This window comes from Levilactobacillus paucivorans (assembly GCF_001437125.1).
Taxonomy (GTDB): domain Bacteria; phylum Bacillota; class Bacilli; order Lactobacillales; family Lactobacillaceae; genus Levilactobacillus; species Levilactobacillus paucivorans.
Map to the genome: position 1 here is coordinate 1 of NZ_JQCA01000022.1, position 41941 is coordinate 41941.

At 49.5% G+C, this 41941-nt stretch carries 36 protein-coding genes; 19 read left to right on the forward strand and 17 right to left on the reverse strand.

The window, feature by feature from the left end; all coding sequences use genetic code 11:
• Nucleotides 1-43 precede the first annotated feature (43 nt).
• The 5 genes from adhE to IV54_RS01330 all read left to right on the forward strand — a co-directional run bounded on the left by adhE (nt 44) and on the right by IV54_RS01330 (nt 5965).
• Nucleotides 44-2653: a bifunctional acetaldehyde-CoA/alcohol dehydrogenase gene (gene adhE / locus IV54_RS01305; RefSeq protein WP_272947286.1), complete on the forward strand. Its 2610-nt coding sequence runs from the start codon at nt 44-46 to the stop codon at nt 2651-2653.
• 570 nt (nt 2654-3223) lie between these two features.
• The gene (locus IV54_RS01310) at nt 3224-3469 is read left to right on the forward strand and encodes a hypothetical protein (protein ID WP_157054320.1); all 246 of its coding nucleotides are present in this window, start codon (nt 3224-3226) and stop codon (nt 3467-3469) included.
• Between the two features lie 73 nt (nt 3470-3542).
• Nucleotides 3543-4139 (forward strand): aggregation-promoting factor, encoded by a 597-nt coding sequence (gene apf / locus IV54_RS01315; protein WP_057877597.1) that lies wholly within the window; start codon nt 3543-3545, stop codon nt 4137-4139.
• 616 nt (nt 4140-4755) lie between these two features.
• Nucleotides 4756-5391 (forward strand): aggregation-promoting factor, encoded by a 636-nt coding sequence (gene apf, locus IV54_RS01325; RefSeq protein WP_057877599.1) that lies wholly within the window; start codon nt 4756-4758, stop codon nt 5389-5391.
• Between the two features lie 223 nt (nt 5392-5614).
• The gene (locus IV54_RS01330) at nt 5615-5965 is read left to right on the forward strand and encodes an aggregation-promoting factor C-terminal-like domain-containing protein (protein WP_057877600.1); all 351 of its coding nucleotides are present in this window, start codon (nt 5615-5617) and stop codon (nt 5963-5965) included.
• Between the two features lie 112 nt (nt 5966-6077).
• Here the strand turns inward: IV54_RS01330 and IV54_RS01335 are convergent, their stop codons facing one another.
• Nucleotides 6078-7475: a YhgE/Pip family protein gene (locus tag IV54_RS01335; RefSeq protein WP_057877601.1), complete on the reverse strand. Its 1398-nt coding sequence runs from the start codon at nt 7473-7475 to the stop codon at nt 6078-6080.
• A 260-nt stretch (nt 7476-7735) separates the two neighbouring features.
• Here IV54_RS01335 and IV54_RS01340 point away from each other — a divergent pair, with 260 nt between their 5' ends.
• Together IV54_RS01340 and IV54_RS01345 are read left to right on the forward strand one after the other, a co-directional pair.
• Nucleotides 7736-8323, forward strand: coding sequence for a TetR/AcrR family transcriptional regulator (locus IV54_RS01340; RefSeq protein ID WP_057877602.1), 588 nt, complete (start codon nt 7736-7738; stop codon nt 8321-8323).
• Nucleotides 8324-8383: 60 nt separating this feature from the next.
• Nucleotides 8384-9571 carry an acetate/propionate family kinase gene (locus tag IV54_RS01345; RefSeq protein WP_057877603.1) on the forward strand — a complete coding sequence of 396 codons (1188 nt, stop codon included), beginning with the start codon at nt 8384-8386 and terminating at the stop codon, nt 9569-9571.
• A gap of 485 nt (nt 9572-10056) precedes the next feature.
• On the opposite strand, the gene IV54_RS01350 is transcribed toward IV54_RS01345, so the two are convergent.
• Complete coding sequence (locus tag IV54_RS01350) at nt 10057-11679, reverse strand: ABC transporter permease (protein WP_057877604.1); 1623 nt, start codon at nt 11677-11679, stop codon at nt 10057-10059.
• A gap of 5 nt (nt 11680-11684) precedes the next feature.
• Nucleotides 11685-12581 (reverse strand): ABC transporter ATP-binding protein, encoded by an 897-nt coding sequence (locus tag IV54_RS01355; RefSeq protein ID WP_057877605.1) that lies wholly within the window; start codon nt 12579-12581, stop codon nt 11685-11687.
• Nucleotides 12582-12775: 194 nt separating this feature from the next.
• On the opposite strand from IV54_RS01355, the gene IV54_RS01360 reads away from it, so the two are divergent.
• The 4 genes from IV54_RS01360 to IV54_RS01375 all read left to right on the forward strand — a co-directional run bounded on the left by IV54_RS01360 (nt 12776) and on the right by IV54_RS01375 (nt 17039).
• A complete protein-coding gene (locus tag IV54_RS01360) occupies nt 12776-13420 on the forward strand; it encodes a TetR/AcrR family transcriptional regulator (RefSeq protein ID WP_057877606.1) in 645 nt (214 codons plus the stop codon).
• Nucleotides 13407-14066: an HD domain-containing protein gene (locus IV54_RS01365; protein ID WP_057877607.1), complete on the forward strand. Its 660-nt coding sequence runs from the start codon at nt 13407-13409 to the stop codon at nt 14064-14066. Before IV54_RS01360 ends, IV54_RS01365 begins: the two co-directional genes overlap by 14 nt.
• A 194-nt stretch (nt 14067-14260) precedes the next feature.
• Entirely contained in the window at nt 14261-15166 is a 906-nt protein-coding gene (gene gnd / locus IV54_RS01370) for a phosphogluconate dehydrogenase (NAD(+)-dependent, decarboxylating) (RefSeq protein ID WP_057877608.1), read from the forward strand.
• Nucleotides 15167-15632: 466 nt separating this feature from the next.
• The gene (locus IV54_RS01375; RefSeq protein WP_057877609.1) at nt 15633-17039 is read left to right on the forward strand and encodes an MFS transporter; all 1407 of its coding nucleotides are present in this window, start codon (nt 15633-15635) and stop codon (nt 17037-17039) included.
• A 41-nt stretch (nt 17040-17080) separates the two neighbouring features.
• Here IV54_RS01375 and IV54_RS01380 read toward each other — a convergent pair whose 3' ends face one another.
• The 12 genes from IV54_RS01380 to ybaK all read right to left on the reverse strand — a co-directional run bounded on the left by IV54_RS01380 (nt 17081) and on the right by ybaK (nt 30017).
• On the reverse strand, nt 17081-17611 hold the full coding sequence (locus tag IV54_RS01380; protein ID WP_057877610.1) for a DUF3278 domain-containing protein: 531 nt from the start codon (nt 17609-17611) through the stop codon (nt 17081-17083).
• A 377-nt stretch (nt 17612-17988) separates the two neighbouring features.
• Nucleotides 17989-18720 (reverse strand): GntR family transcriptional regulator, encoded by a 732-nt coding sequence (locus IV54_RS01385; RefSeq protein WP_057877611.1) that lies wholly within the window; start codon nt 18718-18720, stop codon nt 17989-17991.
• 49 nt (nt 18721-18769) lie between these two features.
• Nucleotides 18770-19243 (reverse strand): GNAT family N-acetyltransferase, encoded by a 474-nt coding sequence (locus IV54_RS01390; RefSeq protein WP_057877612.1) that lies wholly within the window; start codon nt 19241-19243, stop codon nt 18770-18772.
• 16 nt (nt 19244-19259) lie between these two features.
• Nucleotides 19260-20666, reverse strand: coding sequence for a C4-dicarboxylate transporter DcuC (dcuC, locus tag IV54_RS01395; RefSeq protein ID WP_057877613.1), 1407 nt, complete (start codon nt 20664-20666; stop codon nt 19260-19262).
• Nucleotides 20667-20678: 12 nt separating this feature from the next.
• Entirely contained in the window at nt 20679-21626 is a 948-nt protein-coding gene (locus IV54_RS01400) for a nucleoside hydrolase (RefSeq protein ID WP_420806158.1), read from the reverse strand.
• Between the two features lie 400 nt (nt 21627-22026).
• Nucleotides 22027-23241, reverse strand: coding sequence for a DUF5776 domain-containing protein (locus IV54_RS01405; protein ID WP_057877615.1), 1215 nt, complete (start codon nt 23239-23241; stop codon nt 22027-22029).
• Between the two features lie 51 nt (nt 23242-23292).
• Nucleotides 23293-23520: a hypothetical protein gene (locus IV54_RS01410; RefSeq protein WP_057877616.1), complete on the reverse strand. Its 228-nt coding sequence runs from the start codon at nt 23518-23520 to the stop codon at nt 23293-23295.
• A 336-nt stretch (nt 23521-23856) separates the two neighbouring features.
• Nucleotides 23857-25329: a DUF5776 domain-containing protein gene (locus IV54_RS01415; protein ID WP_057877617.1), complete on the reverse strand. Its 1473-nt coding sequence runs from the start codon at nt 25327-25329 to the stop codon at nt 23857-23859.
• A gap of 158 nt (nt 25330-25487) precedes the next feature.
• Nucleotides 25488-26978 (reverse strand): DUF5776 domain-containing protein, encoded by a 1491-nt coding sequence (locus IV54_RS01420; protein ID WP_237756642.1) that lies wholly within the window; start codon nt 26976-26978, stop codon nt 25488-25490.
• A 120-nt stretch (nt 26979-27098) separates the two neighbouring features.
• The gene (locus tag IV54_RS01425; RefSeq protein ID WP_057877619.1) at nt 27099-28604 is read right to left on the reverse strand and encodes a DUF5776 domain-containing protein; all 1506 of its coding nucleotides are present in this window, start codon (nt 28602-28604) and stop codon (nt 27099-27101) included.
• A gap of 120 nt (nt 28605-28724) precedes the next feature.
• The gene (locus IV54_RS01430) at nt 28725-29510 is read right to left on the reverse strand and encodes a hypothetical protein (protein ID WP_057877620.1); all 786 of its coding nucleotides are present in this window, start codon (nt 29508-29510) and stop codon (nt 28725-28727) included.
• 3 nt (nt 29511-29513) lie between these two features.
• Nucleotides 29514-30017, reverse strand: a complete 504-nt coding sequence (ybaK, locus tag IV54_RS01435; protein ID WP_057877621.1) for a Cys-tRNA(Pro) deacylase — start codon at nt 30015-30017, stop codon at nt 29514-29516.
• Between the two features lie 336 nt (nt 30018-30353).
• Between ybaK and IV54_RS01440 the strand changes: the two genes are divergently transcribed.
• From IV54_RS01440 to IV54_RS01460, 5 genes are all read left to right on the forward strand, one after another.
• A complete protein-coding gene (locus IV54_RS01440) occupies nt 30354-31079 on the forward strand; it encodes a GntR family transcriptional regulator (RefSeq protein WP_057877622.1) in 726 nt (241 codons plus the stop codon).
• Between the two features lie 376 nt (nt 31080-31455).
• Nucleotides 31456-33843: a phosphoketolase family protein gene (locus IV54_RS01445; protein ID WP_057877623.1), complete on the forward strand. Its 2388-nt coding sequence runs from the start codon at nt 31456-31458 to the stop codon at nt 33841-33843.
• A 432-nt stretch (nt 33844-34275) separates the two neighbouring features.
• The gene (locus IV54_RS01450) at nt 34276-34815 is read left to right on the forward strand and encodes a GNAT family N-acetyltransferase (RefSeq protein WP_057877624.1); all 540 of its coding nucleotides are present in this window, start codon (nt 34276-34278) and stop codon (nt 34813-34815) included.
• 131 nt (nt 34816-34946) lie between these two features.
• Nucleotides 34947-35786: an SDR family NAD(P)-dependent oxidoreductase gene (locus IV54_RS01455; RefSeq protein WP_057877625.1), complete on the forward strand. Its 840-nt coding sequence runs from the start codon at nt 34947-34949 to the stop codon at nt 35784-35786.
• Nucleotides 35787-35908: 122 nt separating this feature from the next.
• Entirely contained in the window at nt 35909-36586 is a 678-nt protein-coding gene (locus IV54_RS01460; RefSeq protein ID WP_057877626.1) for a matrixin family metalloprotease, read from the forward strand.
• A gap of 56 nt (nt 36587-36642) precedes the next feature.
• On the opposite strand, the gene IV54_RS01465 is transcribed toward IV54_RS01460, so the two are convergent.
• On the reverse strand, nt 36643-38025 hold the full coding sequence (locus tag IV54_RS01465; RefSeq protein ID WP_057877627.1) for an MDR family MFS transporter: 1383 nt from the start codon (nt 38023-38025) through the stop codon (nt 36643-36645).
• Between the two features lie 96 nt (nt 38026-38121).
• Between IV54_RS01465 and IV54_RS01470 the strand changes: the two genes are divergently transcribed.
• A complete protein-coding gene (locus IV54_RS01470) occupies nt 38122-38715 on the forward strand; it encodes a TetR/AcrR family transcriptional regulator (protein WP_057877628.1) in 594 nt (197 codons plus the stop codon).
• A gap of 56 nt (nt 38716-38771) precedes the next feature.
• Here the strand turns inward: IV54_RS01470 and IV54_RS01475 are convergent, their stop codons facing one another.
• Complete coding sequence (locus tag IV54_RS01475; protein WP_057877629.1) at nt 38772-40835, reverse strand: BglG family transcription antiterminator; 2064 nt, start codon at nt 40833-40835, stop codon at nt 38772-38774.
• Between the two features lie 169 nt (nt 40836-41004).
• Between IV54_RS01475 and IV54_RS01480 the strand changes: the two genes are divergently transcribed.
• Nucleotides 41005-41469 (forward strand): PTS sugar transporter subunit IIA, encoded by a 465-nt coding sequence (locus tag IV54_RS01480; RefSeq protein WP_057877630.1) that lies wholly within the window; start codon nt 41005-41007, stop codon nt 41467-41469.
• A gap of 1 nt (nt 41470) precedes the next feature.
• Nucleotides 41471-41899, forward strand: coding sequence for a PTS sugar transporter subunit IIC (locus tag IV54_RS01485; RefSeq protein WP_237756643.1), 429 nt, complete (start codon nt 41471-41473; stop codon nt 41897-41899).
• Nucleotides 41900-41941 lie beyond the last annotated feature (42 nt).

Sequence of the window (41941 nt, forward strand, 5' to 3'; positions counted from 1 at the left end):
CCACTTCTAAGAATAGATTCTTAGTGTTGCACTTGATTTGACAATTGAGGAAGAAAATCCAAAATTAAAATCAACTGAAAAAACCGAAACCGTTGACCAGATGATTGACCGGTTAACGGCTAAAGCCCACGACGCCCTGTGTGCCATGGACGACTTTACCCAAGAAAAGGTCGACCACATCGTCCACCAGATGGCGATTGCCGGTCTCGACCAAAACATGACATTAGCCAAGGCGGCCTTCGAAGAAACTGGCCGTGGGGTCATGGAAGACAAGGCCATTAAGAACATGTTTGCCACCGAAGAAATTTGGCACTCGATCAAACATGACAAGACCGTCGGCATCATCAAGGACGACCGTGAACGTCAATTGATTACCGTTGCCGAACCTTTAGGGATTCTGGCCGGGGTTACGCCTGTGACGAACCCAACGTCAACGACACTCTTCAAGTCATTGATTGCCGTGAAGACGCGGAATCCAATCATCTTTGCCTTTCACCCACAGGCCCAGAAGTCTTCTGTGATGGCGGCCAAGGTCGTTCGCGACGCCGCGATCGCTGCCGGTGCGCCAGAAGGCGTGATCCAGTGGATCGATAAGCCTAGCTTGGATGCCACGACGGCGCTGATGAATCACCCAATGGTTGCCAGTGTCTTGGCCACCGGTGGTCCCGGCATGGTCAAAGCGGCCTACTCAACCGGTAAGCCAGCCTTAGGGGTTGGCCCTGGTAATGGTCCAGCCTACATTGAAAAAACGGCGAAGATCAAGCGGGCCGTCTACGACATCGTCCTTTCCAAGACATTTGATAACGGGATGGTCTGTGCTTCTGAAAACAGTGCGGTCATTGACCAAGAAATCTATACCGCTGTTAAGCAAGAGATGCAAGATCGTGGTGTCTTCTTCATTAAGAAGGCCGACGAAAAGGCTCTGGCTGATGCGATGTTCCGACCAGAGGGTGGCGTCAAGGGCCCAATCGCCGGGATGGCTGCGGTTAAGATTGCGGCATTAGCTGGGATTGAAGTGCCCGCTAACACCAAGGTCCTGGCAGCTGAATTGAAGGGTGTCGGACCAAAGTTCCCACTCTCTCAAGAAAAGTTATCGCCAGTGATTTCCGTTTACAAGGCAAAAGACAAAGCGGATGCCTTCCAAATCTGTGATGACCTCCTCCACTTCGGTGGGCTGGGTCACACGGCTGGTATCCACACGACTAACGACGATCTCGCCACGGAATTTGGGATTAAGATGAAGGCCAGCCGGGTCCTCGTCAACACGCCTTCCGCTATCGGTGGGATTGGGAACCTCTACAACGAAATGATTCCTTCATTGACGTTAGGAACCGGGTCATGGGGTAAGAACTCCGTGTCTCATAACGTTTCCTCATTTGACCTGTTGAACATCAAAACTATTGCAAAGCGGCGAAATAACATGCAGTGGATTAAATTACCTCGCGTTTACTTTGAAAAGACATCCGTTCGTTACCTCGACGACATGCCTGGCATCAAGCGGGTCTTCCTGGTTACCAGCCCATCAATGGTTGAACTGGGTTACATCGACACCGTCTTAAATGAATTGAAGCGTCAACCAAATGGGATCGAATACTCCTTGTTCTCTGACGTGGAACCCGACCCAACAACCGACACGGTTGAACGTGGGGTAGCGCAGATGCGGACCTTTAAGCCAGATACCATTATTGCTTTAGGTGGGGGATCACCAATCGATGCTGCGAAGAACATGTGGTTATTCTACGAAGATCCTAACGCTAGTTTCTTCGGCGCTAAGCAGAAATTCTTGGATATTCGGAAGCGGACTTACAAGTTCCACAAGCCACACAAGGCCCAATTCGTGGCCATTCCAACGACATCTGGGACTGGTTCAGAAGTGACGCCATTCTCCGTCATTACTGACTCCAAGACGCACGTGAAATACCCACTGGCTGACTATGCTTTGACGCCTGACGTGGCCATTGTGGATTCACAATTTATCCAAACGGTGCCAAAGAAGACGGTGGCTTACTCCGGATTAGACGTATTAACCCACGCCATTGAATCCTATGTTTCCGCCATGGCTTCCGACTACACGCGGCCATGGTCGCTGCAAGCCATCAAGTTGGTTATGGAAAATCTGACGGCTTCTTACAATGGGGATGTCACGGCTAAAGAGGAAATGCACAACGCCTCAACGTTAGCCGGGATGGCCTTTGCCAACGCCTTCCTCGGGGTTGACCACTCGATTGCTCACAAATTAGGTGGAGAATTCGGCTTGCCTCATGGTTTGGCTATCGCGATCACTTTGCCACACGTTATCCGGTACAACTTCCAGGAACCAACGAAGCTGGCGATGTGGCCTAAGTACGAAACCTTCAGAGCCGATGAAGATTACGCTCAGATTGCCCGTTACTTGGGGTTAGCCGGGACGACTAAGGAAGAATTGAAGGAAGCCCTCGTCGCTAAAGTCATTGACTTGGCACACTCAGTTGGCGTGACCTTGAGCCTGAAGGCTAACGGCGTGGACAAGGCGCACTTCGACCGGACCGTGGACAAGTTAGCTGAATTGGCCTTCCAGGACCAATGTACGACGGCCAACCCACGGGAACCACTCGTGTCTGAACTGAAGCAAATTATGATTGATGAATACGACGGCAAGAACGTCGAAGAATAAGCAACACCGGGCGGTACTCCAGCGAGGGTACCGCCTTTTTTATGCATGTGGTAGGGGCAAAGTGCTAGAGGGCCGCATGCGGCTGCCAGGGGTTACGCCTGCTGTGGGGACGCTTCAGCCTGAGGATCAGGCTTCTCGCTCGATTTGAAGCCCCGCTAAGAGGCGCGGGTCTTCAAAGTCGCCCGTGGTGTAAGGCCGAGAAGCCCACTCGGTCTAACACCACCGTCACGGCTGGCTTCACCCCTGGCCTCCTCCGGCTACGGTTGTGAGTTGCCATGAAATGGTGTGACGGTAGCCGATGGTTAGGATGAGACGATGGTCGACATACCAAGATGGTTAATGGTAATCGGTGCGAGACGTCGACTGGGTAGCTATGTTTTAAGTGATATTGTCTCCAAAAGGATCGGTTTTCTACTATAATAGTAACCGCTAGAAGTTAACATCTCGGTGAATGGGTGAGTCGCTGTTCGGAGTTTGTTGCCGAGGGCTTATTTGGAGGATGATAGCTCAAAAACAAGCAATTTTATAAAATAAGCCGGGACCCGCTCCCTAATTTTGACAAAAATGGGGGTGATCGAACGTGAAATTTGCATGATTTTGCGTGAAATTGTCGCGAAAGAGTCAGAATTTCATCAAATTATCATGAAAAATGACCGTTTTTTTCGATTTTTCGGTGCAAAAGACACGGGAAAAAAGGTCTCTTTTTGGCTAAAATGGGTAAAAATTGGGCGATTAAAGCGGTTTATATTACAACAGGGTAACAAATATTACGGAATGTCATACTGTAATATTTTTCTTAACGCTGGTGTAACCTAACACCAATCTCACTGACATAACCATCAGTTATTCTAATAGCCGTTAAGCAAACAAAGGAGGACATTCATTTATTATGAATATCAAAAAAGCTTTAGTTACGACTCTTGGAACGGTTGCCGTTGTCGGTGCCGGTTTCTTCGCCACTAGCGACACGGCAAATGCCGATGTTAAGGTTACGGTCAAGCAGGGGGATTCTGTTTGGTCACTAGCTAACAAGTATGACTCATCTGTAAATGCTATCGAAAAGGCAAACAGCCTGGCTAACAGTAGCTTGATCTTTGTTGGCCAAAAGTTGAACGTGCCAAACAGCACGCAAACGACTTCGACTAGTTCAGCTAACGTTGCTAGCCAAAACTACAACACCGCTAGCCAAACGCAAAACACGACTTCTACCCAACAACAAACCACGACTAGCAGCAACACTGCTGCTTCTACTGGTGTGTCTGGTTCAGAAGCCAGTGCCAAAGCTTGGATTGCTGGTAAAGAATCTGGCGGTTCTTACTCAGCACGTAACGGTCAATACGTTGGGAAGTACCAATTGAGTGCTTCTTACTTGAACGGTGACTACTCTGCTGCCAACCAAGAAAAGGTTGCCAACAGCTACGTTGCTTCCCGTTACGGTTCATGGTCTGCTGCCCAATCATTTTGGCAAGCAAACGGCTGGTACTAAAACTCAGCTCATTTAACGTTTAAATTCAAGTAAGCACAGCGGATGCAGGTCCGCTGTGCTTTTTTGTTGCGCTGAAAATGAAATGGACGGAGATGGGATAGCTGTTTGAGTTGAACATGGACCGTTGCGTGAAAATAGGTCATTGCGAATAAGTTTCCGATGTAAGGACTCTTACGGCTAACTTACCTGACAGCGTGGCGCAAAGTTGTCTGTGAAGAGACTGGATAACGGCCAATTTTCTTTCGCTAGGAATGACTTGGCACACTGTCTTTTACTTATATTTAGGAAGAAACGTTCTGCGAAATGGTTAAAAAGCACCAAAATTTCCACTTTTTTGGCGAAAGATCGCGGTATATTGCAGAAAAGAACAGCGAAGATGACCGCCGAAACTCCACTTTTTCTCGCTAAACCGTCACACCACAGCAACATAAGCCCTAGAAAGTCCCCGTATGTTGCGGCGTGGTTAACCATGTTACGGTTTGTCATGTAAGGCGATTTTTCTTAATCAGCGTGTAACTCAGTATCAACCACCGTGTAACCTCCACAGGTTATGATAGGTCTCGTTAAGTAATTGAGACACAGACCGCTTCACTAATCAAAGGAGGACATTCATTTTATGAATATCAAAAAAGCTTTAGTTTCTACATTAGGTACTGCCGCAGTATTAGGTGCCGGGTTCTTTGCCAGCACCACTTCCGCTAACGCCGACGTCCGGGTGTCGGTTAAGTCCGGAGACACGGTTTCTAAGATTGCAAACCAATACAACTCCAGTGTGTCATCAATCGAAAAGGCTAACAACTTAAAGAACGTTAACGTCATCTACGTGGGTGAATCTCTGGTTGTGCCATCAGCTTCGTCAACCAGCACGACTACGACTAGCAGCCAAGTTTCAACGCCTAGCCAAACCACGACTTCGACTTATTCTGCTAATACTAACAACTCTGCCAACTACACTGGCACTAATAACTACAGCAGTCAATCCGCTTCTACTGGGACGACTAGCTCTGCTTCAACGACGTCAACTTCCGGTAACAGTTCATCCGCTAAGGCATGGATTGCCAACAAGGAGTCTGGTGGCTCATACTCAGCTCGTAACGGCCAATACGTTGGGAAGTACCAATTGAGCGCTTCTTACTTGCATGGGGATTACTCTGCCGCTAACCAAGAAAAGGTTGCCAACAACTACGTGACCTCTCGTTACGGTTCATGGTCCGCTGCCAAGTCATTCTGGCAAGCAAACGGCTGGTACTAAAATTAGCCAACTTAATTAACTGAAGGTAATAACGGTGGCGGTTCCTCTTTGGGGGAGCCGTCATTTTTGCGTACGCGGAATCCCGTTGTGACGGGGTTTGTCGGTGTAAACGATTCAAACTAGAATTGGTTGTCATCATTTTGTAACATTTACTCAATTTGCCTGTAACAGTCGAAGCTTATGCTGGGGTTACTGAAGAACAACCAGACAAGGAGGAACCGGCTTGAAATTAAAGGCACTGTTGATGACGATGTTAATGATGGGGACGTTGGTTCTGTCTGGCGTGACGACGTTGGTGGGGTCAACCACCACAGCCGAAGCCAAGGTCACTTACGTTTGCAAGCTTTCCAAGCAAGAGCGGCAGGCAAAGAAGTGGATTGCCATGAAGGAATCCGGTGGAAACTACAAGGCCACGAACGGTCTTTACTATGGTCGTTACCAGCTCACCCGGTCCTACTTAAAAGGGGACTACAGTAAGGCTAACCAGGAGAAGACGGCGGATCGATACGCCCATAGCCGTTATGGTACCTGGGTCAAGGCTAAGCGCCACTGGTTGGCTTGTGGCTGGTTCTAAATCATGATGAGTAGCGGCTCGGGATTTTCCTGGGCTTTTTATTTTGGCGTTTGCCAATAAAGAAAAATGGCGTCAAATTCAGTATTTACGCTGAATTTGACGCCATTTTTAATTAGGATTCGGCGAGTGGTTCTTGTTTCATAAGCAGGTGGAACTTGAGAACGATTAGTAGGTTGAATCCCACGATCATAGTCAGGAGAATTCCCCAAGCGGTATTGGTGCCGGTATTCGTAGAGATGGCTGACCGTAAGAGATCGATCAGGTAGGTCATCGGTAGCCATGGATTGAGCCGTTGAGCAAAGGAGCTGACCAATGGCGTCGGGTATAAGCCGCCAGAACTTGCGAGTTGTAGAACCAAGACGATCGAGATGAGCCAGGTGCCGAAACCACCGAGTAGGAGGCGAAGGCAAAAGATGAGGGAAAGAAATAGAACTGATCCCAGGAGAATGGCCCAGAAGAGGGCGGACTCCGAGCGGACGGTTAGGCCGTTAGCTTGTCGTAGCGTAAAGAAGAGTAGGCCGCTTTGAATGAGTGCAACCACCCCGACGACACTGGCTTTGCTTCCCCACCAAGTGAGGGCTAAGCGTGGCTTGCGGTAAAATATCGCCCCGTCATACATGGTTCCCAGGGCAATCCCACCGACGTAAAGGCCAATTGCAATGGCAAATGGTGCCATCCCGGTACCATTATTGGGAACCTTGGCAATATCGTGGCTTTGAACTGCCACGGGTTGCGCTAAAGCCATTGCTGTTGCCGTGGTATCGGCAATTGTTGCGAGTTGTTGATGGCCATTAGTGAGAGCCTGCCCCATCGTAACGGATCCTTGCTGGAGGCGCTGAATACCTTGCTGCGAGGCGGTTAGGCCCATGGTCAACGCTTGATTGTGAATCGGTGTCGTGGCGGTCAGAAGTCTTTGCGTTCCCAGACCAAGTTGCTGGCTCCCAGCTGAGAGAGCAGTCGTTCCCTTGGCCGCGGCAGCCATGCCGGCAGATGCGCCGTGGACAGCGGTTAAGAGGGCTTGAACGTTCAACTGTGTGACTTCTCGGCTGACTTTGGTCGTAATGCTGGTGGCCATTCCGCTAGTAATCTTGGAAACAATGAAGTTCTGGCCGGAGTTTTGGGTGTAGTGAAGTTGCATTTGCTGGGGATGAGTCGTGAGTAAGGTCGTCGCGTCCTGAGAGAAGTCGCGGGGAACCGTGACGACGAGATAAACTTTCCCGGATTTTAGTTGTCGCTCTGCTGTGGTTGCCGAGAGATGGTGGAAGTCGAGGCTGTCAGATCGAATGAGGTTGTGGGTGAGTTGTCGGCCAATCGCAATCGTTTTACCATGGGTCGTTGCTGGTCGGTCGTGATCCACGATGGCTACGGGAATATCATCGGTATGACCATAAGTGTTCCACATGGACGATAGGTAAAGGTAGCAGTAGATTGCCGGGATTAGGGCAATCATGAGTAGAACTAGAATCAGAGATTTGTGTTGCCATAAAGCGTGCCATTCACTCTTTAACATGAAAATCCCACCTTTCGAGGAGCTGTTGCGTTGCTCTAAAACACCCTTAGCGTAAGGCCACCGGCCAAGTGGTGCAATCGACAATATAGGTGGAAGTGTTGGGTAAAAATGACCAACATTGTCGTGAGTTTTCCCATAAAAGGCTGGCTTGATTAACTGAAAAGGCCAACAACAGGTTTACCGGAAGTGTTGATTGACGCTGTTAAAGAAAAGTTATCTAATTGATTTAAAATGGCGTGATTCAGTGAGGAGATGATGGCATGGAGACAGATACGCGGGTTCTGACAACGGAGGTTAAGTTGCAGCGGGCTTTCGTTAAATTGCTTGCAGACAAGGGATTTGACCGTCTCACAGTTCGAGATTTAGCTCGTGAAGCCACGATTAATCGCGGAACCTTTTACCAGCACTATTTGGATAAATTTGATTTACTAACGAGCTATGAGAATGAGCTGGTGGGAGCCGTGCAGGGAATTTTTACACAGTATCCCAAGCCAATGGGGAAAATGGTACCGGATCAGCGGGATGCTTTTTGGCAATTGTTTCAATATTTGTATCACCAACGGGCTTTGAGTGCCGCATTATTGCGGTGTCCGGCGTCAAAGATTGGCCCCCGCCTCAAGGCACTCATTGTGATGATTGTGGCGGTTCCAGTCGATGGTGAAGCTGCGATTCCACAAGACATTGCGCAGGAGATCGTGGTCCAGGGAGTTCTCGACTTCATTCGTTATTGGTTGACGCGTGACGTGGTTTTATCTCCGCAGCGAGCCTACGCGATTTTCAAGGTAACACGGACGCTTTCACCCCAACAATTAGTCGGTGACAATGAAAGCTTTTCAAATAATTCTTGAAAGCGGATACAAAGTTGATTACACTAGTAATTAACTGAGAAAAAAGCGTAGGAGGAAATTATGGGAAAAACATTGGCAATTAACGCGGGAAGTTCAACACTGAAGTGGAAGCTCTTTGAAATGCCTGAGGAGACGGTCATCGCATCTGGTTTGGTCGATCGTTTAAATCTGCCTGGCTCAATCTTTAAGGTCAAGCTGGCCAACGGCGAAAAATTTACGGATACCCAGGACAACATCACCAATCAAGAAGCGGCGGCCATGGTATTGACACGCCTCAAGTCCTACGGGATTTTGGACCACTTGAGTGAAATCACCGGTGTCGGTCATCGAATCGTCGCCGGGGGTGAAATCTTCAAGGATTCTGCGCTGATTACGCCGGAAGTCTTGGACCAGATCAAGTCTTTAAAGGACTATGCACCGCTCCACAATCCGGTTCAGGCCTATTACATCGAGGTCTTCCAGCAGTTATTGCCTGATGCCCAACAGGTTGCGGTCTTCGACACCTCCCTGTATACGGATATGCCGGCCGTGAACTACATGTATAGCCTGCCTTACGAATACTACGAAAAGTTTGGGGCCCGTAAGTACGGGGCTCACGGGACTAGCCACCGTTACGTGGCGCACCGAACCGCAGAACTTCTCGGCAAACCCCTAGAAGACCTGAAACTGATCACCCTGCATTTGGGCTCTGGTTCCTCGGTCACGGCGTTTGACCACGGTCAGGCCCTCGATACCTCGATGGGTTTCACGCCCCTCGCAGGGGTCATGATGGGGACACGTTCGGGGGATATCGACGCTTCCCTGGTCGCCTTCCTGGCGGAGAAACTCCAGATTGATATGCCAGCCATGGTGGATATTTTAAACCACAAGTCTGGGCTGTTAGGGGTGTCCGAATTGTCACCCGATCAACGTGACCTGGAAGACACCCAAGACGAGCGACCCAAGTCCAAGCTGGCTTTGGATATGTTCGTTAACCGCGTAGTCCGCTATGTGGGGAGCTATGTGGCCGAACTCGGTGGTTTGGATGCCATTGTCTTCACGGCTGGTTCCGGTGAGAATGGGATCGCCATGCGCCAGGCCATTGCTGATAAATTGGGAGTCTTCGGTGTTGCCATCGATCCCGCTAAGAATGACTTCCGGGGTGAAGAACATATCGTGAGCCCGGACAACGCAGCTGTTCAGGTTCTGGTCGTGCCAACCAACGAGGAACTTATGATTGTCCGCGACGTGGACCGTTTGTCCCATTAAATTCTGTTAAAAAAGGCCGATAGGCCGCCTTGTGAAACTGGGCCGCCTGCGGCTGCCAGGGGTTACGCCTGCTGTGGGGACCGCCTGCAGCCAAAGGGCGGGCTTCCGGCTCGCTTGGAAGCCCCGCTGAGAACCGCGAGTCTCCCAAGTCGTCCCAGTCTGTAAGGCCGAGAAAAGCGCTCGGTCTTACAGACTCGTCACGGCTGGCTCCACCCCTGGCCTCCTCCGGCTCAGGTGGTGAGTCATGGCGGTCTAGGTTTGGGAGTTATCGAAGTCTTCTGCTGGTATCACAAATTTAACAGTCAAAAAAGCCCTCAACCGCGCTGGTTAGCATGGTTGAGGGCTTTACAATTGTTGCGATTTTTAAAGCATAAGTGAGATTGCTTGCGGGTCAAGATAACAGACAAACATACTGGTTCGGATTGGACCTCATTGTTAGAACGGTAGTGGCCAATCTGGTATTGTGGTTTGTCATCAGACGGAAATTACCGCATCTGAAGATCCCGACGGCGGTAACCCAGCCAACCGACGATAACCAGAACGATAGCTAAACCAATCATCCAGCTAAAGGTCGTCCAGTCGACCGCGTGTTGCGGAATCCGGGGCATCCAGCCAGCAGGGGTGACATTCTTAACCCAGCTAGGCAGCTTGAGTAGGCTCCCCATGTAGACGGAGACAAAGCCCAATGCCAGGTAGAGCCAGGTAAAGGTCTTGATCCGTGGCCAGCAGCCGACGAGTAACACGGCAATGCCCAGGAAGACCCAGATTTCGGGAAGTTGTCCGGCAATACCTTGCCAGAATTCGTGGGCACTGATGCCGTCCTTCACGTGATCCAGACTGGCATCCCCCATGACGACGATCCCACCCAGACCGCCAATGTAGGCCAGAGTGCTGGTCAGAAAGGCGGGACCCACGTAGCTGAAGAAGAGGCGGGTGCGGCTCACTGGCCGCGCGTAAACGGCTTCCAACCAGCCCCGAGTTTCGTCGGTGTGGGCCTTTAAGATTAGCTGAATGCCAGGGATGGTGGCCACGGCGGCCATGACGACGGCCAGGAGTGACGTGAAGCTTAACAGGACTTTGTGGTTAGCCTCGTGGACCATGGCCGCGCCGAAGACCTGTTGCATCGTCGGGTTGGTCTTAAGGATGTCACCGATGGTGTTGAAGACCGTTCCGTAGGCAACTCCGAAGATGATGACTGCGAGGATCCACGCGATAATGACGTTGCGTTGGCGCCGCCATAATAGGGAAAGTGGGCCCCGTAGAAAGGCAGAGGCGCGACGCTTACCCGGTCGTGTCGTCAGCGCACCGGCACCAAGGTCTCGGCGATTGTTGGCCATGACGGCCAGACCGAAGAGAATCAGGGCGGTAGCCAGACTCAACCAAACAGGTAGCCAATTGGCGTCGTTGTATGGCGCTAACTTTTCCACCCAACCCAATGGCGACCACCAGGTGAGTCGTGGATGCTGAACATCGGTGATCATCCGGGCTAAATAGCTGATGCCAAAAAGCGTGTAAGCAATTCCGGTGGCACTGGCCGAGTGATCGGCCACCTGGGCCGTCAAGAGGCCTAAGAAACCGAATAGGAGGCCGGTAGTGGCCAAGCCAATCCCGATTAACCAGTTCCCTTCAAGCGAAGCACCAGGCATGTTAGCGGCGGTTAAACCGACACTGTAGAGGATGCCCAGGAGGCCATTGACGATGACTAGTTCCCAGGCCGCGGCGGCCAATGGGGCGGCCGTGCCGACGGCGTGAGACCGCACGAGTTCGGTAATGCCCAGGTCTTCCTCACCACGCGTGGCGTGGACGCTGAGGGCAAGGTTCATGACGACTTGAATCAGCGCCATGAATAAGAGCATTTCATTGGCAAAAATTTCGGCGGTTGTGACCTTTCCCTTAAAGGAGAAGGCCCCAAACATGGCGACGATCCCCGGGCTAGCGAGGGTCCCCTTGATGGCGGCAATCTCGGATTGCGTGCCGTAGATGTCTTCAAACTTCCAAGCCACACTGGCCATCAGGGCAGCTAGAATGACAATCCACATGAGAATCCGGAAGCGATCGCGGCGAAAGGCTAACCGGATCAGTTGACCGGTACGTCCATAACGTGACATGGCGATCACTCCTTTCCCGTGTAGTAGTGCATGAAGAGATCTTCAAGAGTTGGTGGCGTACTCTGTAGGGCCATGACCTGGTGTTGCGCCAGGGTAGCCATGATGGTGGCTAATTGCGAATCTTCGACGGCAAATTGCCACTCGTGGGCTTGATGGCCAGCGGTGACACCGTGAACCCCGGGCAGGGTGGTCACGTCAAAGTCATCGCCCAGCGTAACAGTAACCATGGTGCGCGTCAGGTGGCGCATCTCAGCGAGACTCCCGGTCTCGATGATTTGTCCCTCACGGATGATCCCGATGCGGTCACACATGCGTTCCACTTCAGAGAGAATATGACTTGAAAGCAGGACGGCCTTGCCACGTTGCTTTAAGTCTAAGACGGCTTCCTGGAAGACCCGTTCGTTGAGTGGATCGAGCCCAGAGGTTGGTTCGTCAAAGATGTAGAAATCGGCATCTTGGGAGAAGGCGGCAATCAGCGCCACCTTCTGGCGATTCCCTTTGGAGTAGGTCCGCGCCTTCTTGGTCGGATCAAGCCCGAACTGTTTGATTAGGGCATCGGTCTTGTCGGAATGGGCCGTGCCGTTCATTTTGAGTAACAGATCAATGATTTCGCCCCCGGTCAGATTTGGCCAGAGGTATACGTCGCCGGGCACATAGGCCAGACGTTGGTGGATCGTGACGCTATCGTGCCAGACGTCCTGACCGAAAATGGTGGCCGATCCGCCAGTTGCGCGGATCAACCCCAGGAGTACTCGGATCGTGGTTGATTTACCAGCACCGTTAGGTCCAATGAACCCGAACACCTCACCGGCATTCACACTGAAGGTGATATCTTTTAATGCTTGAAAACGGCCAAACTTTTTCTGTAACTGATGAATTTGTAAAATAGGCTGTGTTGCCATTTGAATCCCCTCCTCACGGTTATTAAATCGCTATCATCGTAAGCCTTGGTTTGGGGGAAGTCAATAGAAAGGTGAACTATTTATCTAAAATAGTTCACAAAATTTAAATACGCTGGGGATGAATGTGCTAAAATAATAACAGCTAAGAAGAAACCGCTGACATTTTAAAAAACAGGCAAGGGGACGTGAACCAAGTGGCAACGAACCAAGAGAGAAAGGACCAACAGCGGCGTAAAATTTTGGCCGCCGCGACCAAGTTATTTCTACGCGATGGCTATAAACCCACACACGTGAAGGGCGTGGCGGATGAGGCCAACGTGTCGCAGGTCACCCTATACAAGTACTTTGATAGTAAGTATGATTTGGCTCACCAGGTCGTCTTGGATCTCATCGTGGGTGGCTATGCCCAGTACCGAACGGTGGTCGATGACCCCAAGAAGTCCTTCCGTGAGGTCGTTCAGTTCATGATGAAGACCAAGGTGAAAGTCTCCGCCGGCATGAGCCAGGACTTCTACAACTTCACGGTCGCGGACATGCAAGGAAAGTTCGGTAACGGTGAGGCTAAGGCCACGTACGATGCTGGAAAACAATCCTTCTGGGATGCCGTCATTCAGCGCGGCAGAGACGCGGGGATGATTAATCCGGATATCTCCAACGCAGCTTTGACGATGTATTTGGACATGTATGTCGATTACTTCAGTTCACCGGACCACGATATTCCCGAGTATCGGCAACTGATTGACCAATTAATGCACTTATTCTTCTATGGGTTCGTGGGGCTTGCCCCGGACACGGTGGAAGGAAAAACTTCTAAGGAGCGTAAACATGACGGAAAATGATGTTTTAGCAGCAGTTCGAGCCTTTTCGCAGAGCAAAATGGGGGATGACGAGACCGGTCATGGCTTTGATCACATTCAACGCGTCGTCAGTCTCGCCGATAAGTTAGTGCGGGAATATCCCGCCGCTAACCGCGTGTTGACGGTCACCGCCGCCTACCTCCACGATGTCATTGATGAGAAGCTGGTTGAAGATACCGCCGCAGCCAGTGCCGAGGTGCGTGACTTTTTGACCCAGCAGGGCTTCAGCGCCGCCGACAGTGACACGGTTTTTCTGATTATGGACAACATGTCTTATCACAAGACGATTGATGGGACTGCCAAGCCACTGCCATTGGAAGGTCAAATCGTCCAAGATGCCGATCGGCTGGATGCGATTGGGGCAATTGGGATTTCTCGGGCGATTTATTTTGGCGGTCATTTCGGTGAAAAGATCTACGATCCAGCTGTTAAGCCCCGAACAAGCATGACGCATGCCGAGTACCGGAACCTGGACAACGAAACCATTATTAACCACTTCTACGAAAAATTACTCAAACTGAAGGACCTGATGAACACCGACGCCGCTAAGCGGGTGGCCGAACACCGGCAACAGGTGATGCTCGACTTCCTGGCAGAATATAAGGCCGAGTGGAACGCCCAGGCATAAAAAATGCGTGGTGATTAGTCATTTTTTCAGTTATTTTCTTCACAAAATGACAAATGCAAAATCCCAGTATAACGGGTTTCTTAGTTTGTTTTGTATATTATTTACAAAAATAGCTTGAAATTTGTAACTTTTTTACATATACTAGGAGTCGTTAGGTTGATGCGAATTTTCGATTAAAGGAAGGAACTTAAACCATGAAGATTGGATTAGTTGGATTAGGAAAAATGGGTAGTAACTTAGCTCAAAACATGATGGACCATGGAAATGAAGTTGTGGCATTCGATTTGAACCAGGACTTCGTTAATGAAGCTGCCGGATTTGGTGCACAACCCGCAACCTCACTCGAAGACTTGTTAAGCAAGTTGACCACGCCCAAGATTGTTTGGTTGATGTTGCCGGCCGGTAAGCCAACTGACTCGACCATCACCACGCTGACGGAAAAGTTGAATGCGGGCGATTTCATTATCGATGGTGGGAATTCTTTCTGGAAGGATTCGGCGGCCGCTGCTAAGGTAGCGGAAGCCCAAGGTATCAACTTCTTCGACTGTGGGACTTCCGGTGGTCAAGCCGGTGCCCGCGAAAATGGTAACTTCATGATCGGTGGGACGAGTGCCAAGGCCTTTGAAACCCTGAAGCCACTTTTCGAAGGCATTTCCGACAAGAATGGTTACCTCTACACCGGCGCTGCCGGTTCCGGTCACTACCTGAAGATGGTCCACAACGGGATCGAATATGGGATGATGGAAGCCATCGGTGAAGGGTTCGATGTCCTGGCTCACAGTGACTTCGATTACGATAACGAAGCCGTTGCCAAGCTCTGGAATTCGGGTTCTGTGGTTCGTTCATGGCTGATGGAATTGATTCAAGAAGCCTTTGCGGATGACGAGAAGTTGGATGACATCAAGGGTGTTATGCACAGCTCTGGCGAAGGTAAGTGGACCTTACAAGAAGCCCTGGACCAACAAGTGGCAACGCCAGTTATCGGGCTTTCCCTGATGATGCGTTACCGTTCAATGGAAACCGACACCATGACGGGTAAAGTCGTTGCCGCCTTACGGAACGGCTTCGGTGGTCACGCGGTTGACAAGGCTAAGAAGTAAACTTTAAAATTGAATTTTATGGAGGGACTGGCAATGATGCTGGTCCCTTTTTTCTTGTGTCAAAATCACTATTGAGGAGAGCCAGATGCGATTTGCGTTTGGAACGCTGGGAGAAAATTTTTAATAGGCCGTTATGTCTGAAAATACTAGTGGCAATCTTTTAGGGACTTGAATTTAACCAGTATTCGGAGCCGGAGGTGGGCGAGGGAGACGTCCTGTGTCGGTGGTGTTAAACCGGTGAACTTCCGGTTCTACAGCACGGGACGTCTTTGGGACCCACGCCCCTTGTGGGGCTCGAAGGCGAGTCCGAAGACCGGGTTTTGGCTTCGGGCGTGCCCCATAGGACGTCTCCCTCACCCACCGTAGGTGGCGTAATTAATAAGGAATATAAATTCACCCATGCATTTTTCAGAAAATGTGCGTATGATAGTAAACAGTGACGCTAATTTGAAAGAGAGATGTTAAAATGACGCAAGTAAATTCTGACCCAGACAAGGTCTCGCGGAGCAACTTAATCGCCATCTTTGCGGTAGCGCTGATGGCCTTCCTGGGAATTCTAGTGGAAACCTCGATGAATGTGACGTTCCCAACGTTAATGAAAACCATGCACGTATCCCTCAGTACCGTGCAGTGGATTACCACGGGGTACCTGTTGACGGTATCGCTACTGATGATTACCTCGGCCTTCCTCAAACAACGCTTTACGAATCGACAACTCTTCGTGGCGGCCGCGACCGCTTTTATTTTGGGCGCTTCGATTTGTGCGCTCGCACCCAGTTTTGGAATCTTATTATTCGGTCGGATCATCCAAGCCGGTTGTGCTGGGATTGCCATTCCGTTGATGTTTAATGTGGTCATGGAAAGTGTGCCCCGCTCGCGCCTTGGATTCTACATGGGGATGGCCGGGTTAATCCTCATGATCGCGCCGGCCAGTGGCCCAACCTTCGGGGGAGTCATGGTTTCCTTAGCCGATTGGCGGATGATTTTTTGGTCCACGATTCCGGTGGAAGCCCTGGTCTTACTCCTGGGTTTCCGGGCCATTAAGCAGTTCGATCCCGTGTCGAAGGTTCACTTCGATTGGCTTCAATTTATCCTACTCGCCATCGCCTTTGTCAGCTTTACGATGGGGGTCAATAGTCTCAGTACCGCGGGTCTCCTGAGCTGGGAATTCCTGGGTGGCGTTGGCCTGGCTCTTGTGATGATTTGGGGCTACATTCACCTATCCAAGCACAGCGAGCATCAACTTCTCAAACTAGAAATCTTCAAGAATCCCGTCTTCACGTTTAGCTTCTTAGCCTACGTGAGCCTGCAATTCTGCAACATTGGGATTAACTTCGCGCTCCCTAACTACGCCCAAATTGTCGTGGCTGCGAGTTCATTAGCCGGCGGGATGATGTTACTTCCCGGAAGCCTGGTGACGGCCTTGCTCCAACCTTGGTTTGGCCACTTGTTGGATGCGCACGGAGCGCGGTTGCCAATCTTACTGGGGAGCAGTCTCTTTACCTTAGCGGCGGTCTTCTTCACCGTATTGGGGCAACACTTGAGCGTGCTGATCATTGCGATCCTTTACGTTTTATTCAGTATTGGCCGGTCAATGGCTTTCAGTAATACCCTGACAAATGGGTTGAAAGAGGTTGCGCTGACACAGCGAGCCGATGCCAATGCCATTTATAACACGGGGCAACAGTTCGCTGGGTCCTTAGGGACCACGATTCTGGCGGCCTTGATGTCCTCAGTCAAGACGCCAGGATTGTCCAATGCGCAACAGACGGCGCGAGGAAGTCAGTTGGCCTTTGGCTTGATTCTGGTTCTGAGTATTCTTAACTTTGGCCTATATATGATTGTGTTCAAGCACCAAAAGACTGATAAGTAAAAAATATGGACGACTGGCATTTGCCGGTCGTCCTTATTAATTTAGTGATGGAATCTAAGATACAGCCAGTAAAGGAAAATCATCGCAGGGCTAAATTCGGCGATCCGTACGAGAGCATCCCCGATGTTACTGAGCAGGATCAAGTTAGACCAGATACTAGTCTTAGAGTCAATGGCATCAATGGCGGCAAAGTACAGGTAGGTCAGGCCACCATAAAGGCTGCCAGCGCTGATCCCCGTGCTAATCGCCTGAAGCCAGACCGGTTGCTGGCGGCTCAACCGTTGTTGCTTACGGTTTCCGATACCAAGCACGTAACCCGCGCCTAGCAGGTACACAACGACTCCGGTTAGAAAGAAGAGGCTGGTGAGGGCTAACCAGGAGAGTGCGGTGGTGGGATGGCGTTGGGCAAAGAAACTCGTGATAATTGGGGCCAGGAAAACGTAGATGGCCCCCCAGAGGAGCGCCTTGTCCTCGATCCGCTTGGCCGCTAGGCGTTTGGTGTCATCGAATTCTCCGTTGACACCATAGAACCAGATGCTGAATTTGTCATGAAAAGGGTGGTTGTTGGTCATGTTGTTACCTCCCCGAATAATGTTTTAGAAGCCCACTCCGAAGGGCTTCTACCAAGCTTCAGTATAACCATGGCGGCTACCCGTGTCGAGAAAAAAAGTATCCGAAGGTTAGTTCGGATACTCAGATGGAAAAGTTATGACAAATTAAGTCGACGCGAGGATTAAATAAACGGAGCGCTGTGAACATAGCCGAAGACAACTAGCCAGAACCCCCGTGTCGGTGGTCTTAGCCGAGGCTTTGTCTCGGCTTAGAGCACGGCCAACTTTGAAACTCGCGGTTTTAGCGAGGTTCAAGGTTGCCCTGAAGACCGTTTCTCAGGCTTCAGGTCTGCCTCATGGGGGTTCTGGCTGGTTGCCGGAGGCGGCAATGTCACACGCTATCGCTCACGATTTTGAAACTTAATTGGGTAGCGATTGAGTGTGGTGCGAAACACGTCACTCGGGACGTAATACTTGTTTTGAGCCAGCCGTTGGCCGTTGAGGCCGAAGACGTCCTCGGTCATGAGTACCAAGGGTCCCCGACCGACAAAGGCGCGGCGGAAGGTTGATCGATCACGCTCCGACACGGTGATTGTCAGCTGAGAGCTGGCGGCGTGTTGGTAGAGATCTTTCTCCAGAAACTGTGTGATGCTGGCCGAGTCTTCCAGATCGATATCGAAGGCCGTAACCGTGTCTGGCATGATAATGGCCAGGTTGTTGGCCAGGTTGCCATCGTCATTTTGATACCAGATGTTGAGCGTGTAGTAGGGTTCATCGGACCGATGGAAGAGCTGGTCGGTGAAGGCGCTCGGCAGGTTCTCATGGTAGTAGACTTCGCGGTCGGTGACAGGCGTCGTTAGGCTCTTGAAGATCGGTGAGTCGAGGGACTCGATGCCCCGCTCACTGAAATTGTTTTCCCGCTTGATGAAGTGACCCTTACCGTGAACGCTGACGAGCACGCCGTCTTCCTTGAGTAGGGAGAGGGCGGTACGGAGCGTGACGCGGCTAACGTCAAATTCAGTGCGGAGGACCTCCTCGGACGGGAGTTTTTCCCCGGGGATGAGTTGGCCCTGCTTAATCATTTTTAATATCTGATTATAAACTTGAACATATTTGGGTGAACGGTGCATTCATAAGCCCTCGCAATCTATTTCATTACAAACTCATTTTAGCATGGGTTTAGTTGAGAGCATAATTATATTCATAGAAGGCGCCATAGGCCGTCCGGTCGGGCATGAGAAACTCACGAGTGAGTTGGAAATCAGCCTTTTCGAGTAGGTGCATCATGGGCCGGTTCGTATGATTGGTAGTGATTTGGAGGCCAGATAGGTCGCGACTGGCGGCAACGGCGATCAGGTCTTGTAAGATCTGGGTTGCCAGACCATGGCCCCGGCATTCGGAGTGCACCATCAGGCGATGGAGCTGGAGCGTGTTGTCTGCCAGGGTCAGGGTGATCGCCGCGCGTTGGTCCCGACCGTATAACCACAGGAGTTGTTGGTCGATATCGGCCCGCAGGGTATCTGGATTGGGATAACGTGGATTCCACTGGGTGATACCCGCCTGTTGCATTTGGCGTTGGGCATCGGCCAGGAGTTCCGTTAGGCCAGGCAAGTCACTGGTTTGGGCGAGACGTTTATTCAGGGTTGCAATCATGCCTATCTCGCCACCCTTAGAAGATCATGAGGGACATCACAAGCATCATGATCACCCCAAAGACCATGGGTACCGAGGTCCGTTTAACAATCTGAACCGGAGAAAGTTTCGTGGTTCCGGCAACGATCAAGACCACGGCAGCGACTGGAGACACGGCCCGCAGGAGGTTCCCTGCCAATTGCATGGGAACGGACAACGCAACTGGTGAAATCCCGGCAGCCTTAGACAGGGGGATAATCAGAGGAATCATGGCAAAGATCAGGGCAGTCCCACTCCCACTGAGCAAGACGATGACAGCGGTGAAGAGCACCATGACGATTGGTAAGACAATCCCAGAGCTACTCATGTGTTGCATGGTATCTTGGACCAGGTTAATAATTCCGATGGACGTTAAACCTTGAACGAAGACCTGCGCCGAGACCAGCAGGGCGACGATGCCCATGACGGCCCCCATCCCATCGAAGAAGGCGTTGGTTTCCTTCAAGACCTGGCGAACCTGGTGCTTGTAGGAGAGTTCGACAATAACGGCAATGACGAAACTAATCAGACTGACCACTTGGACACTGATTTCGAACTTGGTGCCGGCAAAGATATTGGTGAAGAAGACCACCAGTAACAGCACGATTGGTAACAGGGGTAAGAGGCCGTAAACAAATCCCTTGAAGCCGGTGTAATGCAGATCCTCGGTTGCCTTTTGGGCTTCCTTGTCGTCACTTTGCAGCAGTTCTTGTTCGTAAGTGAGTTCTTCAGGGTGCTTCTTATCCTGGTATTTCTGCCAGAAGTAGTGCACTAACGCGATGGCAATCAACGTTGGAATGGAAACCAGCGCATGTTTTTGGAAGACGTAGTCGGTGACGGACATGTGGAGCTGAGCGGCCACGGCGACGTTGTCAGAGCCCAATGGGGTGGGGACAATGGTTGCGGAGGTCCCGATGATGGCGGCCGCCGTTAAACGTGACATCCCAGTGGCCCGCAGGACGGGATATAAAGTTGCTAATAAGATAATAGCTAAGTTGGAAGCACTTGGCACAACCAGGGAGAGTAAGTTCCCTAATAAGAACACGATTGGCACCAAGATGTAGACGGATTTGATTTTAGCAATCGGCTTCGTCAGGGCGTGAACCGTGACTTGGTTAGCACCGATGTGATTCATGTAGGCACTGTAACCACCCAGGATTAAAATGACGAATCCGGGACCGATTAAGGTGTTTGAGAATTGGTCGACGATTGCCTGGAAGGGATTGAGCCAGGTCAGCCCGGTAGTTGCGGAAACGTCGATCTTATTGCCCAGGATGATGGCGACGTACATCAGGATTAACCCTAAGGATAACAGGGCCATCTTGATGTCGTTTTTCTTCAAAAGCATGTAAACCAATACGGCAACGGCAAGGATACCAATGACAGAAATTAAAATCGCATTCATGAATAGTCCCTCCTAGGGTTGGTTGGTTTGACTGATAGCGGCTACCAGCCAGTCACTGAATTGTTCTGAATCAACATCGGTTGCGACCGTGGCGTTATTTGGCAGGTTCAAGTAGCCGCGGAGGTCCATGAGTGAGGCTCCGGCGGTCATTGCGCCTTGCGTCTCGATCGCAACGTGGGTCTCAACTTCGGTAAACATCGCCGGATTCAAGATGAGGCCCATGGATAAGGCATCATACATGTGAAGCCCGGTCTTGAAGCTACCACCACGGTAGCGGGAGAAGAGGTCGTAGAACATGTCGCCGACTTTACCAAATTCTTTGATCTTAGCTGAGGTTTCGGGCATGACTTTGGCTTGGCGGCCAACTTCCATGGGGGCAATCCGAATCTTTAGGCCACTGTCCATGACAATCTTGGCGGCTTCGGGGTCGGACCCAAAGTTGAATTCGGTCAGGACACCGAAGTTACCGCGGCCCAAGGCACCACCCATCAAGACCAACTCGTCGATATTGGCGAGATCTTGGGGGTAGAGGTGGATGAACAGGGCAATATCGGTCAGTGGGCCGATGCCGACCAGCGTGACCTTAGCGTCGCTGTGAGCGACCACGTCGTGCATGGCCTCAACGGCTGTCTTTGAGGTGTCGGGGAATACCGTGGGTTCAGGGAAAGGATAGCCGTCCATCCCGGTCTTGCCGTGGACACCACTGGCGTCACGTACGGGATACAGCAGCGGCTTTCGACTTCCGGGAACGATGGCCACGGGTTTTTCCAAGAAGCTCAATAAGCGTTGCGTATTGAACGTTGTTTTTTCAAGGCTGACGTTACCGGCCAAGGGACTGATGAGTTTAACCTCGAGTTGATCACTGAAGAGGGCGATGGCAATGGCCACAGCGTCGTCAATGCCGGGGTCGGTACTGATGATGACGGGACGTTTGGTTTGAGTTGTATTTGGCATGAGCATAAGAACTCCTTTGAAATTTATAATAGCGCTTACACGGAGTATACAACGTCGTCTTAAATAATACAACGTTGTATTTAAAAATGATGACTGGGATCAATTATTGAGAACCGTGAAAAATCAGGAATCATGCGGATTGTGGGAATTCACAAATTAATAATAAAATTGATGGCGCGGTGTAACATCAATGGATTGTCGTGCGTTGTAAGCTTGTGAAAATGTGATGGAACGGGAACTTTCACCGATCGGCTAATGACTATGTTAAAAATTACTGGTTTACCGTTTTACGATGAAATAGGGCGACTTGTATTAGTTAATTCAGACAACTCGTCTCATTTTAAGAAAACTTGGTGACACGAAAAAGACCCCCAACGGAAACATTGGGGGTCCAAAGTATGTGTTTTTATTTGATGATTTTAACGAGCTTAGGGTTCCCGGTAATGTAGCCACCGGCGACCTTGTAGCGCTTGGTGCCAGAGATGAGTTGGTTGTGGCCATAGGAGTAATCCCAACCCTTTACCGTGAAGATGTGACCCTTGCGGTAGTGCTTGAGGCGATGGGTGAGAGTCACGTCGCTGTAAAGATTCCGACCACCCTTGGCTTTGACGTGGGTGACCCATTGGGGTTTGTCGGTGGTCACGTAACGTTGGTTCCCGGTAACGAAGGTGCCATCGGCGAGTTGGTAGCGTGTTGTGTCGCCATCTTTGACAAGTTTAGTTACAGCCACTTGTGATCCTTGTTTGAGGTGGGTGAGTTGATCGCTAAAGGTCGTGGTAGTGTGGGTCCAGATTACCTTAGGATTAGTCACGTATAAGGTCTTGGCTGTTTCATCTTCGAGGAAAAGTTTGCCCACATAAGCTGATTTAGCCGTGATATAACTGCCGTCACTCAGCTGGTAACGCGGATTGCCGGCCTTAGATTGCGTCGTGTTAACAACAGTGAATACTGGCGCATAAGCACTCGGCTTTGTGGCGTATTTGCGAATCCGTTCGCTCTTCTTGAAGTCGACGTGTTGGTAGCGGTAAAGCTTTTGTTTGCCGTAGACCCGGAAACTTTGAGAAGTATTTGGTGACGATGGGGCCGGACTGCTGTTCTTGGTATAGGTAATCGTAACGGGTTGCTCTTTTATAGAATCGCTGTTTTTTGTGGAGTCATCGCTTTTATCGAAGGTGACGCTGTTGGCACTAGCTGTGTACCCTGGAATTTCAGGGATCAACGTGTGCTGTGCATCTGTAATTACTTGTCCTTGGTATCCTGTGATTTTCTTAGTTGCCGTTTGACCAGATACTGTGGCCCCAATAGCCGTAAAAGGAGCGGTAGGTAGTGCGGTCCCATCACTTGTACGGTAGGTAATCGTCATATGGGCATCTACGTCTCTAAGCGGGACTTCTAAAGATACATTGACAGATTCTGACGTACCATCATAAGGGACTGTGGCTGCTAATCGTTCTTGGAGGAGTTCCTGATCAATCACGTTGTTCCCAAAAGCTCCAGCTAGTGCTTCGAAATCGGGAACATTAAAATTAGGATACCCGCTCATATATTGGCTGTAGATTTGTTCGGCTTGTTCGGGGGTACAGATATTGTTGGCAACATCATTAATTAATTGAATATTCATTATCGGTGAAAAGCTTGGCTGAGTATTTTTTTCTACTGCGTCCATAATAGCTTACATCGTTGTTTGGTTGTTAGTGTAGGAAATAGGCACATTGTAGTAGTTGGAGGAAGGAGCATCGGGCATTGCAAATATATGCACGGTTGTAGGGATTGTAATGGTGGTATCAGCCGCCTGAGCAATCCCTCCGCCGTGACTGAGCGCCGGCGATAGTGCCGGTCCACCAATGATTAAAGTGCCAAATAAGGCCAAACTAAAGATAAATATTTTTGAGGTTTTCATAATTAGACTCCCTTGCCAAAAATTAGGTCTGGTTGCTGGGCATTCAAAGCGACGACCGCTTTGGATGAGTTGGACATCCTAACAACGTTGTAACGTGTACGCCTGGAGAAATGTGGTCGCACACCTACAATAGTGTGCAGTGCTATCGTTCTCACGGACCTGCCCGAAGGTAACGTCGCTATACAAGTTGTGGCCATTCGAGGCTGTCGCCTTCTAGTTTGGGCAAACGGTTACATATGTCCCTATTATATACACAAGCTAAAAAATTTAGCGAGTTAAATCTTGAATTTTTAGCAGGGATCAGGCTTGGTGTTTCTCAATGAAAACAGAATTAAATTAGTCAACAATCTTAACGAGTTTGGGGTTCCCGGTAATGTAGCCGCCAGCGACCTTGTAACGTTTGGTGCCAGAGATCAGCTGGTTGTGACCATAAGAGTAATCCCAACCCGTCACATTGAAAATATGGCCTTTACGGTAGTGCTTGAGGCGATGGATGAGGGTCACGTCACTATAAAGATTCCGACCGCCCTTGGCTTTAACGCGAGTGACCCATTGGGGCTTGGCGGTGGTGACGTAACGTTGATTCCCGGTCACGAAGGTACCATCAGCAAGTTGGTACCGTGTTGTTGACCTGTCCCTAACAAGCTTGGTTACGGTCACTTTTGATCCTTGTTTGAGGTGGGTGAGCTGATCGCTAAACGCAGTGTCAGTGTGGGTCCAGATTCCCTTAGGGCTAGTGACGTAAAGGGTTTTGGCCGTTTCATCTCCGAGGAAGAGTTTACCCACGTAAGCCGATTTAGCCGTGATATAACTCCCATCACTCAGCTGATAACGCGGATTGCCGGCCTTAGATTGCGTCGTGTTAACGACGGTGAATACTGGCGCATAGGCACTTGGCTTCGTGGCATACTTGCGAATCCGTTCGCTCTTCTTGAAGTCGACGTGCTGGTAGCGATAAAGCTTTTGCTTACCGTAAACTTGGAAAGTTTGAAAGGCTGGTGCCGGTCGCCGGTAGGTAATGGTGACGTTCTGTTCTTTGTCGGGATCGTCGTTATTGTTGAAGGTGATGCTGTTGGCACTAGCCGTATATCCTGGGACTTCGGGGATGAGAGCGTGGCGAGTGTCGGTGTAGGTCTGACCGCTGAAACCAGTCACGACCTTTGTCCCAATACCATTAGCGAGAGTGATGCCGGTATCGGTAAAGGTACTTGCGGGGAGGGCACTACCGTCGCTGGTTTTATACGTGATCTTCATATGGGTATCGACCGGTTTCATTGGCATGGTGAAGTCTACGCGGAAAGAATTCGATGCTTCATCGTAGGAAAATTGGGAGAGTGGCGCGTCCAAAGCAGACTGGAAGGCCGGTTCATCAAGAGCATGACCCTTGAAAGCGGGACTCTGTGCCATAAGTTCCGAGAGAAGTTCAGCCTGCTCTTCGGGGCCACCCCCAATAAATGACGTGATAAATGCGGCGCCTTGTTCGGGAGACCAGAGATTATTTGCAATATTAATTTGTGCAGTTAGTATTAAGGCTTCGAAGCCGGGTTGTTGGCCTTGGAAGTTGGTATCTACGCTTGAAAAGATGTCTCGACCAGTCATTTGACTGGTGACCGCGGGTGTTTCGGTTGTCATGTCAACTTCATGGTCTGCGATATAAATGAAGACATTTGTTTCGTAGCTGTCTTCAGTGTTAGCAGCTTGAGCAACGGGAATATGGCTGTCTAATAAGGATTCAGGTAACAAGAAACTACTGACTAGTAATAGGCTACAGGCGATGAGAGTGGTCATTATTTTTTGAAGAAATTTCATGAGGGAACCTTCTTTTTGTGAAAATATTCACATTTATAAATCTATTATACCTTGAGATATTAAATAACGCTATGAGACAATTTTGAAGGCGTGAACGTAGCCGGAACTAGTGGAAAAAGACCCACAACAAAAATGTTGTGGGTCTAAATGATGTTGACTTATTTGACAATTTTAACAAGCTTAGGGTTCCCAGTAATGTAGCCCCCAGCGACCTTGTAACGCTTGGTACCAGGGATGAGTTGGTTGTGACCATAAGAATAGTCCCAACCCTTTACTGTGAAGATATGACCTTTACGATAATGCTTGAGACGGTTGGTGAGATCAACGTCACTGTAAAGGTTACGACCGCTCACGGCTTTAACCCGTGTGACCCATTGCGGTTTATCAGTCGTGATATAACGCTGGTTGCCGGTAACAAAGGTGCCATCGGCGAGTTGGTAGCGCGTCGTGTCGCCATCCTTGACGAGTTTAGTTACAGCCACTTTTGATCCTTGTTTGAGATGGGTGAGTTGATCGCTAAATGCCGTGGAGGTGTGGGTCCAGATTCCCTTAGGATTAGTAACGTAGAGAGTCTTGGCCGTTTCATCTTCAAGGAAGAGTTTGCCCACGTAAGCCGATTTAGCCGTGATATAACTGCCGTCACTTAACTGGTAACGTGGATTGCCGGCCTTAGATTGCGTCGTGTTCACGACGGTAAATACCGGGGCATAGGCACTAGGCTTCGTTGCGTATTTGCGAATCCGCTCGTTCTTCTTGAAGTCGACGTGCTGGTAACGGTAAAACTTTTGTTTGCCGTAGACTTGGAAGGCAGCTGGTGCGACTGGCGTACTACCATCTTTGACATACGTAACGGTGACCGGTTGCACACCAGATGCATCGACCTTGTTCTTATCAAAGGTTACGCTGGATTTGTTGGCAGTGTATCCCGGAACTTTGGGAATTAGCATGTGATTGGAATCTGTGAAGACTTGCTTGTCGGCACCGGTAATGGTCTTCGTGGCTGTTTGGCCAGTCATTGTCGCGTCAATAGTTTTGAAGGTGTCGGTAGGGAGCGCCGTTCCATCATTTGTTTGGTAGGTAATTGCCATTTTAATATCCGCTGCTTCAGTTGGGATTATGTAACTCACCAAGAAGGGATCGGATTTGCCATCGTAATTAATCGGTAAGTCTAGTTGATATTGAAGGTTTTGTTGATCAATTGTTTTCCCTTTAATGTCCTGCCAATTAGGAGTCTGATCCAAGTTGCTAAACGCTTTGGTGTAGGTGGAAAGCATTGTCGCCTCTTGTCCTTCAAACTGGAGGAGGGTAAGGGCGGCTTGGTCTGCAGTCAAGATATGGTTAGCCATGTCACTAATTAATTGCACTTGAAGCAGGTTGGATCCATCGGGTAAGCGTTGCCACTTGTCCATATCATTAGTCATAGCTCGCAGGGTTGTCTGATTATTAATATAGTCCACATGAAGTTCACTCTTGCTTGTTGGCATACCTGGCATCGTTATAGTTAATTGTGCGTTGCTGTTGTCATCTGTGTCATCTGCATGTGCAACCACCATGTGGCTATTTAGAAATGATGGCGACGAAGTTGTGCCATCAATTATTAGAAGTCCCAATACAGCTAAGCAACTGATAAATACTTTTGTGAGTTTCATAATTATCCCCCTCCGAGTTAACGGATGCATCTATCCTCAGTATAACCGTTAATTAAGTATTTTATCGGATAAAACAAAACGACCCACAACACTTTTGTTGTGGATCTCAACGATATTGACCTATTTAACGATTTTAACGAGTTTGGGGTTCCCGGTAATGTAGCCGCCAGCGACCTTGTAACGCTTGGTACCACTGACACTCAGGTTATGACCGTGGGAGTAATCCCAGCTTTTAACTGTGAAGATATGACCTTTACGGTAGTGTTTGAGGCGGTGGGTGAGGTTGACATCGCTGTACAGATTCCGTCCATCTCTAGCTTTAACGTGAATGACTTTCTTAGGTTTAGTCGTGGTTACGTAACTTTTGTTCCCAGTAATGAAGGTGCCATCGGCTAACATATACCGGGTTACCGGACCGTTCTTGATAAGATGGGTGACGGTGACCTTCGTGCCTTGATTGAGGTGATGAAGGAGTTGCGTCGGATAGTAAAACATCACTGTTCCATGAGTCCAAGTGCCTCTAGGATTCGTGACGTATAACGTTTTGACATTCTTTCGTAGGAAGAGCTTGCCAACATAAGCGGACTTCGCCGTGATGTAGGTGCCATCACTCAGTTGGTAACGGGGGGTTCCGGCTTTAGATTGTGTCGTCTTAACCACCGTAAATACTGGGGCGTAGACACTCGGTTTCTTAGCGTATTTTTTGACACGCTCGCTCTTCTTGAAGTCAACATTTTGGTAGCTATAGAATTTCTGTTTGCCATAGACTTGAAAGGTAGCGGGTGTGCTTGGTGTTGGAGCCGGTGTGACTGGCGTGCTACTGTTTTTGATGTATGTAACAGTGACCGGTTGTACACCGGATGATGCATCGACCTTGCTTTCGTCGAAGGTCACGCTGGATTTGTTGGCGGTGTATCCCGGAACTTTAGGAATTAGCATGTGATCGGTATCTGTGTAGACTTGTTTGTCGGCACCGGTAATTGATTTGGAAAATGACTTTGATTGGTCATCAGTTGTGGCCTCGATATCCTTGAATGTTTCAGCTGGTAAGGCTGTACCATCATTAATTTTGTAGGTGATCGCCATGGTCAGCGGAGCAGGATTAATTGGAATGTCACGTTTAATTGTGAAATCTTGCGTCTGATCGTCTGAGGCGATAGGTTCGTTCAGCATGGATTCAAAAGTAGGCATATCGAGCATAAAGTGGCTTGCTTCATAGTCATAGTAAGAAGAAAAATATGAAATTTCTTGTTCGGCACGATCGGAAGTCAGGCCATTTTGAGAAAAATTACTTAGGAAAACTCCGGCCTGCTTTGCTGTCCATATGTGGTTTGCCACGTAGCTAGCAAGCTGAATTTCTAATGCAAGACTTCCTTTGGTTGCGCCTGCGGTGGATTCGTTAGCCGCAAAGATATCATTGACAGTTGTTTGATTTTGAACGTAGGCGGAACCGATAGAAAGCAAAACCTGCTTATTCAATATCAGGTCTACAGAAACGTTTTGACCCGTGTCGTCGGCCCGTGCGACAGTCTCAGAGTTATTTGAAATCGTCGGCAGGGCAAAACTACCAAGTAGCGAGAGACTGAGTGTTGCCAAAGTGGTGATGAAGAATTTAGTAAGTCGCATGGTTATCCTCCTTGTGTAAACGGTTACATATATCCTTATTATACCCGTTAATCAAACTTTTTATAAGATAAAACAAAAAGCCCCAATCCACAGATTGAGGCCGACAATTCCAATTAAAATTTATCGTCGCAAGATCAGCCGTACCACCAAATTAGTCAATAACGAGATCACCAGGGCGTACCCCAGCATTAGCACCAACCAGATGGCTAGGGCGGTGATGGCGCGCAGATACCCTGTGGCCGCGTTTGCCATAGTCAAGAGGACCGTGACGGCAGTCACCGCCATAATGAAGCTGATCACACCAATCTTAGAGTTGGCGAAGTCGGCATTACTGAGGTCGAAGCCGCCGATGCTGATATTGAGGGACAGCACGATCATCAGAAGCCAGCGCCACCAGTTGGCGCCGACGGGTTGACCGAAGCCTGACCAATCAAGATTAAAGGGATCGGCCATGAGCGTTAGGAGTCCGTGACACACGCCTGGCAGCAGCAGTGCCGTGAGGCCGAAGAGGGCCAGAGCACAACCGAAGATGGGGGCAATTCCGATAAAGAGATTGCCCATCGTTTGGTACCAGTTCCGGCGATTCCAGGTGTGGTTCACGTAACCCAACGTCATGTCAGAGTCGCCGGTCACACCCGGTTGATCGGGATGGGGCCGCTTTAAGAGGCGGAAGGCCACGATGCGGTGACCAAAGAAGATCGCCGTCAGCAGGTGACTTAATTCATGGAGAAAAATTCCAATGAATCCCAAATAGAGTTGGCTGATCATGCCGAATCCGCCAGCTAGATGTTGCTTGGTATTGCGGTTCAGGTAGGTGAGAACCGCGATCAAGAAGAAGGGGATGGCCACGAGATCAAGGCCGGCAATTCCCAGATTCTTGAAAATGAGTGGGAGGTCAGTTACCATCTGCTATTCCAGCAGGTCGGTGAAGGTGCCGTGCACCAACCCGGCCAGGTCGGTGGCATCGAGTTCTACCGACCGTCCGATTTGCCCGGATGAGACCAGAATCTGGCCCTGTTCCTGAGCGGTATTGTCGAGGTAGATCGGGAACTGATTCTTTTCCCAAATCCCAACGGGTGTATTGGCGCCATGCTCATAACCAGTGGTCTTCACCAAGTCCTTTAGTGGCACCATATTAACTTTTTTATTACCAGAGGCTTTGGCGAGTTTCTTTTCGTCGAGGTGTTCGTCGATGGGAAGAACGCCCACGACAGGGCCGGTGACATTCCCACTGAGCACCAGGGTCTTATAGATGTGGTGTTCGTCGACATCGGCGTGGTCCACGTCCATTTGAGCGACATCGCCCTGAATGTGGGTGGCAAATTCAACTTGTTTATAGGCAATTTTATTTTTATCGAGAATCTGTTCGACGAGCGTCTTGTGAAGACGTTTGCCCTTTTTCTTTTTTGACATGTGGGTCACCTTTCATGGTTAAAGTAGTTCAGGTTCCTTCTGGTTGCCACCGTCCGCATTTAGCCGTATGATGGCCGCGGTTACCGATGGGCCCAAGTGAACCCGTTGTCATAAAATATACACTAGCGTAAATGGCGGTAAGTTTCAATCAGAAACACCGGCGGGAACCGTTTTGAAGCCGCCGACTAAGGGAAAACAATAAGTGTTTTTATAAATTGGATCGCACTTTACTCTGAACTGGATCGGTTGTTTTTTGCTAAAAAGCAGACAGCACTTGAAAAACCTGTTATACTCGATACCTGTAGAAGTCTAGTTGAAGAGTTATGAGGAGATATCATGGCAGATTTAGTCTATCGACGCGTGATGCGGGACTTAAAACAACGAATCCATCAAAATGAATTCCCCAATAAGCGGTTGCCAGACGAACGGAGCCTGAGCGAATCCTATGGGGTCAGCCGTAGTTCGGTTAAGCGGGCGCTCAGTGTGCTCGCTACCCAGGGCATCATCTTTAAGAAGCGTGGTGCGGGGACCTTCATTAACCCATTATATATGAAAAACCAATCGATTTTTCAATATGAGGGGTCAAATTTAGGGATTACCGACAGTATGAAGGCTGCCGGATCGACGCCCGGAATCCGTCTTCTGAAGTTTGACGTGGTACCGGCCAGCAAGGAAATCCAACAGGACTTGTTCCTGGCGGAGGGTGATTTTGTTTACGAGATTAAGCGGTTACGGTTATTTAACGACCAGCCGTTCATGATTGAAACCGGCTATATTCCCATTAAGATTGCGCCAAACCTGTCACAAAAGACGGTGTCGGACTCCATCTTTAATTATTTGGAAGGCCAAGGGAAAGTCGTCACCAAGTCCTTCATGTCGATTCAGGCCCAGCCATCGACGGCGGAAGACCAAGAGCTACTGAACTTGAAACCGGTAGAACCCGTGGGCATCATGGAAGGAATTTTCTTCCTGGACGACGGGACGCCGTTTGAAGTTTCTAACATGCGGTTGCACTACAAATATCTGAATTACAACACGTTCGTTTCATTGGACGAGGAATAAGTCTTTTACGACGACTGCCAAATGGCGGTCGTCTTTTTTTATGTGCAATTGGTCTAGCCAGTGTTACCAGTGATGGTAGACGAACTTTAAAATTGGTCTAGTATTTATTTGCAAAATAATAAGCAAATGTTTATAGAATCGTCATCGGTTAAGCCAACGGATTCGGCAAGGTGAAGGCCGGTTATCCGCGTGGTTATAGGCGTTAGGTCACCCTGAAATTGATACGATCCAATTTACATAAAAGTTGACTTTTCTATAAAAGAAGCTATGATGGAGTTGTAAAAAAGCCTCCGGGTAAACATTAACGAGGGTGGTTTTACAACTATCTATCAACTAGATTATGCAGTTACGATTTCAAAGAAGGAGTGTTAATTACATGGCAGCAGATGCAAAATTCGACTCCAAGTCTTACTTGGAAGGCGTTGACAAGTATTTCCGTGCAGCGAACTACCTGTCCGTTGGTCAGTTATTCCTGCGTGACAATCCATTATTGAAGCGTGACTTAACATCTGACGACGTTAAGATCAAGCCTATTGGTCACTGGGGGACAATTGTTTCTCAAAACTTTATTTACGCTCATTTAAACCGAGCTATCTTAAAGTATGATTTGAACATGTTCTATATCGAAGGTTCAGGTCACGGTGGTCAAGTTATGGTTTCGAACTCATATCTTGATGGTAGCTACAGTGAAATCTACCCTAACATCTCTCAAGATGAAGAGGGTATGAAGCGCTTGTTCAAGCAATTCTCCTTCCCAGGTGGGGTTGCTTCTCATGCCGCACCTGAAACCCCAGGTTCTATCCACGAAGGTGGGGAACTTGGTTACAGCTTGTCACATGGGACTGGTGCTATCTTAGATAACCCAGACGTGATCGCCGCTGTAGAAATCGGTGATGGGGAATCTGAAACTGGTCCATTGGCCGCTTCATGGTTCTCTGACAAATTTATCAACCCAGTCAAAGATGGTGCTGTATTACCAATCATCAACATGAATGGGTTCAAGATTTCTAACCCAACCATCCTGTCACGGATGTCCGACGAAGACTTAACCAAGTACTTCGAAGGTATGGGCTGGGATCCTCACTTTGTTGAAATTGAAGCCGGTGACACTGACTTCATGCGGGTTCACAAGGACATGGCTAAGGTTATGGACGAATCCATCGAAAAGATCAAGGCCATTCAAAAGAATGCCCGTGAAAACAACGATGAATCCTTACCTAACTGGCCAATGATCATCTTCCGTTCTCCTAAGGGCTGGACTGGTCCAAAGGCTGACTTAGATGGTAACCCAATCGAAGGTTCATTCCGTGCTCACCAAGTCCCAATTCCTGTTGCCGCTGGCGACATGGAACACAAGGACATGTTGATCGACTGGATGAAGTCTTACAAGCCAGAAGAACTCTTCAATGAAGACGGTTCTGTTAAGCAAGAAGTCCGCGACATGGCCCCTAAGGGCGATCAACGGATGGCTATGAACCCTATCACTAATGGTGGGATCAAGCCAGAACCATTGAAGTTACCTGACTACAAGAAGTACGCCGTGGACACGACTGAACACGGGAAGACGATTGCGCAAGACATGCTGGTTTGGTCACAATACCTGGCTGACACCATGAAGTTGAATCCAACGAACTTCCGTGCCTTTGGTCCTGACGAATCCAAGTCTAACCGGCTTTACGCTATGCTGGACTATGGTAAGCGTCAATGGATGGAAGGTATCCACGAACCAAACGATGAAAACATGGCTCACGAAGGCCGGGTCATTGACTCGCAACTCTCCGAACACCAAGCTGAAGGTTGGTTGGAAGGTTATGTTCTGACTGGTCGTCATGGTTTCTTCGCCACCTACGAATCCTTCGGCCGTGTCGTTGACTCGATGTTGACGCAACACATGAAGTGGTTACGTAAGGCAACGGAACAAGACTGGCGTCATGATTACCCATCCTTGAACTTCGTTGACACGTCAACTGTCTTCCAGCAAGACCACAACGGGTACACCCACCAAGATCCAGGTATGCTGACCCACTTAGCTGAAAAGAAGCCTGAATTCATCCGTGAATACCTGCCAGCCGATGCTAACACCTTGTTAGCCGTTGGTGATGTAGCCTTCCGGAGTCGTCAAAAGATCAACTTGATCGTAACGTCCAAGCATCCACGTCCACAATGGTTCTCCATTGATGAAGCCACTAACCTGGTTCACAATGGTTTGGGCTACATTGACTGGGCTTCGACTGACCAAGGTCAAGAACCTGACGTCGTCTTCGCCGCAGCTGGTACTGAACCAACTTGGGAAGCTTTAGCTGCAATTTCATTATTGCATGACGAATTCCCAGAAATGAAGATGCGCTTCATCAACGTCGTTGACCTGTTGAAGTTGCGTTCTCCTAAGATTGACCCTCGTGGGATTTCCGATGAAGAGTTCGATCGTCTGTTCACGACCGACAAGCCAGTTGTCTTTGCCTTCCATGGCTTTGAAGGATTGGTTAAGGATATCTTCTTCGACCGTCACAACCACAACTTACACGTGCATGGTTACCGTGAAAACGGGGATATCACCACGCCATTTGACATGCGTGTCTTGAACCACATGGACCGTTACCACTTAGCCAAGGAAGCCGTTGACGACATTCCTAGCTACGCCGTAAAGGGTGCCTACTTTGCACAACGTATGGACGACATGGTTGCTAAGCACACTGCTTACATCCGTGAAGTCGGGACTGATTTGCCAGAAGTTAACGCTTGGCAATGGAAGCCTCTCAAGTAAAACTTGATTAATAAGGTCATCATCAATTGCGATTGATGGGACTGGGAGCCTGCATTCTTTGTTGAATGCAGGCTCTTTTTTAAACTCATTGAAATTGACCGCCTGCGGCTGTCAGGGATTCCGCCTGCTGTGGGGACGCTTCAGCCCTCTGGGCTTCTCGCTCGATTTGAAGCCCCGCCAGAGGCGCGGGTCTTCAAAGTCGCCCGTGATGTAAGGCCGAGAAACCCGCTCGGTCTTACATCACCGCCACGGCCGGCTGCATCCCTGACCTCCTCCGGCTAGGTAGATGCCTGATTCAAAATAGCGATCAAAGTCGGCTACCGTGCAATCTCGAACTGGCCACTAGTAAGCTGAAGTTGAAAAATTGAAATTCATTTTTTCTGCCGGTCAGTTGAGTACCTGCTATACTGAGTAAAAACTGAGGTGAGTGGCATGCACGTAGAGATTAAGCCGTTAACAACGGCAGACGTCCCAGACTTCTGGAAACTGGCTTACAGTGATCCGCAGGCAGAATGGACGAAGTGGAATGGCCCTTATTTTCGAGACGAGTTGCCGAGTCGTTCGGCCTTTATTGAGCAGATTGCCGCAGAGAAGTTCATTGGTCATCCGGAACGTCAGGTGATCTGGGTGGATGGTCAGATGGCGGGGATGGTTTCCTACAACTTTGAAGATGGGGCCTTACAGCGCTGGCTGGATGTCGGCATTGTTATCTATCGCTCGGATGAGTGGCATCGGGGGATCGGGCGGCAGGCCCTGACCCAGTGGCTAGACTGGCTGTGGACGCAGACGGACTTGCCACACATTGGCCTGACGACCTGGTCGGGGAATGCACGCATGTGTCGGCTGGCATCTCGGCTGGGCCTCAAGGAAGAGGCCCGGGTGCGTCAGGTGCGTTACTGGCAGGGTCGGTACTGGGATTCTGTGAAGTATGGGTGTCTGCGCGAGGAATGGCTGACCCGAAATAAGGTATAATCGGTCAACTTTACCCGGTTAAATTGGCTTAATCATAAAAATTGTTAGAATCACGATCCTTTTCAGTTGACCTAAAGCCGACTCTAGGTAGTAGACTGAACTTGTTAATAAAATTAGGAGCGTGATTTTGGATGACAAAAACATGGTTAATTACGGGGACTTCCACTGGCTTCGGAAAATCTTTGTCGATTTACTTAGCCCAACAAGCTGACGTGAACTTGGTGGCGACAGCTCGTCACACGGATCAATTGAGTTACCTGGACCAATACGATCACGGCCAAATTTTAAAGCAGACCTTGGACGTGACCAAGGCCGATGAGATTGCGGCCGCGGTCAAGGCGACCACGGAAAAGTTCGGCACTCTCGACGTTTTGATTAATAACGCCGGTCTCGGCTACTTTGGAACCTTTGAAGAAAGTGACCGCGACGCCGTTCGTTACATGTTTGACGTGAACGTCTGGGGTTTGGTTGATATGACCCGTGCCGTCTTACCAACGATGCGGGCGCAAAAGTCAGGGATTGTGATTAACTTCTCCTCCATCGCTGGCTTGGCTTCCTTCCCAACGCTGTCCTTCTACAATGGGACGAAGCATGCGGTTGAAGGGATCACGGATGCCATGGCTCAAGAAGTGGCGGACCAAGGGATTAAGCTCATGCTGATCGAACCTAGTGGTTTCCGGACCGACTGGGCGGGGCGTTCTTCCCAGAAGGCCATGCCAACGATCGACGCCTACAAGCAATTCACGGCGAACATCGAAGGTAGTGCCAGTGATGCTCACCATGAGGCCGGCGATCCCGATAAGGCTGCGGCAATTATTTACGATCAAGTGACGAACCATGCCGCTGACCTGCCACTGCACTTGCCATTGGGTAAGTTTGCCTCAGATACGGCGATTGCCAAGTACGAAAAGTCCTTGGGTGAATTCAAGGCAGAACGCGATCTTTCCATTTCTGCCGATCAACCAGAATAAGTGAAAATGAAACGTTGGAAGTCGTGGCCCAGTTGGGGGACACGGCTTCTTTTTATCCTATGATTGATTGTGCGGGTGTGGTATAACTAAACCATTAGAGGAAAACGATGGGGGACGAGGAGATGCGTTGGGGACGCGCAATTGTATTAATCGTTTTAGTAGGCGCTTTATTAGTGGGACTTGGGTACCGCAGTGGTCAATTTCCACAGTTGTCGGCAGCCGTCGACCATGCCAGAGCGGAGATGCCCTTTCAACAGCGAAAACGGGTGACGACGAAGGCTTCCTCACTCGATGTGCCCAAGTCCGATACACCGGTCGTGGATATCGTCCAGGGGATGGACTTGTCGAAAACTTACTATTACAGGTTCAGTGATAATATGCCGGCCGGGGGTAAACAAGCGTTTGCCGATGCCGTTAGCATTTATAATCAGACGGGGACCGTTCACCTGGTCGCCAACTCCGGCTGGTCCGGGGCGGGTCACAATCGGATTACCTTTTCCATCTATCATAAGCGGATGAAAAAACATGCCGAAATGCTTGAGTTGGGTCATGGGGGTCCGAAGATCATCCAGACCAGTGACTTTCTCGGCACGAAGACCGTCAATCACGCGGAGGCCAGTCTTAACGGGGACTATGATGCGGCTTTTAATGACGATGTTGCGGTGCACGAACTGGGACACGCGTTGGGGTTAGCCCACAGCAAGTCCAAGCATTCGGTGATGTACCCACTGACTCACGGGCAAACGAAGTTGGCTCCGAGTGACGTGAAAAGTTTGAAACTTATCTACAATCAGCAATAATGTTAAGAGCACCTGGATCGGTCATGAGAAATGGCTGATTCGGGTGCTCTTTTTAGTTATTTGGCGATCTTGCGGTGACTCAGGAACCAAGCTGGAATAGCCGTCACAGCAATGAAACCCACGGACCACAGGAAGGCGGTCTGGTAGGCCGCGGTCAGGCCCACCTTGGGTAATTCGTGTTGGATAATGGTGGCGAGGACCGCGGTTCCCATGGCCCCACCGATGTTTTGCAGCATCCGGGTGGCGGTAGTGGCTTCGGCAACTAAGGCTTGTGGTACCCCGGTATAGCTGTCAGCCATGACCGGAATCGTCAGGCCACCTTGGCCGATCCCCCGGACGAAGAGAGTCAACAGAACCAGCCAGGTGCTGGTCTTGGCGGTAAAGAAGACGAAGGGTAAGGTTCCCACGATAGCAATGGCGATGGCAGCTAGGACGACCCAGCGGGCCCCAATGCTGTCGGTGAGTTTACCAATCTGCCCTCGAACGACGAGCAACCCGATACCTTGCGCGATCAGGTAGGTTCCGGACCAGACGACGCTTAAGCCCCGGCTGTTTTGAAGATAGAGGGGCAGAAGGAACATGGCGCCGTTAACTGCGATACCCGAAAGCATTAGGATAATGGCGGAGGCGTCAAAGGTCGGCGACTTGAAGAGTTGGAGGCTGACCAAGGCCTTTTGAGGCAGGAAGAAAGCGTAGAGCACGTAGCCGATCAGAAAGGCCAACGCCAGTAATAGGGGCGTCAGGACCTTCAGAGAGGTGAAACTATCACCGGTGCTGAAACGCGTGATCCCAATAATGGAAGACGTGAAGAGGCCGGCTAACAGGACGAGACTGGGGATGTCGAGGTGCTTGCCACGACGAACGGCCGGGAAACTTGGCATCTTCCAAGCCAGGAGAACTAATGAGATGAGAACCAATGGAATATTAATCAGGAAGATCCAGTGCCAGTTCAACGTTTGAATCAGATAACCTCCAACAGTGGGGCCCAAGATGGGAATCAGGACGGCTGGCATGCCCACGATGGCCATGAGCTTGCCGAGACCATTCCCCCCGGCAACCTGAACGATGAGGGTGGTAATCAGAGGGACAATGAAGCCGGCTGCGGCACCTTGGATGACGCGGCCGACAATCAGCAGTGGCAACGTAGTGGCCCAGCTGGAGACGATGGACCCCAGAAGAAAAACCACCAAGGCCCACAGGTAGAGGTGCTTACCATTGAACCAGTTGCTGGCCCAACCAGCGACCGGGACGGCGATGCCCATGGCGAGAACGTAGCTCGTGGTGATCCACTGAATGGCGTTGACGGAAACGTTTAACGACTTCATAATGGTGTCTAGAGCAACGTTGGTCATGGTGGTATCGAGAAGTGGAGCAATGGCCCCAACGACCAGGAATAGCGCGACTTGAATGATTCTTTTAGTTGAAGTTTGTGAATTCATGATGGTCACCTACATTTCAAATTAGATACGGACGTATCTTATATTTAAAGATGGTACACGCCTTTTAACCAAAAAACAAGGGAGAGCAAGTCGATTATGGCGGAAAAGAAGAAACGACGTCGTGGCGCCGAACTTGAAGCGGCGATTTTAACGGCGGCTTGGGATCAATTACAGGCTAAGGGGTATCGTGACCTAACCATTGAGGGCGTAGCGGCCGCAGCCGCGACGACTAAGACGGTCCTATACCGGCGTTGGCCGGATAAGGCGCGTCTGGTGATTGCTGCGCTGAGTAAGTTTGGTGAGATGCCCAGCTACCAGGGAGTGGATACTGGGAGCCTCCGTGGCGATCTGCTCGATCTCTTCGGCCAGATGGCGGCCGTGCTGGCAAAGCTGCGAATGGGAACGTTACGGGGGATCTTAGCCGATCGGTTGGATAAACTGGATTTAGGGCAACTCATGGGTAAGGCGAATACCAGTCATACGGTGAAGGAGCTCATTCACCCCATGTTGGATCGGGCCGCGGCCCGCGGCGAAATTGCCAGTGCCGACCAACCAGAACGGGTCGTGACGCTTCCCGGAGTGTTGCTGATTAACGAGGTGATCGGCCAACGGCAATTGACCGTGGCGGCTCAAGTGGCCATTGTTGATGAGATTTTGTTGCCGGTATTTCAGTCGGTCGCAGCTAAATAGAAAAAACAACCGTGATCCTATCGAGAATTGACTCGAGGGATCGCGGTTGTTTTTGATTAGGCTTCAGCCATTAAGGTCACGAGTTCAGACTTGCGTTCTGAATGGATCAAGGTTTCATACTTGTCGTCATCTTCGAGAATATCAAGTAAATCGCTGAGTGCCTTTAAATGTTGCTTTTCACGCTTCGGCGCTAGGCAGATGATGGTGGTAATGGTTTTGTCTCCCATCTTGACTGGGTGTTGTAGTTCTAAGAGGGACATCCCCAGCTTGTGAATCTTGCTAGATGGGGCGGAGTGAGCTAACAAGACGCCGCCTTTGACAATCATGAAGGGACCATTCTTTTCTAGTTTCCGGATGATTTCAGTGACGTAACTCTTGTCGACGTAGTCACCACTCAGAAGCGGAAGGAAGGATCGTTGAATCGCTTGTTTCCAAGTCAAGATCCGCGAGGTGACGTGGATGTGATCTGGTGTCAGAAGTTCTTGAATGGATGGCCGATGATTGCTATCTACGACATCTTGGGGATCGTTTGCAGCAGTGTCGCCGCTAAAGTAAGCCTGGAGCTTACGTGAAAGTGCGCGAGGGTTCGGAATCATGACGTCGTTAGAGATAATGTCCATGACATCATTTGTCATTTTGGTGGCATCCAGGGTACCCAGTAGCCCGACTTTATGAAGCGCCTTGTCGATTTGGGCGAAGTCATTATCCGTTGGAATACTTTGAACCGTGAGCTTAGGGGTATCTTGTGTAGTCTCTACGTCAATTGTTGAAATGATGAGCTTGGCATGAACTAGTGGTTCAAGCCGATCAAATTCTCTTAGGCTCAGGGGATGAGAGAATCTAATCTGGCTGTACTTGCGCTTTAAGGTTTGCTGAAGAAAGTAGGAGGTGCCCACGCCGCTGGAACAAATGAGGAAAACATCGACGTTGGGATTGAAGGTTGACGTGTTGCTAAGGTAGCTGGTCTGGCCACCAAAGTAGGTGGTTAAGAGGGCTAACTCATCACTCGATAATGTTTTATGCATGAAGTCTTCAAAAGGTTGAACTGCATAACTGGTTAAGGTCATCAGTTCTTGATAGTCACGTTTGATATCTTCAAGGTTGGCTGCGCGATAAGGAATTCCGGCCATGACTCGCTGGTAGGTCGTAATCAGGTGAGCTTTCAATCCGTTTCTGAGGTTAGGCGTGCTTACCTCGGCACCAGAGATGCTATTGAAGCGGCTGATAATTTCATTAACTAAGATGTCGGCGGGGAAGTTCTCCGTGAATGCCCAGTGGGCCACGCTCTTGGTTTGCGCACTATAAATGATATCGCGGAAGAAGGTAACCTCATCAATTGAAACGGGGATCTCATAGTGCGTCATCAGGTTGGTAATCCAGTCGTTGACGACCTTGTCGCCAGGTGTCACGTGGTCTGGAGAACTAGTCAGAGTCAATGTGGGATTGAGCTGAATTCGCTTCAAGCACCACGACAGGAAGGTAGCGAGTAATTCGAGAGAGTTGTCGCTGAAGATCACCCGGCTTGCGCGCTGTAGGGTAATGAGCTCACCGATTAAGTAACGGTAATGGGCCCCATGCATCTCGTTAATAATCAATGGATTATTATGCAAACTGACCTGTTCACAGACCCATAAACGCTTTTCTCTTTCATTACCGATTAAGCGCTTACCATTTTTGTCATTGATAATTTCAAAATTTTCGGGTAAATGTTCACGGACCCCTTGAATATCATTGATGACCGTGTTCTTTGAAACCCGAAAATATTTTGCGAGTTTTATTAGTGAAACGTGGTCCTTGTTTTGAATGAGGAACCAAATGATGAGGTCGCGTCGCGAATATTTATTCGAGTAGGCAATGGGATAATCATCTTCCTCGAGGTTGTCGTAATGTCGCAGAGCTTCCTTAGTCTCGGGCGGCAAGAAATACTGACTCTGCGCGAGTTTGGCGATGCGGTCGAGTTGCATTTCATCGAGCTGCTTGTTAAAACTCGTAATCCAGTAGAAGGCACTTCTTCTGGAGATCTTGAACTCCATTTCAATGTCTTTGATATTAATGTAGTCGTGTTCAATGAAATACGTCGCAAGTAAATTGATTCTCTTTTTATGGCTAATAACGATCAACAGTTGTACCTCCTTAATGTAAACGATACCAATAGCATACCATTCAGTGAAGATTAAAAAAGAGTGAGCTTGTCCAATTTTTGCACTTTCCAGGTGAATCAACTTGCCTTTTTGCATTTTCGTGTAAGCGCTATCATTGTTCTTGTAGAAAGGAACGAGGTGAACAGGGATGAACAATGTCGCTAATTTTGTTGACGTAGTTACAGCGTTTGATATCGATGCAGATTCTAAGGAAGAAGCCATCAAAGCCGTAATTACTAAACTGGACGCAGCTGGTAAGTTATTGGATAAAGAAAAGTTTCAAGCCGACGTCTTTGCTCGGGAAGCGGAATTACCTACTTATATTGGTTTTGGATTTGGGTTACCACATTCTCAGAGTGATTACGTTAAGGACGCTACAATCGGAATTGGGAAACTAACCCACCCGGTAGAGTGGAATGACGGAAAGAAAGCCGATTTTATTTTTCTGATTGCCGTACCTTATGGTGGAAAAGAAAATACGCATCTTAAAATCTTAGCAAATCTTTCACGGTTACTGATGCATGATGACTTTCGAGACAAACTTCGGAGCACATCTGAAACAGAGGTTCGAGATTTGTTAATGGCTAGTCAAAACCCTCACAGGAGTGAATAACATGGCTGAAAATGCAAGCAAGAAAAAGCAGAGTTGGTGGGCACCAGCGCAAAAGCACTTGATGACCGCGACCGGGTACATGATTCCCTTCGTTGTTGCCGGTGGTATTATCTTCGCACTTGCCGTAATGCTGAGTGGGAAACCATCAGTTCCAACCACAGGGAACCTTGGAAAATTAGCTTCAATTGGTTCCGCCGGGTTGGCATTGTTTATCCCCGCTTTAGGTGGTTACATCGCCTTCAGTATGGCCGACCGTCCTGGTTTAGCACCTGGTTTCATTACCGCATACTTAGCGACTCAGATTCATGCCGGGTTTATCGGTGGGATTATCGGTGGTATCATGGCCGGATTCGCCGTTAAGTACTTAAAGAAAATCAAAGTTCCAAATAATTATCGGACATTAACGACTATCTTCCTTTCCTCGATTTAAAATTGAAGTGCAACACCTGCTCTACTAGACCAGTTCTTTATT

What these genes read in the sequence shown, in the direction of transcription:
- apf (WP_057877597.1), top strand. Translation starts at nt 3,543, where the DNA reads ATGAATATCAAAAAAGCTTTAGTTACGACTCTTGGAACGGTTGCCGTT.
- apf (WP_057877599.1), top strand. Translation starts at nt 4,756, where the DNA reads ATGAATATCAAAAAAGCTTTAGTTTCTACATTAGGTACTGCCGCAGTA.
- IV54_RS01335 (WP_057877601.1), bottom strand. Translation starts at nt 7,475, where the DNA reads ATGTTAAAGAGTGAATGGCACGCTTTATGGCAACACAAATCTCTGATT.
- IV54_RS01340 (WP_057877602.1), top strand. Translation starts at nt 7,736, where the DNA reads ATGGAGACAGATACGCGGGTTCTGACAACGGAGGTTAAGTTGCAGCGG.
- IV54_RS01345 (WP_057877603.1), top strand. Translation starts at nt 8,384, where the DNA reads ATGGGAAAAACATTGGCAATTAACGCGGGAAGTTCAACACTGAAGTGG.
- IV54_RS01350 (WP_057877604.1), bottom strand. Translation starts at nt 11,679, where the DNA reads ATGTCACGTTATGGACGTACCGGTCAACTGATCCGGTTAGCCTTTCGC.
- IV54_RS01355 (WP_057877605.1), bottom strand. Translation starts at nt 12,581, where the DNA reads ATGGCAACACAGCCTATTTTACAAATTCATCAGTTACAGAAAAAGTTT.
- IV54_RS01365 (WP_057877607.1), top strand. Translation starts at nt 13,407, where the DNA reads ATGACGGAAAATGATGTTTTAGCAGCAGTTCGAGCCTTTTCGCAGAGC.
- gnd (WP_057877608.1), top strand. Translation starts at nt 14,261, where the DNA reads ATGAAGATTGGATTAGTTGGATTAGGAAAAATGGGTAGTAACTTAGCT.
- IV54_RS01375 (WP_057877609.1), top strand. Translation starts at nt 15,633, where the DNA reads ATGACGCAAGTAAATTCTGACCCAGACAAGGTCTCGCGGAGCAACTTA.
- IV54_RS01380 (WP_057877610.1), bottom strand. Translation starts at nt 17,611, where the DNA reads ATGACCAACAACCACCCTTTTCATGACAAATTCAGCATCTGGTTCTAT.
- IV54_RS01385 (WP_057877611.1), bottom strand. Translation starts at nt 18,720, where the DNA reads ATGCACCGTTCACCCAAATATGTTCAAGTTTATAATCAGATATTAAAA.
- IV54_RS01390 (WP_057877612.1), bottom strand. Translation starts at nt 19,243, where the DNA reads ATGATTGCAACCCTGAATAAACGTCTCGCCCAAACCAGTGACTTGCCT.
- dcuC (WP_057877613.1), bottom strand. Translation starts at nt 20,666, where the DNA reads ATGAATGCGATTTTAATTTCTGTCATTGGTATCCTTGCCGTTGCCGTA.
- IV54_RS01400 (WP_420806158.1), bottom strand. Translation starts at nt 21,626, where the DNA reads ATGCTCATGCCAAATACAACTCAAACCAAACGTCCCGTCATCATCAGT.
- IV54_RS01405 (WP_057877615.1), bottom strand. Translation starts at nt 23,241, where the DNA reads ATGAATATTCAATTAATTAATGATGTTGCCAACAATATCTGTACCCCC.
- IV54_RS01410 (WP_057877616.1), bottom strand. Translation starts at nt 23,520, where the DNA reads ATGAAAACCTCAAAAATATTTATCTTTAGTTTGGCCTTATTTGGCACT.
- IV54_RS01415 (WP_057877617.1), bottom strand. Translation starts at nt 25,329, where the DNA reads ATGAAATTTCTTCAAAAAATAATGACCACTCTCATCGCCTGTAGCCTA.
- IV54_RS01420 (WP_237756642.1), bottom strand. Translation starts at nt 26,978, where the DNA reads ATGAAACTCACAAAAGTATTTATCAGTTGCTTAGCTGTATTGGGACTT.
- IV54_RS01425 (WP_057877619.1), bottom strand. Translation starts at nt 28,604, where the DNA reads ATGCGACTTACTAAATTCTTCATCACCACTTTGGCAACACTCAGTCTC.
- IV54_RS01430 (WP_057877620.1), bottom strand. Translation starts at nt 29,510, where the DNA reads ATGGTAACTGACCTCCCACTCATTTTCAAGAATCTGGGAATTGCCGGC.
- ybaK (WP_057877621.1), bottom strand. Translation starts at nt 30,017, where the DNA reads ATGTCAAAAAAGAAAAAGGGCAAACGTCTTCACAAGACGCTCGTCGAA.
- IV54_RS01440 (WP_057877622.1), top strand. Translation starts at nt 30,354, where the DNA reads ATGGCAGATTTAGTCTATCGACGCGTGATGCGGGACTTAAAACAACGA.
- IV54_RS01445 (WP_057877623.1), top strand. Translation starts at nt 31,456, where the DNA reads ATGGCAGCAGATGCAAAATTCGACTCCAAGTCTTACTTGGAAGGCGTT.
- IV54_RS01450 (WP_057877624.1), top strand. Translation starts at nt 34,276, where the DNA reads ATGCACGTAGAGATTAAGCCGTTAACAACGGCAGACGTCCCAGACTTC.
- IV54_RS01455 (WP_057877625.1), top strand. Translation starts at nt 34,947, where the DNA reads ATGACAAAAACATGGTTAATTACGGGGACTTCCACTGGCTTCGGAAAA.
- IV54_RS01460 (WP_057877626.1), top strand. Translation starts at nt 35,909, where the DNA reads ATGCGTTGGGGACGCGCAATTGTATTAATCGTTTTAGTAGGCGCTTTA.
- IV54_RS01465 (WP_057877627.1), bottom strand. Translation starts at nt 38,025, where the DNA reads ATGAATTCACAAACTTCAACTAAAAGAATCATTCAAGTCGCGCTATTC.
- IV54_RS01470 (WP_057877628.1), top strand. Translation starts at nt 38,122, where the DNA reads ATGGCGGAAAAGAAGAAACGACGTCGTGGCGCCGAACTTGAAGCGGCG.
- IV54_RS01480 (WP_057877630.1), top strand. Translation starts at nt 41,005, where the DNA reads ATGAACAATGTCGCTAATTTTGTTGACGTAGTTACAGCGTTTGATATC.
- IV54_RS01485 (WP_237756643.1), top strand. Translation starts at nt 41,471, where the DNA reads ATGGCTGAAAATGCAAGCAAGAAAAAGCAGAGTTGGTGGGCACCAGCG.